The following is a 57,671-nucleotide window of genomic DNA, read 5'->3' as shown; positions in this document are numbered from 1 at the left end:
CGGCCGCGTCGCACTCGCGGGTGCCGTCGTGCGGCAGGCGGTAGGCGGCCATCAGCGCGCGGGCCGGGACCTCCTCCTCGACGACCTCGCGCAGCTGCTCGCCGATGGTCTCCGGCAGCGTGCCGTCGCGCGGCGGCTGCTTGCCGTCGTGGGACGCGATGGAGCCGAAGTACTTCTCGATCCAGGCGAGGGTCTGCTCGGGGTCGATGTCGCCGACGACCGAGAGCACCGCGTTGTTGGGCGCGTAGTACGTACGGAAGAAGTTCCGGGCGTCCTCGAGGGTGGCGGCGTCCAGGTCGGCCATGGAGCCGATCGGGGTGTGGTGGTACGGGTGGCCCTCGGGGTAGGCGAGCGCGGTGAGCTTCTCGAAGGCGGTGCCGTACGGCACGTTGTCGTAACGCTGGCGGCGCTCGTTCTTCACCACGTCGCGCTGGTTCTCCATGGACTCGTCGTCCAGGGCGGCGAGCAGCGAGCCCATGCGGTCCGCCTCCAGCCAGAGCGCCAGCTCCAGCTGATGGGTGGGCATGGTCTCGAAGTAGTTGGTGCGCTCGAAGCTCGTCGTGCCGTTCAGCGAGCCGCCGGCGCCCTGCACCAGCTCGAAGTGCCCGTTGCCCTTGACCTGCTGCGAGCCCTGGAACATCAGGTGCTCGAAGAGGTGCGCGAGGCCGGTGCGGCCCGGGACCTCGTGGCGCGAGCCGACGTCGTACCAGAGGCAGACCGCGGCGACCGGGGTCAGGTGGTCCTCGGAGAGCACCACGCGCAGGCCGTTGGCCAGCCGGTGCTCGGTCGCTGTCAGGCCGCCGGAGCCGGCCTGGGCTGTGGCCGTGTGACCCATGGGCATGTACGTCCCTTCGATCGCGAGGTGGAGATGTGGAAGAGTCCTGCCACTGTATGCAAGCGCACCGACACCTCGCGAAGTTCCCGCCGCATCGAACTGTCCCTCTTCCGGGTCGCGGTCGGCGTTGTCGGTGCGACGGTCCACAATGGTCCGCGTCAGATCAACCTTGTTGGTGAAGGAGCCGCAGCCGCGATGGCCCGCCGCAGCACGAAGACACCGCCGCCGGACGACGCGTTCGAGGAGAGGATCCTCGACATCGACGTCGTCGACGAGATGCAGGGCTCCTTCCTCGAGTACGCGTACTCGGTGATCTACTCGCGCGCTCTGCCCGACGCCCGCGACGGCATGAAGCCGGTCCAGCGACGCATCGTCTACCAGATGTCCGAGATGGGCCTGCGGCCCGACCGCGGCTATGTGAAGTGCGCCCGTGTCGTCGGCGAGGTCATGGGCAAGCTGCACCCGCACGGCGACGCGTCGATCTACGACGCGCTGGTGCGCATGGCGCAGCCCTTCTCCATGCGCGTCCCGCTGGTCGACGGCCACGGCAACTTCGGCTCGCTCGGCAACGACGACCCGCCGGCCGCGATGCGGTACACCGAGTCGAAGATGGCGGCCGCGGCGCTGCTGATGACGGACTCGATCGACGAGGACACGGTCGACTTCACCCCCAACTACGACGGCCAGGAGCAGGAGCCGGTCGCGCTGCCCGCCGCCTACCCGAACCTGCTGGTCAACGGCGCGTCCGGGATCGCGGTCGGCATGGCGACGAACATGCCGCCGCACAACCTGGGCGAGGTGATCGCGGCCGCCCGGCACCTGATCCGGTACCCGCACGCGGACCTCGAGGCGCTGATGCGCTTCGTGCCCGGCCCCGACCTGCCGACCGGCGGCCGGATCGTCGGTCTGAACGGCATCAAGGACGCGTACGAGTCGGGCCGCGGCACCTTCAAGATCCGCGCGACGACCTCGATCGAGAACGTGACGGCGCGCCGCAAGGGCATCGTGGTCACGGAGCTGCCGTTCACGGTCGGCCCCGAGAAGGTCATCTCCAAGATCAAGGACCTGGTCGGCTCGAAGAAGCTCCAGGGCATCGCCGACGTCAAGGACCTCACCGACCGGGCTCACGGCCTGCGGCTGGTCATCGAGGTCAAGAACGGCTTCGTGCCGGAGGCGGTCCTGGAGCAGCTGTACAAGCTGACGCCGATGGAGGAGTCCTTCGGCATCAACAACGTGGCGCTGGTCGACGGCCAGCCGCTGACGCTGGGCCTGAAGGAGCTGCTGGAGGTCTATCTGGACCACCGCTTCGACGTGGTCCGGCGGCGCTCGGAGTTCCGCCGCGGCAAGAAGCGGGACCGGCTGCACCTGGTCGAGGGTCTGCTGGTGGCCCTGCTCGACATCGACGAGGTCATCCGGCTGATCCGCGAGAGCGAGAACTCGGCGCAGGCGAAGGAGCGCCTGATGGAGCGCTTCTCGCTGAGCGAGATCCAGACGCAGTACATCCTGGACACCCCGCTGCGCCGGCTCACCAAGTTCGACCGCCTGGAACTGGAGTCCGAGCGGGACCGGCTCACCGAGGAGATCGACGAGCTGACGAAGATCCTCGACTCGGACGCGGAGCTGCGCAAGCTGGTCTCGGCGGAACTGGCCGCGGTGGCGAAGAAGTTCGGCACGGAGCGGCGCACGGTCCTGCTGGAGTCGGCGGGCGCGCCGACCGCGGCGGTGTCGCTGCAGGTCGCGGACGACCCGTGCCGGGTCCTGCTGTCGTCCACGGGTCTGCTGGCCCGTACGGCGACGGCGGAGCTGCCGGCCGTGGAGGACGGCAAGCGGGCCAAGCACGACGTGATCGTCTCGGCCGTGGCGGCGACGCAGCGCGGCGACGTGGGCGCGGTGACCTCGGACGGGCGGCTGCTGCGGCTGTCGGTGATCGACCTGCCGCAGCTGCCGGACACGGCGAGCGCGCCGAACCTGGCGGGCGGTGCGCCGATCTCCGAGTTCCTGTCCCTGGAGCCGGACGAGACGGTGGTCTGTCTGACGACGCTGGACGAGTCGTCGCCGGGTCTGGCGCTCGGCACGCTGCAGGGCGTGGTCAAGCGTGTGGTGCCGGACTATCCGGCGAACAAGGACGAGCTGGAGGTCATCACCCTCAAGGACGGTGACCGGATCGTCGGCGCGACCGAACTGCGCACCGGCGAGGAGGACCTGGTCTTCATCACCTCCGACGCACAGCTGCTGCGCTTCCAGGCCGCGCAGGTGCGGCCGCAGGGCCGCCCGGCGGGCGGCATGGCGGGCATCAAGCTGAGCGCGGGCGCGGAGGTCCTGTCGTTCACCGCGGTGGACCCGGCGGTGGACGCGGTGGTCTTCACGGTCGCCGGTGCCACGGGCAGCCTGGACGCCACGGCCGGCACGTCGGCCAAGCTGACCCCCTTCGACCAGTACCCGCGCAAGGGCCGCGCGACGGGCGGCGTCCGCTGCCAGCGCTTCCTGAAGGGCGAGGACGTCCTGATCCTGGCCTGGGCGGGCGCGACCCCGGCCCTGGCGGCCCAGCAGAACGGCACGCCCGCCGAGCTGCCGGACGTCGACCCCCGTCGCGACGGCTCGGGCACGCCGCTGGCCAAGCCGGTGTCGGTCCTGGCGGGCCCGGCGAGCTAGCCGGCCGGCTCGGAGGGTTCTGAGGGCTCGGAGGGTTCGCCCTCCGAGTTCTGGACGTAGCGCAGGACGCCCCACATGGACTGTTCGTCCGGGGTGTCCTGCGGGCCGTCCTGCTCGCAGGCGGCCAGGTTCTTGCGCAGTGCGGGGACGTCGACGGCCGCGCCGATGAGGACGAGCTGCGTGAGACGCTCCTCGCCGGCCGGCCAGGGCTCCGGGTAGAAACGGAGGAAGCGGCCGACGGCGTGGACCGCGTAGCGGTTGGCCGGGTCGGCGGCGCCGAAGTCGACGAAGCCCTTGATGCGGTAGAGACCCTCGGGGCGGGAGTCCAGGAAGGCCATCAGCCTGCGCGGGTGCAGCGGGACGGCGGAGGCGTGGGAGATCGTCTCGTAGACGGCGTGCGGGTGCGCATGGAGGTCCTCGTCGCCGTACAGGATGTCCTCGATGGACATCTGCCCCTCGATCTCGCCGTCGGGGACGACACGGTCGAAGAGCAGCTCCGGGTCGACGCGTCCGTGGGCGGCGGTGACGACGGCCGCCCGCTCGGCGAGCCGCGCGACGGTGTCCCGGACGGCGACGAGGTCCTGCCCGGCCACGCGGTCGGCCTTGTTGACGACGACGAGGTCGGCGAGGGCGAGATGCCGGTCGGTCTCCGGGTGCCGCTCGCGGGTGGCGTGGAACTCGGCCGCGTCCACGACCTGCACGAGTCCGCCGTAGACGATCCGCTGGTTCTCGCTGGCCAACACCATCCGCACCAGCTCCTGCGGCTCGGCGAGCCCGCTGGCCTCGATCACGATCACGTCGAGCCCGAGCTCGGGCCGGGTCAGCACCTCCAGGTACTCGTCCAGCTCGCTCGCGTCGACGGCGCAGCAGAGACACCCGTTGCCGAGCGAGACGGTCGACCCGACCTGACCGGCCACGGTCATCGCGTCGATCCCGATGTCGCCGAAGTCGTTGACCATGACCCCGATCCGCGTTCCGCGGGCGCTGCGCAGCAGATGGTTGAGCAGGGTGGTCTTGCCGGAGCCGAGGAATCCCGCGAGTACGACGACGGGAATCTGCTGCGTGCCCAAGAGCGATGCCTTTCGCTGTCCACTGCTGTCCACGCCACCGGGACCTGCCCCCGAGGACGGCCCACCAGGATAGTTCGCGACGGGCGAGGAGGCGGGAAGGCGTCGCAGACGCGGGGAGGTGACGCGGTCGGGACGGGGCCGTGTGCCCGCCCGCGCGGAAGGCACGGCGCCCGTCGCCGCGGGACGAGCGTCGCGGCAGGCAGCCCCTCCCCGCCGAGCGCGCGGCCCGCCCCCGTCGGCAGAGATTTCCGGTCCCCGTCCCCGGGCCCTTACCGTTCCCCTCATGACCTCGTCCTCCGCCGCCTCCCCGCCGCGCCCCGTCCGGCGCCGGCGTCTCGGCTGGCCGCGGCGGATGTTTTCGCAGGTCCTGCTGATGCAACTGGCCGTTGCCGGCGGTGTGACCGTGCTGGCCACCGGACTGTTCCTGGCGCCGCTCTCCGCGCAGCTCGACGACCAGGCCATGCGCCGGGCGCTGGCCATCGCCGAGACGACCGGCACCCCGCGCCTCGCCGCCGACCTCGTCCGTACGCCGCCCCGCGCGGACGGGCCCGTGCAGACCGAGGCCGAGCGGATCCGGCGGGCCACCGGGGCCGAGTACGTCGTCGTGATGGACACCCGCGGCATCCGCTGGTCGCACACCGACCCCGCGCAGATCGGCCGGCGCGTGTCCACCGACCCCAGCGCCGCCCTCGCGGGCAGCGAGGTCATGGAGATCGACAGCGGCACCCTGGGCCGCTCCGCCCGCGGCAAGGCTCCGCTGCACGACGCCGGCGGCCGCATCGTCGGCGCGGTCTCCGTCGGCATCGAGTACGACAGCGTGCGCGACCGGCTGCTCGCCGCGATCCCCGGCCTGCTCGCCTACGCCGGCGGCGCGCTGGCCGCCGGCGCGCTCGCCGCGTACCTGATCTCCCGCCGTCTCCAGCGGCAGACCCGTGACCTGGCGTTCTCCGACATCGCCGCGCTGCTCACCGAGCGCGAGGCGATGCTGCACGGCATCCGCGAGGGCGTCGTCGCGCTGGACAAGAGCGGCCGCGTCCGGCTGATCAACGACGAGGCGCAACGGCTCCTCGGCGTCGGCCCCGAGGCGGCCGGGCGGCCGTTGGAGGACGTGCTCGGCGAGGGCCGGACCACGGACGTGCTGGCCGGCCGGGTCAGCGGCGAGGACCTGGTGACGGTACGCGGGCACCGCGTGCTCGTCGCCAACCGGATGCCGACCGACGACGGCGGCGCCGTCGCCACCCTGCGCGACCGCACCGAACTGGAACAGCTCGGCCGCGAGCTGGACTCGACCCGCGGCCTGATCGACGCCCTGCGCGCCCAGGACCACGAGCACGCCAACCGGATGCACACGCTCCTCGGGCTGCTGGAGCTGGAGATGCACGACGAGGCGGTCGAGTTCGTGACCGAGGTCGTCGGCGTGCACCGGGCCACCGCCGAGCAGGTCACCGAGAAGGTCCACGACCCGCTGGTCGCCGCACTGCTCGTCGGAAAGGCGACGGTGGCCGCCGAGCGGGGCGTCTCGCTGCGGATGGCCCCGGACAGCCTGCTGCCGGACCGTGTCGTCGACCCGCGCGAGCTGGTCACCGTGGTCGGCAATCTCGTCGACAACGCCCTGGACGCGGCCGCCGGCACCCCGGACGCGTGGATCGAGGTGGCCCTGCACGCCGAGGGGCGTACGGCGGTGCTGGTCGTGACCGACAGCGGTCCCGGCGTCCCGGGCGAGCGCCGGGAGCTGATCTTCACGGAGGGCTGGACGACGAAGGAGCTGCCGTCGCACGGCAAGCGCGGCCTGGGGCTGCCGCTGGTGCGCCGGCTCGCCGAGCGGCAGGGCGGCGGCGCACGGGTCGGCGCGGCGGCGGACGGCGGCGCCGAGTTCACCGTCGTCCTGCCGGAGGCCCTGACCGACGCGCCCGCGGACGCCCCGGTACCGGTCCCCCGCGCCACCGAGGAGTCGCGGTGATCGAGGTCCTGGTCGTGGACGACGATGTGCGCGTCGCGCAGATCAACGCGGCGTATGTCGGCAAGGTTCCCGGCTTCCATGTCGCCGGCACCGCCCACTCGGCCGCCGAGGCCCTGGCCCGCCTCGACGACACCCACGTCGACCTGGTCCTGCTCGACCACTACCTTCCGGACGGAAACGGTCTCGCCGTGGTCCGCGAACTGCGGCGGCACGGCCGGCAGACCGACGTGATCATGGTGACGGCCGCCCGTGACGTCGCCACCGTCCAGGCGGCGATGCGCCACGGCGCGCTGCAGTACCTGGTGAAGCCGTTCGCCTTCGCCGGGCTCCGGGCCAAGCTGGAGGCGTACGCGGGCCTGCGCCGCACGCTGGACGGCGGCGGCGAGGCGGAGCAGGCCGAGGTCGACCGGATCTTCGGGGCGCTGTCGGCCGGTTCGACCGCCCCCGAGCTGCCCAAGGGCCACTCCCCCACCACCGCCGAACTGGTCCGGCAGGTGCTGCTGTCCGCCGACGGGCCGCTGTCCACGCAGGACATCGCCGACCGGGCGGGGGTGAGCCGGCAGACCGCCCAGCGCTACCTCAAGCTCCTGGAGCGCTCCGGCCGGGTGCGACTGTCCCTCAAGTACGGGGAGACGGGCCGGCCGGAACACCGGTACGTCTGGGCCTCCTCGCGCTGAACGGCGGACGCCCGCGCTCCGTCACACCGCGCCCGCCCCGGTGAGCGCCCTGACCTCCGTCTCCGCGTGCTTGGCCGGGTCCGGTGCCTCGGGCGAGGTGACGGTGCCGATCCAGCCGGCCAGGAAGCCCAGCGGGATGGAGACGAGGCCGGGGTTCTGCAGCGGGAACACGTGGAAGTCGACGCCGGGGAACAGGGCGTCGGGACTGCCGGAGACGACCGGCGAGAGCAGCACCAGCAGGACCGCCGGGACGAGTCCGCCGTAGACCGACCAGACCGCGCCGCGCGTGGTGAAGTTCCGCCAGAACAGCGAGTACAGCAGCACCGGCAGGTTTGCCGAGGCGGCCACCGCAAAGGCGACGCCGACCAGGAACGCCACGTTCAGGTCGCGGGCGAGCAGCCCGAGCCCGATCGCCGCCACGCCGATCCCGACCGCGGCGGCCCGGGCGACGGCAACCTCGCTGTACGGCTTCGCCCCCGCGCGGCGGCTGCGCAGCGAGGCGTACAGGTCGTGGGCGACGGACGCGGACGAGGCGAGGGTGATGCCGGCGACGACCGCGAGGATCGTGGCGAAGGCAATGGCGGCGACGACCGCGAACAGCACCGTCCCGCCCGTGGAGCCCGCACCGCCGCCCAGGTCGAGGGCGAGTAGCGGCACGGCGGTGTTGCCGGCGGCGTTGGAGGCGCGGACGGCCTGCGGACCGATGATCGCGGCGGCGCCGAACCCGAGGACGATCGTCATCAGGTAGAAGCCGCCGATGAGACCGATCGACCAGACGACCGAGCGGCGGGCGGCCGCCGCGGTGGGCACGGTGTAGAAACGGGACAGGATGTGCGGCAGTCCGGCGGTGCCGAGCACGAGGGCCAGGCCGAGGCTGATGAAGTCCAGCCGCGCGGTCCAGTTCCCGCCGTAGCGCAGTCCGGGGGCGAGGAAGTCCGCGCCGTGACCGCTGCGTTCGGCGGCGGTGGTGAGCATCAGGCCGAAGTCGCCGTGGAAGCGGACCAGGACGAGCACGGTCAGCGTCACCGAACCGGCCATGAGCAGCACGGCCTTGACGATCTGGATCCAGGTCGTGGCGCGCATCCCGCCGAGCGACACGTAGATGACCATCAGCGCGCCGACGCCGATCACGGCCCAGGAGCGGGCGGCGGCGCCCGTCCCGCCGAGCAGCAGCGCGACGAGGCTGCCCGCGCCGACCATCTGCGCCACCAGGTAGAGCACGGAGACGGTGACGGACGAGGTGCCGGCGGCGATGCGCACGGGCCGTTCGGCCATGCGGGCGGCGACGACGTCGGCGAGGGTGAACCGGCCGCAGTTGCGGACGAGTTCGGCGACGAGGAGCAGCACCACGAGCCAGGCGACGAGGAAGCCGACCGAGTAGAGCATGCCGTCGTAGCCGAAGAGGGCGATCAGCCCGGAGATGCCGAGGAAGGACGCGGCGGACATGTAGTCCCCGGCGATGGCGAATCCGTTCTCCATCGGCGAGAACAGCCGGCCACCGGCGTAGAACTCCTCGGCCGAGCCGCGCCGGTTGCGGCTCACCCAGGTGGTGATCGCGAGGGTGACGGCGACGAAGGCGCTGAACAGGATGAGCGCGAGGGTCTGGTGTTCGCCGCTCAACGGGCCGCCCCTCGGGTCATCTCCTGTGTGTCCCAGCGCAGTTCGAGGGCGGCCGGGTCCCTTCGCAGCCGGGCGTGCCGGGCGTACGCCCAGGTCAGCAGGAAGGTGCTGAGGAACTGGGCGAGCCCGGCGAGCATCGCCACGTTGACCGCTCCGGCGACCGGCCGGCCCATGAACTCCGGTGCGACGGTGGCCACGACGACGTACGCGAGGTACCAGACCAGGAACGCCCCGGTCGCCGGGAAGACGAACCTCCGGTAGCGGGCGCGGACCTCCCGGAAGGCGGGGCTGCGCTGCACCTCCAGGTAGACGTCGGCGGCGGTGAGGACCTTCGGCTGCCGCGGGACCTGCCCGGGCTGCCCGGCGGTCGCGCCGGCGGCCGTGACGGCCGGGTCCTGGGCAGCCGAGGCGCCCGGCTCGCCCCAGCCGGACGCGAGTGCGTCGTACCAGGGGTCGTCGATGCGCCCCTCCGGGCTGCTCGGCCCTTCCTGCTTCTCCACCGGCGAACCCCCTTGTCAGCGAACCGTTTCGGCCGCGTGCCCAAGGATGGACAGAGCAGGAAGATCCCGGACTCTTCTCCCCCTTCGCTTCACCCCATCAGGTGACGGAATCACCGGGTGGCCTGACAAGTCCGTACTGATACACGTATCGGACGGCTTGGGCCCGGTCGCGCTCCCGTCCATGTCCGGCCCCCTCCGGCGCTGCGACTACGGCGGAAGGGGCTCGCGCGATCGGCCCGTGGACGGAGGCGGAGACTCCACCCACGGGTGGACGCGCGGGGCGGACGGGCTGTGGAGAACCTGCTCAGGCGTCGATGCGCGAGCGGTCCAGCGTGGCCGCGGAGCTGGTGATGAACTCCTTGCGGGGCGCCACGTCGTTGCCCATGAGCAGGTCGAAGACCTGCTCGGCTGCCTCCAGGTCGCCGATGTTGATCCGGCGCAGGGTGCGGTGGCGCGGGTCCATCGTGGTCTCCGCCAGCTGGTCCGCGTCCATCTCGCCGAGACCCTTGTAGCGCTGGATGGCGTCCTTGTACCGGACGCCCTTGCGCTGGAACTCCAGCAGCGTCTGCCGCAGCTCGCTGTCCGAGTACGTGTACACGTACTTGTCCTGGCCCTTCTTGGGCTGGATCAGCTCGATGCGGTGCAGCGGCGGGACGGCGGCGAAGACCCTGCCGGCCTCGACCATGGGCCGCATGTAACGCTGGAACAGGGTCAGCAGCAGCGTGCGGATGTGGGAGCCGTCGACGTCGGCGTCGGTCATCATGATGACCTTGCCGTAGCGGGCGGCGTCGATGTCGAAGGTACGGCCCGAGCCCGCCCCTATGACCTGGATGATCGCGCCGCACTCGGCGTTCTTCAGCATGTCGGAGACGGACGACTTCTGGACGTTGAGGATCTTGCCGCGGATCGGCAGCAGCGCCTGGAACTCGCTGTTCCGGGCGAGCTTGGCGGTGCCGAGCGCGGAGTCTCCCTCGACGATGAAGAGCTCGCTGCGCTCCACGTCGTCGCTGCGGCAGTCGGCCAGCTTGGCGGGCAGCGAGGAGGACTCGAGGGCGGTCTTCCGGCGCTGCGCCTCCTTGTGCTGGCGGGCGGCGATCCGGGTCCGGGCGGCCGCGACGGTCTTCTCCAGGACAGCCCGGGCCTGCGCCTTCGCGTCGCGCTTGGTCGAGGTCAGGAAGGCCTTGAGCTCCTTGGCGACCACGTTGGCGACGATGCGCCGCGCCGCGGAGGTGCCGAGCACCTCCTTGGTCTGGCCCTCGAACTGCGGCTCGGCGAGGCGCACGGTCACGACGGCCGTGAGGCCCTCCAGGGCGTCGTCCTTGACGATGTCGTCCTCGGCGACGCGCAGCAGCTTCGCGGAGCGCAGCACCTCGTTGACCGTCCGGGTGACGGCCTGCTCGAAGCCGGAGACGTGGGTGCCGCCCTTGGGCGTGGCGATGATGTTCACGAAGGAGCGGACGGTGCTGTCGTACCCGGTGCCCCAGCGCAGCGCGACGTCGACGCCGAGCTCGCGGGTGACCTCGGTGGGCGTCATGTGCCCGCGGTCGTCGAGGACCGGCACGGTCTCCTTGAAGGTGCCCTGACCGGTGAGCCGGAGCACGTCGCAGACGGCCTTGTCCTGGGCGAGGTACTCGCAGAACTCGCTGATGCCGCCGTCGAAGCGGAACGTCTCCTCGCTCTTTCCGATCCCGTCCAGGTCGCGCTCGTCGCGGACCACGATGGTGAGACCGGGGACGAGGAAGGCGGTCTGGCGGGCGCGCTGGTGCAGCGTCTCCAGGTTGAGCTTGGCGTCCTTGAGGAAGATCTGGCGGTCCGCCCAGTAGCGGACCCGCGTGCCGGTGCGGGTCTTGGGGACGCGCTTGCCCTTGAGCAGCCCGTTGGCCGGGTCGAAGGGGCTCTCCGGGCCCTGCTCGGTGAAGATGCCGGGGACGCCGCGGCGGAAACTGATCGCGTGGGTCGCGCCGTTCCGGTCGACCTCGACGTCGAGGCGGGCGGAGAGCGCGTTCACCACGGAGGCGCCCACGCCGTGCAGACCGCCGGAGGCGGCGTACGAGCCGCCGCCGAACTTGCCGCCGGCGTGCAGCTTGGTCATGACGACCTCGACACCGGAGAGTCCGGTCTTCGGCTCGACGTCGACCGGGATGCCTCGGCCGTTGTCCCGCACCTCGACGGAGCCGTCGTCGTGCAGCACCACGTCGATGTGGTCGCAGTAGCCGCCCAGGGCCTCGTCGACGGAGTTGTCGATGATCTCCCAGAGGCAGTGCATCAGGCCACGGCTGTCGGTGGACCCGATGTACATTCCGGGCCGCTTTCGAACCGCTTCGAGCCCTTCCAATACGAGCAGGTGCCGCGCGGTGTAGTTGGAACCGTCACGGTCTGCGGTCAGCAGCGCACTGGACGGCACGGACGTTTCGGCGGTCACGCGGTTCGCTCCTCGCTGAATTTGAATCTGGCCCTCGGGGGTAAAGGCCCGGCGTCGGTCGCCGGTCAGAGGGTACCGAGGCCTGGTAGAGCCGTTGTCACGCCACCCTCGTGATTTCCCATGCTAGTCCAGAGTCGCATGGATGTTCGATCACCCGGACGAGTGACGTGGACATCACGTTCCCTTCCAGGCATGAACCATTTAGGCTCCGGGCACGTCCTCATGAACAACCGGCAACCCAGCCGGGGAGGACCGACCGACACACAAGCAATGCGAAACCCGTAGAGCGCAGCAATACGGCCCATTCGCCGCCAACCGGCAGCAGACAGCCACCTCGGACATGAATTTTCGAGGAAAAGCCACGAGCGGGAACGTTTTCGGCCTGGTTGGATGTTGACCCTGGTACGACAGCTCGTCGAGCTAGAGAAGAGGCGACGTGACTACTGTTCTGACCCCCGCGAGCCCCCTGACGGCCGCTGACCGTTGCGACCGTTGCGGCGCCCAGGCATACCTGCGCGTCGTCCTGACCAGCGGCGGTGACTTGCTCTTCTGCGCCCACCACGGGCGCAAGTTCGAGCCGGAACTCAAGAAGATCGCCGCAGAGATACAGGATGAGACGGACCGGCTCACCGACGTGCCGGCCGCCGCGGTCGACGAGGACCGCTGACACCTCGCATCCACGACTGGCAACCACGACGAGCCAGGGCCGGTCCCGTACCGGACGACGGGCGGCGCCCCCGCATTCTCAGGGGGGCGGCCGCCCGTCCTCGTACCCTCGAGTGCCACCGGACCGTCCTCAGCTCCGTGACGCCGACACCGGCAGCGGATCCGGCAGTACCGCCGAGACCCGGGTGTAGACCCCCGGGTTCGCCGCCTCGCCGCAGCCGCTCCCCCAGGACACCAGGCCGATCAGCCGGCCCATCGCCACCAGCGGACCTCCGCTGTCGCCCTGGCAGGCGTCCCGGCCGCCCTGCGGATCTCCCGCGCAGAGCATCGTCGCGGCCTGGTAGTCGCCCTTCGCGTTCCCCGGATACGCCCGCTCACAGGCGGCGTCCTCCAGCACCTGCACCCGCGCCGCACGCAGCGAGGTCGCGTACGTGCCGTTCCCGGTCGTGTCGCCCCAGCCGTACACCGAGGCCGTCGTGCCCGGCGTGTACGCGGTGTCCCCCGGACCGGCCGTGGCGAGCACGTACGAGCTCGGCAGCGCGCTCTTCAGCGTCAGCACGGCCAGGTCCCCGGCGTTCGTGGCCGGCTCGTACGCCGGATTGATCCACGTCCCGGCGACCCCGACCTCCTGCCCGCCCTGGCCCGTGAGCGCGGTACGGCCCGCGATGACCGCGAGGTCGGTCACGTCCTCGGGCGCGCCCCCGAGCACGTCGGAACTCAGGCAGTGCGCCGCCGTGAGCACCTTCGTGGGGGCCACGACGACCCCGCCGCAGAACTGCCCGGCCCGCATACCTCCGAACCGGTCACGGCTGGAGAGCGCCACGACCCAGGGTGTGTCGGCGACCTCGACGGGCTCACCTCCGACGATCACGCGGTCCGCGGTCGCGGTCGCGGGTGCGACCAGTGCTGCGGCCGCCGCAGACACCAGGCCCAGGGCGCCGGTCACTGCTCGGGCGATGGGACGACGCATTGACTCTCCTGACTCTCCGGTGTGCTCGTTTCACCCAGAGTCGTGCAGCTACCCCGTGAGCGCACCCGCGCACAGCCGAAGGGCCCGGTTCCCCCTTTCCGGGGAACCGGGCCCTGAAGACGGCGCGCCGCGGCGCGTCGTGCTTCTAGTCGAGGTAGTCCCGCAGGACCTGCGAGCGGGACGGGTGACGCAGCTTCGACATCGTCTTCGACTCGATCTGGCGGATCCGCTCACGCGTGACGCCGTAGACCTTGCCGATCTCGTCCAGCGTCTTCGGCTGGCCGTCGGTGAGACCGAAGCGCATGGAGACCACGCCGGCCTCGCGCTCGGAGAGGGTGTCGAGCACCGAGTGCAGCTGCTCCTGGAGGAGGGTGAAGCTCACCGCGTCGGCCGGGACGACCGCCTCGGAGTCCTCGATCAGGTCGCCGAACTCGCTGTCGCCGTCCTCGCCCAGCGGGGTGTGCAGCGAGATGGGCTCACGGCCGTACTTCTGGACCTCGATGACCTTCTCGGGGGTCATGTCGAGTTCCTTGGCCAGCTCCTCCGGGGTGGGCTCGCGGCCCAGGTCCTGGAGCATCTGGCGCTGGACGCGCGCGAGCTTGTTGATGACCTCGACCATGTGCACCGGGATACGGATGGTGCGGGCCTGGTCGGCCATGGCGCGGGTGATCGCCTGACGGATCCACCAGGTGGCGTACGTGGAGAACTTGTAGCCCTTGGTGTAGTCGAACTTCTCGACCGCGCGGATCAGACCGAGGTTGCCCTCCTGGATCAGGTCCAGGAAGAGCATGCCGCGGCCGGTGTAGCGCTTGGCCAGGGAGACCACCAGACGGAGGTTGGCCTCCAGGAGGTGGTTCTTGGCGCGGCGGCCGTCCTCGGCGATGATCTCCAGCTCGCGCTTGAGCTTCGGAGCGAGCTTGTCGGAGTTCGCCAGCTTGTCCTCGGCGAACAGACCGGCCTCGATGCGCTTGGCGAGCTCGACCTCCTGCTCGGCGTTGAGCAGCGGGACCTTGCCGATCTGCTTGAGGTAGTCCTTGACGGGGTCGGCTGTGGCACCGGCGACGGCGACCTGCTGGGCAGGCGCGTCGTCCTCGTCCTCGTCGGACAGGACGAAGCCCTTGGCCTCGCCCTCGGTGTCCTCCTCGTCACCCTTGCCGGGCGCCGCGTCCTCGATCAGCTCCTCGCCCTCGAGAACCTCGTCCTCGTCCTTCTTGGCGGTGGTCTTCTTCGCCGCGGTCTTCTTGGCGACGGTCTTCTTCGCCGCCGTCTTCTTGGCCGCGGTCTTCTTCGCGGCCGCCTTCTTGGCCGGGGCTGCGGCCTCCTCGGCGGGATCCGCGCTCTCGGCCGCCGGAGCCGCCGGGGCGGCCGCGACGGTCCTGGTCACGGTCGTCTTGGCGGTGACGGTCTTGGTGGCGGTGCGCTTGGCCGGGCTCTTCGCTGCGACGCTCTTGCGGGCGCGCTTCGGCGACTCCGCTGCACTGACCATCAGCGTCACACCCTCTTCCTCGAGGATCTGATTGAGGCTGCGCAGAACATTCTTCCACTGGGTTGGCGGAATCTGGTCAGCCTCGAAGGCCCGACGCACGTCATCGCCGGCGATCTGCCCATCAGCCTTTCCCCGCTCGATGAGCGCCATCACAGACTCGGACTCGGCGATCTCCGGCGGGAGCGTACGGGATGTGCTGGCCGACACGAACAACCTCTCGGAACGATGGAAAACGGCTTCCGGCCCCGCCCATGATCGGGCCGGAGCCGACGACCGACGGCTGGGGATGTGCCGACGGCGCGGGCTGGACCGGGGAACTGGACAGCGCCTCACGGGGCTGCTGTATTCCTTCCTCGGCTGTTACCTCTTAAGTCATCGCACTGCCTCGAAGAGCGTTACGCCCAATCCGCGTGGCCCGAGTCACACCCCAAATGCGACGAACCGGCCAGAACGGCAACTTCGCCCCATGATCGCACCGCGATCGCGCCGCTTGAGACCGCGAACCGCGCGTTCAGTGCTCGCGCGGGGCGGGCACGACGCCTCCCCCTTCGGGGTGGACCATGATCAACTGCCGCATGGCCGTCTCGGCCCCCTGGGCGTCGCCGGAGGCGAGGCAGTCGACGATCCGGGCGTGGTGCGCGAGGCAGGACTCGCCGGGGCGCTCACAGCCGGTGACGGGGGCGCCGGAGACCTGGAGGGCGGCCGCGACGATCCCGGAGAGGTGCTCGAGCATGCGGTTGCCCGCGAGCTGGATGAGGAGGGAGTGGAACTCGGCGTCGGCGCGGGCGAAGGTCAGACCGTCTCCCTGGGCGAACGCGTGCCCCATGATCTCGACCATGTCGGCGAGGCGCTGCTGGACGTCCTCGCGGCCGTGGCCTGCGGCGAGCCGGGCGGCCAGGGGCTCGATGGTCCAGCGCAGCTCGTTGAGCTCGCGGCGCTGGTCGTCGCGCTGCGGGCCGAAGGCGCGCCACTCGATGATGTCCGGGTCCAGCAGGTTCCAGTCGCTGACCGGACGGACCCGGGTGCCGACGTTGGGGCGGGCACTGACCAGGCCCTTGGCCTCCAGCACCCGCAGCGACTCGCGGACCACGGTGCGCGACACCTCGAAGCGCTGGCCGATCTCCTCGGGGACGAGCGGCCGGTCGGCGCCGAGGTCGCCGGAGACGATCATCTGACCGAGCTGCTGGACGAGTTGACCGTGCAGTCCGCGGCCGCGGCTGCCGGCGGACCGCCTGCCGACCCGGCCGAGGTCGGTGTCCCCGCCCTCCCAGGAGGGCGGGCCGACGCGGTCGGTGCCGGGTGCCTCCCCGTAGGGGTAGCGGTCGAGATCGCCCGTGGCGGCCAGGCCGGAGTCGGCGGGGCGGGCGGCGGTCATCATGGTGTGCGCAAGGGTACTCACGCATCCTTTGTCGGCGCGGTCTCCGCGCCCCTTGAGGTCTTTGGTGAAAAGCACACGAAAGGGTGATCGGCACCCCTTGAACAATTGACGCTTAATCGGTGCGAAGCGGGCATTTTCAAGGGAGTTACGTCAGAAGATCGCCAGAAGCGGAGGTGATCATTCCATAGATGATCACCAACGGGCCCTGCGGCGAAGGCCGGTGAGCAGATACGCGCCGAGGAGCGTCGCCAACGACAGCACCAGCGCCATCCCGACAGGCTGCCCCACCACCCGCAGCACCCCGTCCAGCCACCGGTCGCCGGCGGACGGCCACTGCGTCGGCAGCAGTTCGCGCAGCCGTGCCGGGAGCCCGGCGACGGGCCGGGTGGGTACGCGGGTGAGCACGGCGCGCAGCGCGGGGACGACGGCCACCGGGACCGCGAGCACCGCGGCCACACCGGCGGCGGTCGCCCGGAACACCCCGGCCCCCAGCACTCCCGCCCAGGCGCAGCCGACCGCGAGCCCCAGCCAACTCGCTGACAGCGAGGGCCAGTTCTTCGGTACGGGGATCAAGTCGCCGCCGTAGACGAGGCGAAGGACCTCGATGTCGACGACGACGGTGAGCACCCCGAGCAACAGCGCGACCGTGCCGCTGACGGCGAGCTTGGCGACCAGGAGGCCGAGGCGGCGCGGGACGACGCCACGGCCCGAGGTGAGCGCGGGATGGCGGTACTCGTCGCCGAAGGCGAGCGCGCCGAGGAGGCCGGCGCCGAGCGCGGCGGGCGGCAGCGGGGAGAGCTCGGGCCAGCCGGCCACGGCGACCGGGACCGGGGTGCCGCCGCCGCGGGCGAGCAGCACGGCGAGCACGACGGAGACGACGAGCGTGGCCGCGGCCGCCAGCCAGGTGGAGGGCAGACCGAGCAGCCGCCGGACCTCGTACCGGACGGGGTGGCGGGGGGCGCGGGCGGGACGGCGCTCGCGGCGTGGGGCCTGCCGGGGGACGGCGGAGGCGGGGTCGGACGGTGCGGGGCCGGACGGTGCGGGGTCGGTCCCCGCCGGAACCGGTGCGGGGGTCGAGGGGTCGTCGGCAGGCGGCGCACCGGTGTCGCCGGACTCGTCGGTGAGGCGGTGAACAAGAACGCCGTGCCGGAAGGCCGTGTCGCCGACGGCGGCACAGTCGGTGCCGTAGACCGACAACCGGCTGCCGCCCTCGGGGACGACCTCGACGGAGCGGCGGGCGGCCCGGGCCTCCTGGTTGAGGACGGCGGCGAGCCGGGCCGCGTGAGGGGTGCGGACGACGACGCGGGGGCGGAGGCGGGTGCGGGCGAACTCGGCGGCGTCCTGGTCGGCGGCGAGCCGGCCGGTGTCGAGGGTGAGGACGCGGTCGGCGTTGCGGGCGGCCTCCTTGGGGTCGGCCGTGGTGAAGAGAACCGTTCCGCCGCTGTGTGCGTGGGCGTGCAGGAGTTCGTAGAGCCAGAGGTTCTCCCGGGCGGCGAGCCCGGCCCCCGGCTCGTCGAGGAGCAGGGTGTGCGGGTCACCCAGCAGGGCGCAGGCCAGACCGAGTCGGCGGTCCATGCCGAGGGGCAGGCCGCCGAGGCGGAGGTCGTGGACGCCGGTGAGGCCGACCGCTTCGATCATCTCGTCCGCGCGTGACACGGGGACGCCGACGGCGGCGCAGAGCATCCGCAGCTGGCCGCGGACGGTGCGCGAGGGGTGCCCGGGGACGTCACCGAGGAGCACACCGACCTCGTGGCCCGGGTGGGCGACCTGGTGCAGCAGCCGTCCGCGGTAGTAGGTGAGTCCACGGCCGGGCTCGAGCTCGAGCATCAGCCGCAGCGCGGTGGTCTTCCCCGATCCGGCGGCCCCGAGCAGCGCGGTGACCCGGCCGGGCAGGGCCTCGAGGCTGAGGTCGCGCACGGCGGGAGGGCCGTTGCGGCGGGGGGTGCTGGTGAGTCCGATGGCCTGGAGCATCGCTTCTCTCGCGGTAGGGGAGACCGCTGCGCGGCAGGACGGCTACCGCAGCAAGATAACGCGACATTTCAGACTTTTCGTGCAGGGCTGGAGCCTGCGGGGCGGGGGTGTCCGGCTGGGACGTCCGGCCGGGGCGGGCCCGGCGCTCAGACCTCGGGACGCAGCATCGGCGGGTTGAGCAGCGTCGCTCCCCCGGGCCTGAACAGCTGTGCGGGACGGCCGCCCTGCCGGGTGGTGGTCCCGCCGGCCGGGACCAGGAAGCCGGGCGTGCCGGTCACCTTCCGGTGGAAGTTCCTCGGGTCGAGCGCCACGCCCCACACCGCCTCGTAGACCCGGCGCAGCTCGCCCACGGTGAACTCCGGCGGGCAGAAGGCGGTGGCCAGCGAGGAGTACTCGATCTTGGACCGGGCCCGCTCGACGCCGTCGGACAGGATCCGGGCGTGGTCGAAGGCCAGCAGCGCGGCCTGCTCGCCGTCCCGGTCCCCCTCTCCCTCCTGCAGCAGCTCGTCGACGGGCGCCCAGCGTGCGCTGTTCGCGTCGCCGCCGGCGCGCGGCGCGGGCAGGTCCGGGGCGAGCGCGAGGTGCGCGACGCTGACGACCCTCATCCGCGGGTCGCGCTGCGGGTCGCCGTAGGTGGCGAGCTGCTCCAGGTGCGCACCCTTGACGGGGTCGGACGTCCGGGCATCGGGGTCGTCCACGCACAGCCCGGTCTCCTCGACGAGCTCGCGGGCGGCCGCGGTGGTGAGATCCTCGTCCTCCCGGACGAAACCGCCGGGCAGCGCCCAGCGCCCCTGGAACGGCTGCTCGCCCCGCCGCACCACCAGCGCGCACAGCGCGTGGCGGCGCACGGTGAGCACGACCAGGTCGACGGTGACAGCGAAAGGCGGAAAGGCCGACGGGTCGTAGGGAGACATGCCGCGATCATAGTCGTCTTCCTGACGATAAACACGCCCCTCTCCTGCAACAGCACTGACTTCCCACACGTGCGCCCCTGCGGACCCGTGCACCGCTCAGACCCCCAATTGGAGGCCGTCGGCGGCCTCCTCGACGATCGCCGTGCCGAGCCGGCCGATCCGTACCGAGAAGGGCTCCCCCGCGACCCGCAGCCCCGCGAGGAGAACCGCTCCCAGCGGCGCCGAGCGCACCGGGTGCAGCGCCACCGTCCGCCCCGGCGCGTCCGGCCGGATCCCGGCGAGCGCCGCCAGCGCGTGGATCCCGGCAGCCGCGGCGACCGCCGCGGGCCGGCAGGCCGCCGGATGCGGCACCGGGGCCGCACCGGCGGTGCGCTGCTCCCCCGCGTACATCTCGGGGAGCCGGAACCCGAACGACTCGGCCGCGTCGAGCAGCCCCTTCAGCAGCGCCGCGGCCTCCCGCTCGTGCCCGGCCTCTGCGAGACCCGCGACGGCGACGGCCGTCTCGTGCACCCGCACCGCCCCGGACCGGTGCCCGAAGGGGTTGTGCCCCGGCTCCTTCGCCCCGAGCCCGCGCAGCCCCCAGCCGGTGTCGAGCGCCGGACCGCCGAGCAGCCGTGCCAGCTGGTCGGTCTGCTGCTTGTCCAGCAGCCCGGGCGCCCAGCGGCCGCCTTCGGCGAGCCCGGTGTCCAGGAGGTGCGCCGCCCAGGAGCCCAGCAACGGCAGCGCGGTGCCGTCCGCGAGCCGCGCCGCGAGCGGCCGGCCGCCACCGAGGTCCTCCCGCCAGAAGTCCCGCCGGAACCGGTACCGCAGCGCCGCCGCACGGTCCCGCCACTCCGCCGCGCCCGGCCGGCCGCAGAGCTCCAGGAGGTCGGCCCCCAGCACCGCCGCCCGGTGGGCGTGCGCCTGCGTCTCGGCGCGCCGCGGACCGGCGGGCCCCGGGTCGGGCACGAACCCGTCCTCGTCGGCGGCGGCCCGCAGCCAGTCGAGACAGCGCTCCGCCGCGGGCAGCAGCTCGGCGAGCTCCTGCTCGGGCAGTCCCCAGCGCGCGGCCTCGGCCAGGACGGCGGGGAAGGCGAGGGTCGCCTCGATCCCGGTGCACCGGGGCGGCAGCCCGGGGCCGGCGTCCCGCAGCGGACCGGGGATCCGCCCGCGGTCCGGCCCGTCGCCGTCCCGCTGGGTACGGGCCAGGGCGCGCAGGGTGCCGGCGGCGAGCCTGGCGCCGAGCGGGAGCGCCATCCGGGCCGCCCACAGGGACTCGGCGGTGGCCGGTCCGCAGCGCCACGGCACCCCCGCCGCCGCGTGGACCTCGGCAGGCCGGGCACGGTCCCGGAGCAGCAGGGCCCGCAGATCGTCGACGGAGGTCCGCAGGAGCGCGGCGATCCGGGGGTCGTCGCCCTCCGCGCGGGCCTCGGCCAGGAGCTGCCCGCCGGGCCCCGCCGCACTGCCCGCCCCGGACTCGGAGCGGCGGTCGGCGGAGCGGTCTCCCCTGATGCGGAGTTCGATGGTGCGGGCGGCGCCGGGGGCGAGTTCGAGGTCCCAGCGGAGCAGGCCCGCCACGGCCAGGGCGTCCGTGGGCGGCGGGTCGGCGGTGACGGTCGCGTACCGGCCGTCGGTCCCCGACCAGCGCAGTCCGGCGGCGTGGACTGCCGCGGGGAGCTCGGGCGCGGGCCGCCCGGCCGCCACCGCGCCCAGATCCGTGAGATCCGTGCCCAGAGCGAGCTCCACGGGGAGCCGGAGCGGGCGGGCGGCCGAGCTGCGCAGGGTGATCCGCTCGGTGCCGTCGGCGCGGCGGACGCGCTCGACCGTGAGCCCGGGATCGGGGCCGGAGTCCCCCGGGGTGCGCAGCACACCGACGAACCGGGCCTGGTCGGCGGCGGACAGCCGGCCCTGGACCGCGACCGGTTCGCGTCCGTAGATCCGCAGGACGCAGCGCGAGAGCAGTCGCCGGCCGGCGTGGTAGATCCCGTCGAGTCCGTCGCCGGTGAGCTGGCCGTGCTCGGCGGAGAGCACGAGCCACGGCAGGGCGACGCCGACGAGCATGCCGTGCAGGGCGGGCGGTTCACCCGGCCGTGCGCCGGGCTGCGGGGCGGGTCCGGCGGATCCGGCAGAGGTGCGGGTGGCGGCCGGTCGTCCGGCGGCCGGGACGGTGGCCGGGGCGGGGACGCGGAGGTCCATGAGTGGTGTGCTGCGCCTTCCGTGCGGTCCGGGCTGACCGCACGCCCCGTGCCGACGGCTCGGCGGTGGAGGTCGTACGGCTTCGACACCGTGGTGAACGGCGCTGCGGCAAAGCGGGTCACGGCCGTCACCCCCTCCCCGATCCACGCCGGTCCCGCCGGGGCTGCGTTCCGACCGTGCGGACCGGCCTGGTGCCGCCCCGGCGCGCCCGCCCCGACCGCGTCGTCCGCCCGGCCACCGGCGGACGTACGGCTCCAGGTCGGGCCCGCCTCACCCGCCTGCGGGCCCGGGCTGGGTCCTTCGGCAGGGTGGGCCCCGCGGACGGCTCGGCGGCCGGCGTGTCCCCCGCGGCACCGGGCTCGACCGCGTCGCCCTGCGCCGGCAGGAGGTTCCTGGCAGACCGCTCGCCACGCAGGCACGCCCGCAAGGACTCCGGGTCGAGCCCCTCGTTGCAGGCCTGATGGAGCAGCTGTGCGAACCGGTAGTCGGGGTCCGCGTCCAGCGCGAGTCCGAGGGCGACGCGGGCGGCGGGTTCGTCCCCCGTCGACCAGGCGGTCCAGCCGGCGAGGGTCAGCGGTGCGGCCGCGTGCTCGGTGTACGGGTGAATGCAGCGCCTGGCGAGTACTCGCCAGAGCCGCAGCGCGATCGCGCCCTCGGCGCCCTCCATCCACTCCGCCGCACGGTCCCGGGTGTCCCGGTCCTGCAGGCCCATGATCACGTCGGCCGCCTCCCGGTCCGTGACCAGCGCGTCGTCCGCGGCGTCCCCGCCCCGGGCGTCGGCCCGTTCGATCCGTCCCATGAGCTCGCGGGCCAGCCGCAGCGTCTCCTCGCGCATGCGCGCGAGTGCCCCGGCGTCGATGATGCACGGGAGCAGCACGGCGGAGGCCTCGTCGAGCGCCTGGCGCAGGGCTGTTTCGTCGGCGCGGGCCGGCGGCTTGAGGCCGGCCTCCATGTCGCGCAGCGTGCCGCGCACCCGGATTCCCGCGTAGGCGGCGGCCGCGGCCATCACCGACGTGCCGGGCAGGGCGAGCGGGGTCCCGTCGGGCGGACAGCAGCGGGTGTCCGGGCAGCAGTAGGAGAAGTGACGGCCGTCGGAGATGCAGAGCGCCTCGTACACGGGCACGTCGAGCGCGCCGCACGCGATGCGGAGCCGTTGGGCGAAGGGGCGCAGGCGTTCCATCACCCGCTGTCCGTTCTCGCCGGGCCGGGGGTCCTGGCAGAGGAAGACGAGGATGCCGTCGGGGCGTTCGCCGCGCCGCTCGCAGCCTTCGACGAGGCATTCCGCGAGATGGTCGGCGGTGGCGGTCCACTCCCCCGGCGAGCTCGGGATGCCGAGCCTGAGCCGGCCGCCGAAGCGTCCGCGCTCGCCGTGCAGGGCGACGAGGACGACGGAGTCCGTGGGATGGAAGCCGAGGACGAAGGGCAGGGCGTCGGCGAGTTCGGCGGGTCCGCGCAGGGTGATCTGCTGCTGGTCGGACGATCCGGTGGTTGCGTGGTGCTGATTCATGCCGACGACGTTCCCGCGACCGTGCCGATCGCGCGACCCCTGTGGATAACTCCCGGGACCGGCCCGGTCGAGTTGTCCACAGATTGCGGTCGCGTTCGCGCGTTGTCGGTGCCATCCGGTTGCATGGACGCATGACCCACGCAGCTCGCCCCGAAGACCGCGCGTCGCTCCGCGCCGCCGCCGACTCCGTCCTCGCCCGCCTCGTCGGTGACGCCACCGGCACGGCGCGGCTGCGCGAGGACCAGTGGCGGGCGATCGAGGCGCTGGTCGCCGACAGACGCCGGGCGCTCGTCGTGCAGCGGACGGGCTGGGGCAAGTCGGCGGTGTACTTCGTGGCGACGTCGCTGCTGCGCGAGCGGGGCAGCGGCCCGACCGTGATCGTCTCCCCGCTGCTCGCGCTGATGCGCAACCAGGTCGATGCCGCCGCGCGCGCCGGGATCCACGCGCGCACGATCAACTCCTCGAACACCGAGGAGTGGGAGACGATCCAGGCGGAGGTGGCGGCCGGCTCGGTGGACGTGCTCCTCGTCAGCCCCGAGCGGCTCAACAACCCCGATTTCCGCGACCAGGTGCTGCCCGCGCTGGCGGCCGCCACCGGCATGCTGGTGGTCGACGAGGCGCACTGCATCTCGGACTGGGGACACGACTTCCGGCCCGACTACCGACGGCTGCGCACCATGCTGGCCGACCTGCCCGTGGGCGTCCCGGTGCTCGCCACCACGGCGACCGCCAACGCCCGCGTGACGGCGGACGTCGCCGAGCAGCTCGGCACCGGCGCGGGCACGGACGCCCTGGTGCTGCGCGGACCGCTGGACCGGGAGAGCCTCAGCCTCGGGGTGCTGCGCCTGCCGGACGCGGCGCACCGGCTGGCCTGGCTCGCGGACCATCTGAACGAACTCCCGGGCTCCGGGATCATCTACACGCTCACGGTCGCCGCGGCGGAGGAGGTCACCGCATACCTGCGCCAGTGCGGTCACACCGTGTCCTCGTACACGGGCCGCACGGAGAACGCCGACCGCCAGCAGGCCGAGGAGGACCTGCTGGCCAACCGGGTCAAGGCCCTGGTCGCCACCTCGGCGCTGGGCATGGGCTTCGACAAGCCCGACCTCGGGTTCGTCGTGCACCTCGGTTCGCCTTCCTCGCCGATCGCCTACTACCAGCAGGTGGGCCGGGCCGGCCGCGGTGTGGAGCACGCGGAGGTGCTGCTGCTGCCCGGACCGGAGGACGAGGCGATCTGGAAGTACTTCGCCTCGGTGGCGTTCCCGCCGGAGGAACAGGTCCGCCGCACCCTCGACGTCCTGGCCGCTGCCGACCGTCCGCTGTCGCTGCCCGCGCTCGAGCCGCTGGTCGAGCTGCGCCGGACACGCCTCGAGACGATGCTCAAGGTGCTGGACGTGGACGGCGCGGTGCACCGGGTGAAGGGCGGCTGGACGAGCACCGGCCGGCCGTGGGTGTACGACCGCGAGCGGTACGCGTGGGTGGCTCGGCAGCGGGAGGCCGAGCAGGAGGCGATGCGGGCGTACGCGGCCACCTCGACGTGCCGGATGGAGTTCCTGCGGCGGCAGTTGGACGACGAGGAGGCCGCGCCGTGCGGCCGCTGCGACAACTGCGCGGGGGCGCGCTTCGAGGCGAAGGTGTCGGAGGCGGCGCTCGACGCGGCGAAGGGCGAGCTCGGCCGTCCCGGTGTCGAGGTGGAGCCGCGGCGGATGTGGCCGACCGGACTCCCCGCCGTGGGCGTCGATCTGAAGGGGCGTATTCCGGCCGATGAGCTGGCGTTCGCCGGGCGGGCCCTCGGCCGCCTCTCGGACATCGGCTGGGGGAACCGGCTGCGGCCGATGCTCGCGGAGCGGGCGCCGGACGGGCCGGTGCCGGACGACGTGGTGCAGGCGGTGGTGCGGGTGCTGGCCGACTGGGCGAAGGGGCCCGGTGGTTGGGCCTCCGGGGCGGCGGACGCTCCGGCGCGGCCGGTCGGGGTGGTGACGGTCGCCTCGCGCAGCCGTCCGCAGCTGGTGGACTCGCTGGGCCGACGGATCTCCGAGATCGGACGGATGCCCCTGCTGGGACAGGTCGCGTACGCCCCCGAGGCGGAGGACGTGCGGCTGTCCCGTACCAACAGCGCCCAGCGGCTGGTCGGTCTCCACCGGGCGCTGACGGTCCCTCCGGCGCTCGCGGAACAACTGAAGGCGGCCGGCGGGCCGGTGCTTCTGGTGGACGACCTTTCGGACAGCGGCTGGACGCTCGCGGTCGCCGCGCGGCTGCTGCGCCGCTCCGGAGCGGAGGGGGTGTTTCCGCTCGTACTGGCCGTCCAGGGCTGAGCCGCGGTGAACGAGGGATGAATCCTGGGGTAACTGGGCAGGGATATCCACACCATTCCGGCCCATACCAGTCAGCCGACTCAATTGCTCGTTGCCCGCTCCGGCGCGTGGCGGCAAGAATTGGAATCCGCCCCCCGCACGGCCCGTTCGGGGTTCGGAAGGGCCGTGCCGTGCATGCCCTCACTCGACTCTGCCCGCGTCCGGGCCGTATCCGAAGGGAGGATCGTGACCTTCGGATTCCACTCGCCCGCAGCCGGCTCGATCAGTGCATCGGCCGGGGCCGCGAGCCGGTTGAGGATGCTGGAGCCCGCCGAGTGGTCGGCGGCAGGGATACCCCTGCTGCGCAACCCCCGTGAGGTGGTCAGCGGACTGCACTCGCGCCACCGGCCGACGGCCTCGACCGCGGTGGTGGCGGTGCTCGATCACGAGGAACGGCTCGCCGCCAGTGCCTCGTTCACGCGCCGCTCCGCGCCGGCGGACGGCTGGGATTTCCGCAACGCGCTCCTCGCGCACCTGCGCCGGGTGATCCCGCACGACCTGCGGCGCCGTGCCCCGGCCCGTACGGCGGTGCTGCTCTACTGCCGTGAGGGCGACGAGCGCTGGACGGAGGAGGACGGCGCCTGGATGTGGGGGCTGCGGGACGCCTGCACGCTGCACGGGCTGCGCTGCGGCGCGTACATCACGCTGACGCGGGGCGGCTGGCAGGTGTTCGGCGAGGGCCGTGGCGGCAGGCATCCGGGCCTCGGTTCGCGTCCGGCGGCGCTGGGGGACGCGTCGACGGAGTTCGGCGCGCTCTCCCCGCGTACGGCGGGCGGAGCGGCGGAACCACTGCGCCGCACGGCGGCACGCTGAGCCGGCGCGGGGCACGCCGCCAGGCCGTCCGACACACCGCGTCCCGAGTCCTGTACGGCGCACCACAAGCCCGACACGATCCGTCCGGGCATGCCGCGGCCCGGCCGCCCGCGAGGGGCAGCCGGGTCAGGACCACTCGGGCCTGCCCGCCCGCGTACGACGCCGGGGCGTCGACGCGAACGGGTCAGACGCCCGCGCCGAGCACCGCGTTGATCCGCTGCGGGTCGCCGCAGACGATCAGCAGCGCGGTCGCCCGCTGGAGGGCCAACGGCAGGGTGCGCGCGGCCACGTCGTCCGCGCCGCCGTTGACCGCCACGACCACGACCGGCCGGGTCGCGGCGCGCTCGACGGCCGAGGCGTCGGCGAAGAACACGTCGTCGCCGGACGCCTGCTGGGCCCAGTAGGCGGCCTCCCCGAAGGACAGCTCGTGAGCCGCCCAAGGGTGCTGCTCACCGGTGGTGAGGACGAGGACGTCGCCCGGGGCGCGGCCGGAGTCGAGCAGCAGGTCCACGGCCTCCTCGGCGGCGTCGAGCGCGCCGTCCGCGGGGGCGGGGATCAGCTGGATCTGCGGGCCGGTCTGCTGTCCGGAACGATTCTCCGGACCGGACGACGAGGGCTGCCCGGCACCGGGGTGCGGGCGCTGCGCCGGCGGCGCGGGCCGGGCCGGGCCGGGGCCGGGACGCCCCGGACGCGGCGTGGCCGCGGAACGCGGACCGGGTACGGGACGAGGGGTCGGCGAGGGCCGGCCGGCCGAAACGGCGCGGGGACCCTGAGCACTCTCGTGAATCTGAGGCTCCTCGGGGGTGAGAGGCATGGGTTGATGTCTATCAAATGCCCCGTGGCGGGGCATAGGCGGGTGGGCACATACGTGCGGCCCGGCCGGTGGACCGGGCAGGTGCGCCGACCGCTTCGGCGGTCGGTGCGGGGCCGTCAGAAGTCGAAGCCGAGTTGGCCCCCGCTCTCCAGTGCGGCCGCCTCGGCGGAGAGGCGCACCTTCTTGAGGTGCCGCCACCGGGGCAGAGCATCAAGGTACGCCCAGGAGAGCCGGTGGTACGGAGTGGGTCCCCGCTCCTCCAGCGCCGCCTTGTGCACCGGCGAGGGGTAGCCCGCGTTCGCACCGAAGCCGTAGTCGGCGTAGTCCTCACCGGCGCCCGTCCCGAGTTCGGCCATCATCGCGTCGCGCCGCACCTTGGCGATCACCGAGGCGGCGGCCACCGCGACGCAGCTCTGGTCGCCCTTGATGACCGTACGAACCGTCCACGGGCTGCCCAGGTAGTCGTGCTTGCCGTCCAGGATCACCGCGTCGGGGCGGACGGGCAGGCCGTCCAGGGCGCGGACCGCGGCCAGCCGGAGTGCCGCGGTCATCCCGAGCTCGTCGATCTCCTCCGGGGAGGCGTCGCCGAGCGCGTACGCGGTCACCCACTCCTCGAGCACCAGGGCGAGTTCGTCGCGGCGCTTGGGGGTGAGCAGTTTGGAGTCGGTGAGCCCCTCGGGCGGGCGGCGGAGTCCGGTGACGGCGGCGCACACCGTGACGGGACCGGCCCACGCTCCCCGTCCGACCTCGTCGACCCCGGCGACGATCTTGGCGCCGGTGGTGGCTCGGAGCGAACGCTCGACACGGTGGGTGGGCGGTTCATAGGGCATGGCGCTCACAGATTACGCCGATGCCCGGCGCACACGGAACCCGGTTTCCGGGACCCCGCCGCGCAGCGCGTCAGGGACGGCTCGCCGGCGCCTTGCGGCAGGCCGTCACGATGCCCAGGACGGGGGTTCCCACCAGCCACGGGACGACGGTCACGACGAGGAGGGGCCACCCCACCGCCGCCGTGACGAGCACGCCGAGCGCGGCCGTCGTGGCCGCCGCAAAGGCCAGCTGGACCCCCACGCGGAGGAGCCGGGACGGCGTGCGACGCCTGAAGGCGGCGTCGACGGCCATGGCGGCACGAGCACCGGCCATGCCCGAGGCCACGAACAGCACGGGGCCGAGCACTCCGGAGATGTTCACCCCGGCCCTCCTCCCGGCTCCGGTTCCGGCTGCTGTGCGGCAGCGCACAGGCCGCCGCATGCTAACCGGACGACCGGAGTCCGGTGAAGCCGGGCGTCAGGGCGCTCCGTACGGGTCGGTCGTGGCGTAGGGGTCGGTCGTGCCGTACGGGTCCCCTTCGCTGTCCGGGTCGTAGTCGTCGTCGATGACGTCCCGGTCCTTCGTCCCGCAGGCGCCGGGCGTCCAATGGACCTTCCGGTCCGCGAGGATGTCCTTGGCCCGTTCGCGGCTCCAACTGGTGCCGTACCAGGACTCGTCGGCGATCAGCCGGTTGCCGATGTCCACGAGGGCGCAGGAGCGCTGCGGCTCGGGCAGCCGGTCCAGGGCGGGCACGGCGTCGGCGGACAGGCCGTCCAGGTAGTCGAGGTCGATCTTCTTGGTGCGCTCGTAGCGGTCGACGTTGCTCTCGGCGATGATCGCGTCCGGCGAGATCAGGCCGAAGCCGAGCACGGCGGCCGCGGCGCTCACGGCGACGGCGCGGGGCAGCAGCCGGGCGCCGAACACCCCGGCTGCCATGATGAGAAGGATGACGACGCCGAGCCAGATCTCCATCGCCGTGACGGAGATCCGCAGCCGGGTCAGCCCGTACGCGTCGACGTAGAGGTCCATCCTGCGCAGCGCCGAGGCCACCACGACGAGGGTCATCACACACAGCGCGCCGAGCACGGAACGGACCAGGGTCCGGTCGCGGGCGTCGGAACGCGGGGCCCAGCGCAGGGCCAGGCCGATGACCACGAGCGTCAGTAGGGTGGCGATCAGCAGCTGCCAGAAGCCCTGGCGGGCGTAGGCGCTGTAGGTGAGCCCGGTGACCTTGAGGACCTTGTCGTAGCCGCCGAACAGCACGGTCAGCTGCACGGCGTTGAAGGCCGCGAAGAGGAGATTGAGGACGACGAGCGGAAGCGCCCACTCCAGCCGGGCGCGGGCGCGGCCCGGCGAGAACGCCATGCGGTCCCAGCGCAGCGGGGCCGCGCCGGCGCGGGCGACGGCGATCGCGCCGAACAGGCCGAGCAGGAAGAGCGCGAACCGCCACGGGGCCTGCACCAGCGAGATGTCCGGCATGAGCGAGCCGAGCAGATCCGCGAAGGCGGCGTCGGCGCCGGCGAACAGCGCGCCGAAGACGACCAGGAGGACGACGGCGACGAGCAGGGGACGCAGTACCGGTCCCACACGACCGCGTGAACCCTCGGCTCGGGCGCGCACGCTCTGCCAGGTCCAGACGGTGCCGGTGCCGAGGGAGTGCACCAAGCCGAAGGGGCTGAACAGGACGCTCGGCCAGCCGCGGCCGCCGTGCAGGGCGAACGCGGTGAGGGCCAGGGCGGAGACGATCGCGAGGAAGGTCGGCCAGCCGGCGTCGACCAGTGCGGGCACGGCGAGCAGCGCGAGTCCGCCGAGCGCCCAGACCAGCGTCCACGGACGCAGGCGGCGGCCGGCGGCGCGGGCGGCGAAGCCGGCGGCGAGAATCGCCGGCACCGCGATGATCAGCAGGTTCACGCCCAGGCCGCCGTCCAGGAGGAGGGCGGTGAGCAGGCCGGTCGCGACGATCGCCCACAGGGTCGGCGAGGTCGCCCGGGCGGGGGCCGGCGGCCGCAGCTTGTCGAGCGGGTTGTGCACCGGGCCCTGACCCGGCGGCACCCAGGGCTGATACGCGGGATGGGCGTACGGCGCCTGCCGCTGCGGGTGCGGCGGCTGCGGCCCGGCGTGCTGCTGCGCCGCCGGTCGCGGTCCGGCCGGCTGCGGCACGGACGCCTGCTGCTCCGCCGCGTTCGGCTCCGCCGGCTTCGGCACGGCCGGAGTCGTGGCGGCAGACGTCGTGGCTGCGGGCGTCGCGCCTCCGGACGTCGTGGCCGCGGGCGTCGCGCCTCCGGATGTCGTGCCTGCGGGCGTCGCGTCTTCCGGACTCGGCTGTGCCGCTCCCGGTTCCTCGGGCGACGGCGGTATGGACTCGGTGTCGGACACGGGACCCCTCCCCTCCCCGGCACGACCGGCCGAGGTGGAGGCGTCGCGGCGGCGGTCCGGGGTCTCTTCGGCGCACGCGTTTCATGATCAGCGGCGCGCGGTGCCCGACAGGCTAGCGCCGGGGCCCGGTTCTGGCCCCGGGCCGGGCATGCCGGGGCGCCCTCTGTGGCAGGACCGTGACAGAGCCGGGCCCCGGGCGGCGGCCGTGTACACCGCCGCTCCGGGCTCCCGTTCAGGCGCGGACGCCGTCCGGCATCCAGTCGGGCAGGGACTCGGTCTGCTCCAGCCAGGCGGCCGGGGGCAGCCCGAGGGCGCCGGAGGCGACGACGCCGCCGGCGATGGCGCAGGTGGTGTCGACGTCCCCGCCGACCTGGGCCGTGGTCCAGAAGACCTGCTCGTAGTCGCCGAGCGCCCGGGCCGCGGACCACAGCGCGAACGGCACGGTGTCGTGCGCGCTGGTGCGCCGGCCGCTGCCGAGGACCGCGGCGACGGTGGCCGCGTCGGCGTAGTCGAGCATGTCGCGGGCGCGGCGCAGCCCCGCCCCGACCGCGCTGCGCGGGACGAGGGCGACGACGCCGTCGAGCAGCGCCTCGGGCGTGGGCGGGCCGGCGGGGTCGGCGGCCAGCGCGGCCGCGGCCGCCACCGCCATGGCCCCGACCACGGCCTCGCGGTGCTGGTGGGTGGTGTAGGCGGAGATCTCGGCCTGGTGCGTGGCCTGCTCGGGGTCGTCGGCGTACCAGGCGCCGAGCGGGGCGACCCGCATGGCGGCGCCGTTGCCCCAGGATCCCTGGCCGTTGAACAGGGCGGCGGCGAGTTCGCGCCAGTCGCCGCCCTCGCGGATCAGGCGCAGCATCCGGTTGACGGCGGGTCCGTAGCCGCGGTCGAAGTCGTGGTGGTGGGCGAAGGAGTGGGCGAGGGCGTCCTGGTCGATCCGCTCGTGGGCGGCGAGGACGGCGACGACGGAACAGGCCATCTCGGTGTCGTCGGTCCACTGCCAGGGGCCGGCGGGCACCTCGCGCCGCTTCAGCAGGGGGTAGTTCACGGGGACGAAGTACTGGGAGCCCAGGGCGTCCCCCACGGCCAGGCCGCGCAGGCTGGCGAGGGCGCGTGCGAAGCGCCGTTCGGGAGAGGAGTCAGCGGTCATCTCCCCCTCACTCTATCCGGTGCCGCCGTACGGTTCCGGTGTCCGCCAGCGCTCGAACGGCCGGTCCAGGGTGTACCGCCCGTCCTCCCCGAGCAGCAGCGCCCGGGTCTCCCCGTTGCCCGGGTTGGACAGCGATTCGAACTCGGCGACCGTCCAGTGGAACCAGCGCATGCAGAACAGCCGCATGGTGAGCCCGTGCGTGACCAGGAGGACGTTCGGCGGATGGTCCGGCGCCTCGAAGCTGCGGTGGAGGCTCTCCAGGAACGCCCCGACCCGGTCGTACACATCGGCCCCCGACTCCCCCTGGGCGAACCGGTAGAAGAAGTGCCCGTACGCGTCGCGGTACGCCTTCTGCAGCCGCACGTCCTCCCGCTCCTGCCAGTTGCCCCAGTCCTGCTCGCGCAGTCGCGGCTCCTCCCGCACCCGTATGCGCTCGGGGTCGAGCCGGAACGCCCGGAGGGTGTCGTGGGTGCGGCGGTACGGCGAGACGTAGACGCTGACCCGTTCCTCGCCGAAGAGCGCCCGCAGCCGCTCACCGGTCCGCTCCGCCTGGCGCAGCCCGGTCCCGGTGAGGGCGAGCGCATGGTCGGGCTCGCGTTCGTACACCGTGTCGTCGACGTTCCCCACGGACTCTCCGTGCCGTACGAGGACGATGCGCCGCGGTCGTGACATGCCCCGACCCTAGTTGGACCGCAAGGGCCGGGCTCATTCGGCCAGGCGGCCGGAGTCCATCCGGCGTATGCGGCCGCCGAACCGCTCGCGCAGCCGGCGGTCGTGCGAGACGACGACCAGGGCGCCGGTCCAGTGCTCCAGGGCCTGTTCGAGCTCCTCGACGAGGCCGAGGGCGAGGTGGTTGGCGGGCTCGTCGAGCAGCAGCAGGTCGGCGGGCCTGGCGAGCAGCCGCGCCAAGGCGAGCCGGCGGCGCTGGCCGGCGGAGAGCGAGCCGACGGGGACGTGCAGGTCGGCGGGGCGGAGCAGACCGTACGACAGCAGCAGTTCCTCGCCCTCCTCCTCGGTGAGCGCGAGTCCGCGACGGAAGGCGGCGAGGACCGGCTCCGCCGGGCGGTCGACGGGTATCTCCTGGGCGAGGTGGCCGATCCGGCCGCGTCGCCGGACCTCTCCCTCGTCCGGGGTGCGCAGCCCGGCGAGGACCGAGAGCAGGGTGGACTTCCCCGCCCCGTTGCCGCCGTGGATCAGCAGTTTCTCGCCCGCGCGGATCGTCAGCTCGTCGACCGCGAGCCGCCCGCCGACCCGCACTCCCGCCAGGGACACCAGCTCGCCCTGCGCCGACCCGGCGGTGGGCCGGGCCGCGAAGGTCAGTGGCCGGGGCGGCCGCGGGACGGGCTCCTCCTGGAGCCGGCGCAGCCGTTCCTGCGCGTTGCGGACCCGGCCCGAGACGGATGCCTGGACCCGGCCGGCGGCGCGGTCGTAGGCCATCTTGTTGTTGTCCTTGGGCCCCCGGCCGACGGCCACGCCGTGGGCGGTGGTCGTGGCGTACTCCTCCAAGCGCGCGGTCTCGGCGCACCACTCCGCGTACGCCTGCTCCCATCTGCGGCGCGCCGCCGTCCGCTCGGCGCGATAGCCGGCGTACCCGTCCCCGTACCGGACGACGGTGCGGCGGTCGGCGTCGACCTCGACGATCGCGGTGGCGACCCGCTCCAGGAAGACCCGGTCGTGGGAGACCGCCACGACCGTGCCCCGGTGAGCGCGCAGGGTGCCCTCCAGCCAGTCCAGGCCGCTCTGATCGAGGTGGTTGGTGGGTTCGTCGAGCAGCAGCACCTCGGGGGCGGCGGCGAGGGTGCAGGCGAGGCCGAGCCGGGCCTGTTCGCCGCCCGAGAGGCTGCCGAGTGTCCGGTCCCGGCCGATGCGGGCGAGGCCGAGGCCGTGCAGGGCCTTGTCTACCCTGGCGTCCGCCTCGTACCCGCCGCGCAGTTCGTAGGCGGTGAGCAGGGCGCCGTACTCGTCCAGCGTGCCGTCGTCGTCCGCCGAGCCGAGCCGCGCTTCGAGGTCGCGCATTCTCCTTTCGACGGTGCGCAGTTCGTGCAGGGCCGCGTCGATCGCGTCGGAGACCGTGCGGTCCGCGGGAAGCTGCGGGGTCTGCGCCAGCAGGCCCGAGCCGCCGTCCGTCAGCGTGACCACGTCTCCCTCGTCGGGCGCGTCGAGGCCGGCGAGGATCCGCAGCAGGGTGGACTTGCCCGCGCCGTTCTCCCCCACGATCCCGATCCGGTCACCCGGGCGCACGGTGAGCGAGATCCGGTCGAGCAGGAGGCGGTCCCCGCGGGACACGGTCACGTCGTGGAGCGAGATCTGAGTGGGCAAGGCGCCTCCGAAGTGCAGTCGACAGATTTAATGCAACTATCGTCGCGTTACGAGAAGTGTGGCACACTCGACTCACTAACGCAACGGGAGTAGCAATTGAACGAGCCGAGCGAGCGCCCGACGACCTCTGCGGACCCAGCGACCCACGCGACCCCTGCGCCCCCCGCACCGGGCAGCAGACGCCCAGGCGGCCGCACCGCCCGCACCCGGGCCGCAGTCCGCGACGCGGTCCTCACCGGCCTGGCCGAGCACGGCTATCCGGACCTCACCGTCGAGTACGTGGCGGAGCACTCCGGCGTCCACAAGACGACCCTCTACCGGCGCTGGGGCAGCCTCGAAGGGATGGTCGCCGACGCCCTCGACCTGGCCGGCGAGGACGACTGGACGCCGCCGGACACCGGCGGCCTGGCCGGCGATCTGCGCGCACTCGCGCGCGAAGTGAGCGACGGGTTCGCCGACCCGGCCGCCGCCGCGGCGCCCACCGCGTTCGTCGGTGCCGCGTTCCAGTCACCACGCGCCGCGGAGGCGTTGCACGCCTTCTACGCGGAGCGCTTCCGCCGCTGCGAACCGGTCGTCGAGCGGGCCGTGGAGCGCGGCGAGGCCCCGCCGGGCACCGACGCCGGCGCCGTCGTCCGCGCCGTCTCCGCACCGCTGTTCCTGCGCCTGTTCGTCACCCGCGAGCCGGTCGGCACCGCGCAGGCGGACCAGGCCGCTGCGGCGGCCCTGGCGGCGGTCGAGGCGGGCGCGTTCCTCACGCAGAGAGGTGCGGCCGCCGGCTGATCACACCGTCCAGGCGGACTCGAGCTGCACCACGTCACCCGCCATGGCCGCGACGTCGGCCTCGGTCTGCGCGCGCAGACCGAGCCGTTCGACGCGCTCCGTGCGGTACTTGCCGTGCTCCGCCGCGGAGTGCCACAGCGACAGGACCAGGAACTCGTGCCCGGGCGCCTCACCGAACAGCCCGCGCAGCATCCCCGGCGAGCCGGCCATGGCCGGGTTCCACACCTTCTCCTGCATCAGCGCGAAGTGCTCGACGCGCTCCTCGTGCACCCGGCAGTGCGCCACCCGAGCCACGTCCGCGTCGGCGAAGCGCGGTTCGAACCCCGTCTTCACGTCGAAGCGGTGGTCGAACAGCTTGACCTGGGCGTCCTTGAAACTGCCGGCCTGCGAGGCGGCGAGCCGGTCGTGGGCCCGCGCCATGAAGGAGTCGTAGAACGCCCTGCTCTCCCAGAACGAGAACACATGGGCGACATCGGGCCGTCGTCGGCTCCAGCCTCCGCCCTGCCCCCGGAACCCCGGCTCCCCCAGCAGCCCCGCCCACTTCCGCTGCCCCCGCTCGAACCCCCGACGGTCCACCACGGTGCAGCGAATCCACTTGACCAGCACCGCGCCATGGTACGGCTCAGGACCACGCCCCGTCAGGGGTCTTCGGAGCGATCACCCGTGACCGTCCCGTGCACCCCCGCGGTCTCGCACAATGATCCGTATGACGGCACTGCACACCAATCCCCTGTTCTCCCGCCTCGGTTCGGCCCGTCGCGTCCTGGTCACGGGCGCGGGCGGGGGCTACGACATCTACGCGGGGCTGCCGATCGCCCTGTCCCTGCTCCACCAGGGCAAGGAGGTGCAGCTCGCCAACCTCACCTTCAGCTCGCTCGGGGGGCTGCCGGAGGACGGGTGGCTCGCGCCCGACGTCGCGGTGATCACGCCCGAAACCGCGCCCCACCAGCAGTACTTCCCCGAACGCAGCCTCGCCCAGTGGCTGAAGCTGCACGGCTACCCGAGCACGGTCCACGCCTTCGACCGGGTCGGAGTACAGCCGCTGCGCGCCGCGTACCGGGCGCTGATCGAGCAGTACGAGATCGACGCCGTCGTCCTCGTCGACGGCGGGACGGACATCCTGATGCGCGGGGACGAATCGGGGCTCGGGACGCCGGAGGAGGACCTGACCAGCGTGGCGGCGCTCGCCGGCCTCGACGACGTCCCCGGCGTGACAGAGCGGCTGCTGGTCTCGATCGGCTTCGGTGTGGACGCGTACCACGGCGTCAGCCACGGCCTGGTGCTCGAGAACATCGCGGCCCTGGAGCGCGAAGGGGCGTACCTGGGCGCGTTCTCGGTCCCGCGCGCCACCCGGGAGGGCGCGCTCTACCTGGACGCGGTCGCACACGCCCGGCACAAGGAGCCGGAGTACCCCAGCATCGTGAGCGGCTCGATCGCCGCGGCGGTCGAAGGGTCCTTCGGGAACGTCCAGTTCACCGAGCGCACCCAGGGCAGCGAACTGTTCGTGAACCCCCTGATGTCCCTGTACTTCGCCTTCGAACTGAGCGGGGTCGCGGCGCGCTGCCTGTACCTGGACCGCATCGAGCACACGCATCTGATGCGCCAGGTGGCCAGTGCCATCGCGGAGTTCCGGGACGAGATCGTGCAGCGGCCGCCCGTCCGCTATCCCCATTGATCCGGCATGACACGATGAACAACCTGCCCGCGACTACGGGCAGTTGCTCGCATCGAGAGAGGGGAATGACGGTGGGCGGTCTCAACAAGGGGGTCGGCAAGGTCGAGGTGACGCTCAAGTGGGACCCCAGTCCGATCGGCGCTCCGGAGCACGACCTGGACATCATCGCCGGGGTGTACAAGGCCGAGGACCCGTACGGGGCCCCGGTCTATCTGGTGCACTTCGGCAGCCGGTCCCCCGACGGCACGATCACCCTGAACCGGGACAGCCGTACGGGGCAGGGCTTCGGCTACGACGAGGCGATGACCGTGGAGCTGGAGCGGCTCGCCCCCATGTACGGGCGGGTCGTCGTGGGCGTCGCGATACAGCAGGGCGGTGGCCGGCGGACCTTCGGGGACGTCGCCAACACGGGGGTCCGGGTCCGCGAGGGCCATGTGGAGCTGCTGACGGACGACTTCTCCGCCTTCGCGGACGCGACGGCGGCGACGGTCGTGGAGTTCACCCGGGACGGCGCGGACGGCTGGGAGTACCAGCCCGTCCCCCGTGGCTTCGACGCCGACCCGCAGGAGTTCGCGGCGCGCATGGGCGCGCAGCAGGTTTAGCCCCGCGGCAGCGGCAGAGAGACGCCGCACAGCAACGTGACAGAAGGAGCGGGCCCGGTGCGACACATGCACCGGGCCCGCTCCTTCACTCACTCCTGCACTCGCTCCTTCACGCGCCTGCGAAGGCCCACAGTCCGAGTCCCGGCGCCACGTGGCCGGCGACCCATTCCATCCGCTCGTCACCGGCCGCCAGACCCGCCCGCGCCCGCGCGCCCGAGATGACCCGGGTACGCCAAGGGCGGTGGCGCCGGATACCGGTGCCACCGCCCTTGGCCGGGATTCTCACCCCGGGGCTACGCCCTGGATCAGCTGCAGCCGCTGGTCGAGCCGCAGCCCTCGCAGATGTAGCAGGAGCCGGCGCGCTGCATCTTGGTGCCGCAGGAGAAGCAGAGCGGGGCGTCCGCGCTGATGCCGAGCTGCATCTCGACGAGCTCCGCGGAGGTGTGCGCCTGCTTCGGGGCCGGAGCCTCGACCTTGGCCACCGGGGCGGCGACGGCCTTCAGCTCCTGGGCGCGGGGGGCCGACTGGGCCAGGCCCTCGACGTCGACCTCGTCGTCGGCGGGCTCGTAGGAGCCCGTCTCCAGGTGGCGCTGGCGCTCCTCGGCGGAGTGGATGCCGAGCGCCGAGCGGGTCTCGAAGGGCAGGAAGTCCAGCGCCAGGCGGCGGAAGATGTAGTCGACGATCGACTGCGCCATCCGCACGTCCGGGTCGTCCGTCATACCGGCCGGCTCGAAGCGCATGTTGGTGAACTTCGAGACGTACGTTTCGAGCGGAACGCCGTACTGAAGGCCGACCGAGACGGCGATGGAGAAGGCGTCCATCATGCCCGCGAGGGTGGAGCCCTGCTTCGACATCTTCAGGAAGACCTCGCCGAGACCGTCGTCCGGGTAGGAGTTGGCGGTCATGTAGCCCTCGGCGCCACCGACGGTGAAGGAGGTGGTGATCCCCGGACGGCCCTTCGGCAGGCGCTTGCGGACCGGGCGGTACTCGACGACCTTCTCGACGGCCTCGCGGATCGTCGCCTCGGACTTCGCGGTGACCTCGGCCTTCTCGTCCTCCTTCTTCTTGGCGGAGAGCGGCTGGCCGACCTTGCAGTTGTCGCGGTAGATGGCGAGCGCCTTGACGCCCATCTTCCACGCCTCGAAGTAGACCTCCTCGACGTCCTCGACCGTGGCCGTCTCCGGCAGGTTCACGGTCTTGGACAGGGCGCCGGAGATCCACGGCTGGATCGCGGCCATCATGCGGACGTGGCCCATCGCGGAGATGGAGCGCTCGCCCATGGCGCAGTCGAAGACCTCGTAGTGCTCGGTCTTCAGGCCGGGGGCGTCGATCACGTTGCCGTGCTCGGCGATGTGCGCGACGACCGCCTCGATCTGCTCCTCCTGGTAGCCCAGGCGGCGCAGGGCCTGCGGGACGGTGCCGTTGACGATCTGCATCGAGCCGCCGCCGACCAGCTTCTTGAACTTGACCAGGGCGAGGTCGGGCTCGAGGCCGGTGGTGTCGCAGGACATCGCGAGACCGATGGTGCCGGTCGGGGCGATGACGGACGCCTGGGCGTTGCGGAAGCCGTTCTTGGCGCCGAGGCGGATCACGTCCTGCCAGGCCTCCGTGGCGGCGGCCCAGATCGGGGTGTCCAGGTCGTCCATGCGGACGGCCGTGGTGTTGGCGTCCGCGTGCTGCTTCATGACGCGCTGGTGCGGCTCGGCGTTGCGGGCGTAGCCGTCGTACGCGCCGACGACCGCGGCGAGCTCGGCGGAGCGCTTGTACGAGGTGCCGGTCATCAGCGAGGTGATGGCGCCGGCGAGGGCGCGGCCGCCGTCGGAGTCGTAGGCGTGGCCGGTCGCCATCAGCAGGGCGCCGAGGTTGGCGTAGCCGATGCCGAGCTGGCGGAAGGCGCGGGTGTTCTCGCCGATCTTCTGGGTCGGGAAGTCGGCGAAGCAGATGGAGATGTCCATCGCGGTGATGACGAGCTCGACGACCTTGGCGAAGCGCTCGACGTCGAAGGACTGGTTGCCCTTGCCGTCGTCCTTGAGGAACTTCATGAGGTTCAGCGAGGCGAGGTTGCAGGACGTGTTGTCCAGGTGCATGTACTCGCTGCACGGGTTCGAGCCGTTGATCCGGCCGGACTCGGGGCAGGTGTGCCAGTGGTTGATCGTGTCGTCGTACTGGATGCCCGGGTCGGCGCAGGCCCACGCGGCCTCGGCCATCTTGCGGAAGAGCGACTTGGCGTCGACCTCCTCGATGACCTCGCCGGTCATGCGGGCACGCAGACCGAACTTCCCGCCGGACTCGACGGCCTTCATGAACTCGTCGTTCACGCGGACCGAGTTGTTGGCGTTCTGGTACTGGACGGACGTGATGTCGTCGCCGCCCAGGTCCATGTCGAAGCCCGCGTCACGGAGGGCGCGGATCTTCTCCTCCTCCTTGACCTTGGTCTCGATGAAGTCCTCGATGTCCGGGTGGTCGACGTCGAGGATGACCATCTTGGCCGCGCGGCGGGTGGCGCCGCCCGACTTGATCGTTCCTGCGGAGGCGTCGGCGCCGCGCATGAAGGAGACCGGGCCGGAGGCGTTGCCGCCGGAGGAGAGCAGCTCCTTGGAGGAGCGGATGCGGGAGAGGTTCAGGCCGGCGCCGGAGCCGCCCTTGAAGATCATGCCCTCTTCCTTGTACCAGTCGAGGATCGACTCCATGGAGTCGTCGACGGACAGGATGAAGCAGGCGGAGACCTGCTGGGGCTGCGGCGTGCCGACGTTGAACCACACCGGGGAGTTGAAGCTGAAGATCTGGTGCAGGAGGGCGTAGGCCAGCTCGTGCTCGAAGATCTCGGCGTCGGCGGGCGAGGCGAAGTAACCGTGGTCCTCGCCGGCCTTCGTGTACGTCTTCACGATCCGGTCGATGAGCTGCTTGAGACCGGTCTCGCGCTGCGGGGTGCCGACGGCCCCGCGGAAGTACTTGCTGGTGACGATGTTGACCGCGTTCACCGACCAGAAGTCGGGGAACTCGACGCCACGCTGCTCGAAGTTCACCGAGCCGTCGCGCCAGTTGGTCATGACGACGTCACGACGCTCCCAGACCACCTCGTCGTACGGATGCACGCCGGGGGTGGTGTGGATGCGCTCGATACGCAGGCCCTTGTTCGCCTTGGCCCCCTTGGCTCGGGAACCTCGTGCCGGACCGCTCGCCGTCTCTGTCATGCCGCCTCCCATATACGGGCAAAACACCCTGCGGCGCCCAGATAATCCCAGGGCACCATCTTCTGTACTGCGTTCTGTACTGCTGCCGCGAACCCCGCACGTGCGGGGCCGTGGCTGGTCTGTGTGTCCGGCCGCCGTGCGGCCGGGGTTCGCCGGACTCCCGTGGGTCCGGCGCCGCCGGATCAGTCGGCGGCGACGGCGGGAACGGGGACCTCGGGGGTCGCGCCGGTCCCGCAGTCCTCAGCGGGGGGCCGCTCGCGGAGTTCCGCGATGGCGGCCTCGAAGTCCTCCAGGCTGTCGAAAGCCTTGTACACCGAAGCGAAGCGCAGGTACGCGACGAGGTCGAGTTCCTGCAGGGGGCCGAGAATGGCCAGGCCCACGTCGTGGGTGGTCAGTTCGGCGCTGCCGGTGGCGCGCACCGCCTCCTCGACCCGCTGGCCGAGCTGGGCGAGGGCGTCCTCGGTGACGGGCCGTCCCTGGCACGCCTTGCGCACGCCGGAGATGACCTTGGTACGGCTGAAGGGCTCGGTGACGCCCGCCCGCTTGATCACCATCAGTGACGCGGTCTCCACCGTGGTGAAACGGCGGGAGCAGTCGGGGCACTGACGGCGGCGGCGGATCGACGTCCCGTCGTCGGTGGTGCGACTGTCGACGACTCGGCTGTCGGGGTGCCTGCAGAAGGGGCAATGCATGAGACTTCCGACCCTCCCTCACGGCACGACTGAATAGCCCCGCCAGGCCCGGTCAAGGCCCTTCGAAGCAGCCACCAGCATAGGCGATGCACGCACCCCCGGCGGACCGGGGACCACAACTTCTGGGTGGCCGTCAGCATCCAACCACTAGATCTGGTGTCGGACCCGTTTTTTCGGCGCATGCGCGTGTCGCGCGCCGCCGCGGGCGCCGGGTACACCGGGGATCGCCGAAGAGCGTACGGGACGGGTCCGGCGGACCGGAAAGCGGGCTCCACGGACGGCCCAGCCGCGACGCGACCCCGGAGCCCGGGGTCCGCCGATCCGGGGCCCGCCGGTGCCACACTGGGGAACGACCCCACCCCTGCCGGGCCGGCCGGGGCCGGTACCGTAATGGACCGAAATGCCGCCGGGAACGGGGCTCGTATACACCCAGTCACCCACACACGTAAGGTGATCCGCGTTTTTTCACTCGAACGTGTGTTTGGCGCAACCTTTCGAAAGCCACTACCGTTGTCCAGCTAGGGAGACCATTCGAGAGGGGCCGACGACGTGACCACCACCGCAGACAGTGCCACCATCACTGCCCAGGACCGCTCCCAGAGCCGACTCGAGCCGGTGCATGCCATGAACGACGCAGCCACGAACCCGGAAGGGCTCGAACCCTCGCGCCCCGCACGCTCGCTGCCAGGACGACCTCCCGGCATCCGGGCTGACAGCTCGGGCCTCACGGACCGGCAGCGCAGGGTCATCGAAGTCATCCGGGACTCGGTCCAGCGGCGGGGCTATCCGCCGTCGATGCGCGAGATCGGCCAGGCGGTGGGTCTGTCCAGCACCTCCTCCGTGGCCCACCAGCTGATGGCGCTCGAGCGCAAGGGCTTCCTGCGCCGCGACCCGCACCGGCCGCGCGCCTACGAGGTCCGCGGCTCGGACCAGCCGAGCACCCAGCCGACCGACACCACCGGCAAGCCCGCCGCCTCGTACGTCCCCCTGGTCGGCCGGATCGCGGCCGGCGGCCCCATCCTCGCCGAGGAGTCGGTCGAGGACGTCTTCCCGCTCCCCCGCCAGCTCGTCGGCGACGGCGAGCTGTTCGTGCTGAAGGTCGTCGGCGACTCCATGATCGAGGCCGCCATCTGCGACGGCGACTGGGTCACCGTCCGCCGCCAGCCCGTCGCGGAGAACGGCGACATCGTCGCCGCCATGCTGGACGGCGAGGCCACCGTGAAGCGCTTCAAGCGCGAGGACGGCCATGTCTGGCTGCTCCCGCACAACGCGGCGTACCAGCCGATCCCCGGCGACGAGGCCACCATCCTCGGCAAGGTGGTGGCGGTGCTGCGGCGGGTGTGACCCCACCCCGCCGGCTCTGACCGGACCCCGGGATCCACTGCGCCGGTCCCGGGGTCCTGCCGTGCCGGGAGCCCGTCAGGCTCCCCGGGCACAGCGGGACCTCACGCCTCCGCCGCCTTCGAGGCCGCGTCGATCGCCGCCAGCGACCTGCGGACCTGGTTGCGGTCCGTCGTGTACCAGAAGTCCGGCATCGAGGCCTTCAGATAGCTGCCGTACCGTGCCGTGGCCAGGCGCGGATCCAGGACGGCGACCACACCGCGGTCCCCCGTCGCCCGTACGAGCCGGCCCGCGCCCTGCGCCATCAGCAGGGCCGCATGCGTCGCCGCCACCGCCATGAAGCCGTTGCCGCCGGCCTCCTCCACGGCCTTCTGCCGGGCGCTCATCAGCGGGTCGTCCGGCCGCGGGAACGGGATCTTGTCCATCACGACCAGCTGACAGCTCGGCCCCGGCACGTCCACGCCCTGCCAGAGCGACAGCGTCCCGAACAGACACGTCTGCGGATCCGCCGCGAAGTTCTTGATCAGCTCGCCCAGCGTGTCCTCGCCCTGCAGCAGCACCGGGAACTCCGGGATCCGGGTCCGCAGCTCCTCCGCCGCCAGCTGCGCCGCCCGCATCGACGAGAACAGCCCGAGCGTCCGCCCGCCCGCCGCCTGGATCAGCTCCGTCAGCTCGTCCAGCATGTCCTTGCGGTCGCCGTCCCGGGCCGGCTTGGCCAGGTGCTTGGCGACGTACATGATCCCCTGCTTCGGGTAGTCGAACGGCGAGCCGACGTCGATGCCCTTCCACACCGGCAGCTCGTCGCCCTGCGTCCCCTCCGGCGCCAGCCCCAGCGAGGCCCCCACCCCGTTGAAGTCCCCACCCAGCTTGAGCGTGGCCGAGGTCAGCACCACCGAGCGGTCCGCGAAGAGCTTCTCCCGCAGCAGCCCGGAGACCGAGAGCGGCGCGACCCGCAGCGAAGCCCCGCTGTATCGATAGGCGGCTCCGCCGCGGGGCTCGTGCCGCTCGTACCAGACGACGTCGTACTCCGAGCCCTGCGTGATCCGCTCGGCCACGCCGTGGACGGTCTCCACCGAGGCCAGGGCCTGCTTGCGAACCGCGTCCTCGTCCTGCACGGACTTGTCGCGGGTCGAGCCCAGCGCGCTGATCACGTTGCGGGAGGCATCGCGCAGCGCCATCAGCGCATAGCCCAGGTCCTCCGGGATCTCCTCCAGACGGCCCGGCAGGGCCAGCTCCATCAGCCGCTCGAAGCCCTCCGCGGCGGTCTGCAGCTGGTCCGCGATCTTCTCGTCCACCAGCTTCGCGGCCCGCTTGACCGCCCGGTTCACCTGGCCCGGCGTGAGCTCGCCGGTGGCGACGCCGGTGACCCGGGACACCAGCTCGTGCGCCTCGTCGACGATCAGTACCTCGTGCTGCGGCAGGACCGGGGCGCCCTCGATGGCGTCGATGGCCAGCAGCGCGTGGTTGGTCACCACGACCTCGGCGAGTTTGGCGCGCTCCCGGGCCGCCTCGGCGAAGCACTCCGCCCCGTACGCGCACTTGCTCGCGCCCAGGCACTCACGGGAGGCCACCGACACCTGCGCCCAGGCCCGGTCGGACACGCCCGGCGTCAGGTCGTCCCGGTCGCCGGTCTCCGTCTCGTCCGCCCAGTCCCGAAGCCGCAGCAGGTCCTGACCCAGCTTGCTGGTCGGCGCGGCGGCCTCGAACGGGTCGAAGAGGCCCTCCTCCTCGTCCTGCGGGACGCCCTCGTGGAGGCGGTGCAGGCAGAGATAGTTCGACCGCCCCTTGAGCATCGCGAACTCCGGACGGCGGCGCAGCTGCGGATGCAGCGCGTCGACCGTCCGCGGCAGGTCACGCTCGACCAGCTGGCGCTGGAGCGCCAGCGTCGCCGTGGCGACCACCACCCGCTCCCCCTGCGCGAGCGCGGGCACCAGATAGCCGAGGGACTTTCCGGTGCCGGTGCCGGCCTGGACGAGGAGGTGGGAGTTGTCGTCGATGGCTTCGGCGACCGCTTCGGCCATGGTGACCTGGCCGGGCCGCTCCACGCCGCCGACGGCGGCGACGGCGGCATGGAGGAGATCGGGGAGGGATGGCTTCGTCATAGCCCGTCCAGCCTACGGGGCGGCACCGACAGTCCGATCACACGCGCCGCTCGTGCGAACGGGCGCGCGAACCGTTCAGGCCAGCGGATTGGCGACCGTGCCGTGCACCGCCGCGTGCGGGCGCTCGGGCCGGTCCCGGTAGCCGTCGAGGTGCAGCCGGTTGCGGTTGAGGCAGAGCCGCTCGATCCGCGGGGTCAGCAGGTCGAAGAGCTCGAACCGCTCCTTCAGCTCGGGGAAGCGGGCCTGGTGGCGCAGGATCTCGGTGCGTACCAGCTCCCAGAATTCGCCCTCCGGGACGTCGAGTTGGTCCTCGCAGAGCGGGGCGAGGTAGCGGAAGACGCCGACGAAGAGCCCGGAGTGGATGAACTGGGTGAGGAAGGACGGCTCCTCGGTGAGGAGTACGGCGCGCACGTCGTCCGGCATGGCGTCGTGCTCGGGCAGCGGCCGGGCGCTGACGTTCACGTCGTCCACGAAGTCCTTGATCGCCAGGCGGACGGGGACGTCCCGGTCGTCGTAGACCACGATCGCGTTCTCGCCGTGCGGGGAGAAGACCGTGCCGTACCGGTAGAGGAAGTGCAGCAGCGGCGGGAGCAGCGCGGCGAAGAGGTGCCGGAGCCAGGCCCGGGGGTCGAGCCCGGAGCGGGCGACCAGCTCTGCGACGAAGGCCCGGCCGTCCGGGTCGGTGTGCAGCAGGGCGGCGAGCGTACGGGCCCGCTCGCCCGGCGGCAGCCGCAGCGGCTCGCGCCAGATCGCGCCGAGCAGCTCCTTGTACTGGTACGGGACCTCCGGCAGCCGGTCGTACAACGGGTGCTCGACGGTCACCGAGGCGACCTCGCCGAGCAGGATCACCCCGCATTCGTCGCGCAGGTACGGGTCGGCGTCGCGCAGTGCGTGGACCCAGGCGGTGACGGCGGGGGCGGCGAGCGTGCGCTCAGTCGGCAGTCCGCGCCAGACGAGGGTGTTGAGCACGGAGAGCGGGAGCTTCACGGTGTGACGGTCGGGCCGGCTGGTGTTGAGGAAGGTGCGCACGGACTGCTGCGGGACGCGGAGGTCGTCGTCGGCGGGCAGCGGCACGATCGAGCCGTCCGCGATCGCGGGGGCGAACAGCGGCAGCAGGATCTCGTCCCACTGCCAGGGGTGCACGGGCAGCAGGAGGTACTCCGCCGGGTCGAGGCCGCGCCCGCGCAGGACGGCGTCGAAACGCTCGCGGACGGCCGGGTCCAGCTCCTGCTCGTAGAGCCGGTCGGGCGTGGCCAGGGCTGCGGTGCCGCGGTACTTGGCGAGGGAGCGGGCGACCGCGATCCAGGGCAGCCGGCTCGGCTGCCGGGCCTCGGGGGTCCATCGGGCGGCGTCGGCGCCGGAGAAGCCGATGCGGCCCTTGTTGACGACGATCCACGGGTGGCCGGTCTGGTGGCCCTCGAGCGCGGCGTAGTCGAGGTCGGCGAGCCGGACGGCGTCGAGGGCGGTGTGGTCGAGGCGGGCGTCGGCGGCGAGGGTGGTGGTGAGCTCGCGGATCAGGTGGCCGAGGGTGGCCCCGTCCAGTCCGAGGGCCTGGCGGGCCCGGACGAGGAAGTCGAGCGGGTCGGTCAGCGGCCGTCCGTCGCGGGTCACCGACCCGGGGGCGACGCGCCAGTGGCCGTAGGCGCCGCGGCGGGCGGCGAAGGCGAGTTCGGAGTCGTCGTCGAGGCGGAGGGTGTACGTGCCCGAACCGCGCGGCCGCGGCTCCAGGATCTCCTCGTAGGCGAACTCGCCGATCATCTTGGCCAGGAGCCGGGCGGCGGCCCGCGTCCAGGCCGCCGGGTTCAGCTCGGTGGGCATGAGCAGCGGCGCGGACAGGGGCGCGGGTGCGGGCAGTGGTGCGGAGTCGTGGGTGGCAGGGGACGTCGGCACGGGGACTCCTCAAGGTATGAACCGCTGTGGTCAGGGCGGTGTAAGCACGTCGGAGAGTTGTTCACAGCACGTGTCGCGGGGTGCGGTCGCGGACCAGGAGCGCGGCGCGCTTGTCGGGGAGCTCCAGTTCCCCGGCGAGGCGGAAGCCGGCGCTCAGGAAGGCGGAGACGGAGGGCTTGTTACGGATGTCGGGTTCGGCCACGACCCGGCCGCAGCGCGGCCGGTGGTCGAGGACGAGGTCGGCGACGGCGCGCAGCAGGACGGTGCCGAGGCCGCGCCCCCGGTCCGTCGCACCTCCGATGAGGAGGTGGACGCCGGTGTCGTGCGGCCGGGCCGGGTAGTGGCGGGCCAGCGGGTCGAGGTCCGCGCGATAGATCTCGAAGTAGCTCATGGGCCTGCCGTCGAGGACTCCGAGGCAGGGCACGCTGCGGCCGTCGCCGTCCAGTTGGGCCCGCAGGTGGTCGGCGGTGACGGACTCGGGTCCTGCAAGCGCCCAGAAGGCGTCGACGGCCGGGTCGTTCATCCAGCCGGCGACGGTCCTCAGGTCGCGGTCGAGCCGTACCGGCACGAGCCGGAAGGAGCCCGCGGGGGTCTGCGCCGGGCCCCAGGCGGCGACCGAGTCGAGCAGGTCGTCGGCGTCGGGCGGGCCGTGCTCGATCTCGGGCGGGCCGTGCTCGGTGTGGGTCTCGGGCGGGCCGTGCTCCGCGTCGGTTTCCGGCGGGCTGTGCTCGGCGTCGGCCTCGGGCAGGCCGTGCCCGGCGTCGGCGAGCAGCGCGAGGAAGTCCGCGGGGAGCCGGAGCTCCAGGGTGGTGTCGTCCTCGCCCGCGTGGGACGGCGGGGAGGGCGGAGCTCCGGTGTCGGTGGGAGGCATGGGCGCTCTCCTCTAGGCGGTGGGACAGAAGGCGGGGATCAGGAACGGAGCGGGTTGGCGACGGTGACGTAGACGGACTGGGTGTCGACGGGGCCGACGAGCTCGTCGAGGCCGTGCAGCCGGGTGAGCAGGTTGGCCTTGCAGCGCAGGGTGGCGGCCTCCAGGAGGCGGTGCGGCAGCGGCGAGCCGAGGCCGGTGACGGAGCCGAGGAACTGGCGGAAGGCGGCGAGCAGGACGCGCTCGTCGGCGAGCCGCTGGGCACCGAACGCGCCGATCAGGCCGAGGACGTTGTTGATGCCGAGGTAGTACGCGAAGCGTTCGTCGGTGACCTGGTCGGAGACGAAGGTGTCGCTGACGGTGCCGATGCCGGGCAGCCGCTTCTCCAGCTCGTCGCGGTGCGACTCGCGGAAGTAGTAGCCCTGGTTGTCGCGGTAGCGGCCGCCGGTGGGCCAGCCCTCGGGGCTGAGGATCACGAGGGTGTTCTGCTGATGCGCCTCCAGGGCCACGCCGGCGGTGCCGTCGAGCCAGAGCACGGGGCGGACGACGTGGTCGAGGTAGCGCAGGAACCACTCGGCGGCAACGGCTCCGGTGGGGCGGCCGGTGCGCGCGGCGAGGCGGATGATCAGGTCGGCGAGGCGGGAGCGCATACGGGTGCTGCCGGGCCAGGGGCGCGGGGCAGTGAGAGCGGCGATGCAGACGGCGTCGTCGCCGGGGCCGAAGGGGTTGTGGCGGATCATCACGTCGAACCCGGGGATCGGTTCGCCGTCGGTGCCGTCGACGGCGAGCCAGGCGGGGTCGCGGACGATGTCGAAGCCGGGGTTGGCGTTCTGCCACTGCTCGGCGAGTCCGGTGCGGAGCAGCCGGTGGACCTCGACGCCGCGGTGGAGTTCCTTGCGGAGGTTCTCCCGGCGGGAGTTGGTGATCCGTACGCCGAGCGACAGCTTGAGCATGGCGCGGGCGTCGGGGCGGTGGACGGTGCGCACGGAGGAGGTGGGGTGCCAGGGCCGGCCGTGCGGGCCGAGGTCGTGGAGCAGTCCGGCGTCGAGGAGTTCGGCGACGGCGGGGCGGTGCCGCAGCTCGCGGGCCTGCCACGGGTGCAGCGGCAGTGGGACGGTGCCCGGGGGAACGTCCAGGCCCTCGGCGAAGTCGGTGGCGAGCCGGGCGGCGGAGACCGGGCGGCCCTGCTCGGTCCAGGCGGAGTCGGTGGCGAGGACGGTGTGGTCGACGGCCATCCAGTGCAGCGGGAACGCGCCGTGGAGTTCGGGCGAGTACAGGCGGGCCTCGGCGTCGGAGAGTCCTTCGCGGCTCTTCGGGGTGGGGTGCAGGGGGTGGCCGAGGAGCAGGGACTGCTCGGCTGCGAGGAAGTGGTCCGCGGCCGGGGACGGTGCGGGGTCGCGCCGCCGCTCGGTGATGAAGTCGGCGGTGCGGCGTACGGAGTCGGCGACGCGGCCGACGAGTTCGGTGCCCTCGGGGCGGCCGCTCTCCCGGCCGATGAGCGCGGCGACGGTGACGGCGTCGACGGGCGGGGCGCTGCGCGGGGCGCCGTCGAGGGCGGGCGGGCCGAAGCGGTGCCAGCCGGTGGGCGACCAGTAGCGGACGGGGACCAGAAGGGCGGAGCCGCTGGCGTCGAGCGGGATGCGCAGGGTGTCGCCGTCCGGGGCGGACAGGTCCTTCTCGCGGACCCAGCAGCGGAGCAGGTTCTCGACGGCGGCGGCGTCCGCGGCCCGCTCGGGGTCGGGATGGTCGAGCAGGTCGTCGCCGAGCACGGCGGAGGGCTGCGCAGAGGGCTCGACCACGGTGGAGACCGCGGTCGCGGGCTGGGGATCGGACGGGCCGGACTGCTGGCGCGGGAAGGTGACCAGGTCGACGGCGAGCGGGCCGCGGGCGGCCGTGGGGGGACGGGCGTCGGACGCTTCGGGAGCGGGACTGGCGTTCACGGGGCTGCTTCCTTGGGCTGGGGCCGAGGTGGGCGAGGGGTTCCGGCTCGGGCCGGTGTGGGTTCCGGGTCGTTACGGGAGCCGAAGGGGGTTACGGATCGGGCCGGGTCCGGTGGGAGCTGCGGGTCGGGCCGGGTCCGGTGGGGTTCCGGGGCGGGACGGGGCCGGCGGGAGCGTGGGATCGGTCCGGGTCCGACGGGAGGTGGGATCGGTCCGGGTCCGACGGGACCGTCGGATCGGTCCAGGTCCCACGGGAGTTCCGCATCGAACCGGGTCCGCGCGGAACTCCGGATCGATCCGGACCCGGCGAGAACTCCGGCCCCGCCAACCGTTCCAGCGGGAACCGGCCGCACGTCCCCTCCAGGCACGGAGTCGCCCGCGGGTCGGGCCCGTCCGGCACCGGGCCCGACCGGGGCCCGGATCCGCGTAGCCCGGGGCCGTGCCGTTCAGGGGGTTGGTCCTGGCTCACGTCGGTGCCCGAGGCTGCGTTCGGCGGCGGTCAGGGCGTCGGCGAAGCGGTCGAGGACGGCTCCGGCCTGTTCGTCGGTGAGGGTGAGCGGGGGGAGCAGCCGGACGACGGCGCTGTGCCGGCCGCCGAGTTCGACGATCAGCCCGCGGTCGAGGCAGGCCCGTTGGACGGCGACGGCCAGCGCGGGCGCGGGCGGCGGGACGGCCGCACCCGCCGCGTCGGTGATCTCCGCGTCCGGGTCGACGAGTTCGACGCCGATCATCAGCCCCCGGCCGCGGACGTCGCCGATGCACGGGTGCGTGGCGGCGAGGCCCTGGAGGCAGGCGAGCATCCGCGCGCCGAGGGTGGCCGCCCGCTCGGCGAGACGGTTCTCCCGGACGTACGCGAGGGTGGCCGCCCCGGCCGCCATGGCGAGCTGGTTGCCCCGGAAGGTGCCGGCGTGGGCGCCGGGCTCCCAGGCGTCGAGCGCCGACCTGTAGACCACGACGGCGAGCGGGAGGGAGCCGCCGATGGCCTTGGACAGGACCATGACGTCGGGGACGACGCCGCTGTGCTCGACGGCCCAGAAGGAGCCGGTCCGGCCGACGCCGGTCTGCACCTCGTCGGCGATGAGCGGGATGCCGCGCTCCTCGGTGATCTGCCGCATCCGGCGCATCCAGGCGTCGGGCGCGGGGATCACGCCGCCCTCGCCCTGGACGGGTTCGAGGATCATCGCGGCCGGTGTGCGCGCCCCGCTCTTGGGGTCGTCGAGGAGGTTCTCGGTCCAGCGCGCCCCGAGTTCGGCCCCGCGCTCCCCGCCGACGCCGAACGGGCAGCGGAAGTCCTGCGGGTACGGCAGCCGGGTGACGCGTACGTCGGGGGCGCCGCCGGAGGCGTCGAGGGCGCCGGCCGTCATGCCGTGGTACGCGCCGGTGAAGGCGAGCACGCCGCTGCGGCCGGTGGCGGTACGGACCAGTTTGAGGGCGGCCTCGACGGCGTCGGTGCCGGCCGGTCCGCAGAACTGGATGCGGGCGTCGTCGGCGAGCCGGCCGGGCAGGGTGGCGAACAGCTCCGTGGTGAAGGCGTCCTTGACGGGGGTGGCGAGGTCGAGGACGTGGAGCGGGGCCCCGGAGTCGATGACCTTCTTGATGGCCTCCAGGACCACGGGGTGGTTGTGCCCGAGGGCGAGCGTGCCCGCGCCGGACAGGCAGTCGAGGTACCGCCGCCCGTCGGCGCCCTCGATGGTGAGGCCCCGGGCGCGGACCGGGACGATGGGCAGGGAGCGCGCGTAGGTACGGGCGGCGGACTCCCGCAGCGACTGGCGCCGCAGGATCCCCTCGTACCCCTCGCGCGTCTCCCCCCGCGCCGTCTCGATCCCCCCACGTGGGTGTGGACGTACCGCCGGAGCTGGTTCGGTCACGGCCAAGGTGTCGTGTCCTCCGCTGTCACAGTTGTGTGCACATCGCTGGGTCCCCCGTACGTACCAACGACGCCGGAGGCAATCGGCCACGGGTGTGACGCAACTTCCTCGGACCGACCGCAACTTCCGGGTACCTGCCGGAACCGCACACCTGGCCGGAGCCGTCCCCACCGGCGCGGGCATAGTGAGGACCTGCACTTGTCGACGTAGTCCCAGGGGGATCACTTCATGCGACCGATTCGTCCGCTGCTGGCCGCGGCGTCCACCGTCGCGGCGCTGGCTCTGACGGCCACGGCCTGCGGCCCGACCGAGGAGAACGCGCAGAACAAGCCCAGCGCGTCGGCGTCCGCGCCCGGCTCCGACAAGATCCAGATCCCGCAGGACCTGAAGGACCGGCTCAAGGAGCACGGGATCGACCTGGACCAGTGGCGCGGCGGCGAGTGGAAGAACTGGGACCGCGAGAAGTGGCTCCGTGAGGCCAAGGACTACGTCAACCCGATCATCGAGGACCTCTGGGACCCGGACCGGATGCGGGACGCCGAGCGGCCCGACAAGCCGGTCGAGGAGGAGGACATCTCCGGGGACGAGGGCGTCACGGATCCGACGCCGCTGCCGGTGCGGGCGCGGAACGTGCAGACGCCGTACCACGACAACGTGCCGGAGGCCGGGAAGGTCTTCTTCGACGGCCCCGAGGGCTCGATGGTCTGCTCGGCCACGGTGGTCCAGGACCCGGAGCACCCGGGCAAGTCCAACATGGTCTGGACGGCCGGGCACTGCGTCCACGCGGGCAAGAAGGGCGGCTGGTACCGCAACATCGTCTTCGTGCCCTCGTACAACGACGCGGGCCTGCCGACCTCCGCGCTGAAGAAGGCCACGCGTGAGCAGGTCGCTCCGTACGGCGTGTGGTGGGGCGACTGGGTGAAGACCTCCGAGCAGTGGATCGCGCAGGGCGCGGCGACCGGCGGGCAGGGCGCGCCGTACGACTTCGCCGTCATCCACGTGACGCCGGAGAAGGGCAGCGGCGGCAAGTCGCTGGAGGAGACGGTCGGTTCGGCGCTTCCGGTGCAGTTCAACGCGCCCGCGGTGCCGAAGATCGACTCGATGACGGCGACCGGCTACCCGGCGGCTCCGCCGTACGACGGCCAGAAGCTGCTGCAGTGCAAGGACAAGCCGGGCCGGCTCACGCTCAAGGCCGACCAGCCGACGATGTACCGCATCGGCTGCACGATGACCGGCGGCGCGTCGGGCGGCGGCTGGGTGGCCACCGGCAAGGACGGGAAGCCCGCGCTGGTGTCCAACACCTCGATCGGCCCGGTGACGGCGGGCTGGCTGGCCGGTCCGCGGCTGGGCAAGGAGGCGCAGGCGGTCTACGAGTCCGTCAGCGCCAAGTACGCGCGGAAGTAAGCACGCCGCATACGCGTCGGCAGTCGACGCGCATGCGGTGAAAGATCGGTGAAAGAGGCGGCCCCCGGCCCGGCCCGACGGCTCGGGGCCCGCCTCCGCCCGGCATACTGGGCGCCAATCATGACGCGTCCATGGCATATCGGACGCTGTACGTCTCTCTGGGGGAATTCAGCTCATGCGTTCCGCACGATCACTGCCGGCGATACTCGTCGGCGGCATGGCCCTGACGCTGGCGTTCACCGCCACCGCCTGCGGCCCGACCGAGCCGCCGGCCGACAAGCCCGCCGCCGGCGCGTCCAGCCCGGCCGCCGGCGGCGAGGGCGACGGCGCCTCGCTTCCGAAGGACCTGGCCGACAAGCTCAAGAAGCACGGAGTCGACCCGGACCAGTGGAAGAACGGCGCCTGGAAGAACTGGGACAAGGAGACCTGGCTGCGTGAGGCCCAGGACTTCGTCAACCCCGTGATCGAGGGGCTCTGGGACACCGAGCGCATGAAGTCGGCGAAGAGCCCCGACCCGACGTTCACGGCCAAGTCCGGGACCACGGCCGGTGGTGTCACCGACCCGACCCCGCGCGCGGTCACCGCGAAGCGCGAGAAGACGCCGTACCACAAGAACGCGGCGCCGGTCGGCAAGATCTTCTTCGACACTCCGCAGGGCAGCGCCGTCTGCTCCGGCACGATCGTGAAGGACCCGCGCCGGCCCGGCAAGTCCAACCTGGTCTGGACGGCGGGCCACTGCGTGCACGCCGGCCAGAAGGGCGGCTGGTACCGCAACATCACCTTCGTCCCCGCCTTCAACGACCTGGGCAAGTCGGCCGCGGCGCTCAACAACGCCAAGCCGCACGAGGTCGCGCCGTACGGCCAGTACTGGGCCGACTGGGCCGTGACCTCGGACGCGTGGATCCGGCAGGGCGGCACCAACGCCGCCTGGCCGTACGACTACTCCGTGTTGCACGTGAAGCCGGAGCGCGGCGGCAAGTCCCTGGAGGAGACCGTCGGCGCCGCACTGCCGATCGACTTCTCCGCGCCGACGACCACCCAGGCGGGCTACATGGGCGCCTGGGGCTACCCGGCGGCCCCGCCGTACAACGGCCTGATCATGCACAAGTGCATCGACCGGCCGACCCGGCTGAGCACCGCCCCGGCCACGCCGACGATGTACCGCATCGGCTGCACCATGACCGGTGGTTCCTCCGGCGGCGGCTGGATCCGGACCATGCCGAACGGCAAGCCGGCGCTGGTGTCGAACACCTCGATCGGCCCGGCCGGCTCCAACGGCTGGCTCGCCGGTCCGCAGCTCGGCAGCGGCGCCAAGGGCGCGCACGAGATGATCAGCAAGAAGTTCGCCCGCTGACGCGGAGCGACCACACGGCACAGCGAAGGCCCCGCTCCCTCCTCGTGAGGAGGGAGCGGGGCCTTCCGCCGTATACCGGTCGGCGCCGTGCGTCAGTGCGCGGCCGGGACGAACGGCGCGAGCAGCGCCGCCAGTTCCTCGTGCACCCGCGCCTTGAGCAGCGTGCCCTCGGGCGTGTGCTCCTCGGAGAGCACCTCGCCCTCGGCGTGCGCACGGGAGACGAGACCGCCGTGCGTGTACGGCACGAGCGCCTCGATCTCGACCTGCGGCCGCGGCAGTTCGGCGTCGATCAGCGCGAGCAGCCGGTCCATGCCCTCACCCGTGCGGGCGGAGACCGCGATGGCATGCTTCTCCATGCGCAGCAGGCGCTGCAGCACCAGCGGATCGGCCGCGTCCGCCTTGTTGACGACCACGATCTCGGGCACGTTCACCGCGCCGACGTCGCGGAACACCTCGCGCACGGCGGCCAGCTGCTCCTCCGGGGCCGGGTGCGAGCCGTCGACCACGTGGAGGATCAGGTCGGAGTCGCCGACCTCCTCCATGGTGGAGCGGAACGCCTCGACCAGGTGGTGCGGCAGGTGCCGGACGAAGCCGACGGTGTCGGCCAGGGTGTAGACCCGGCCACCGGGCGTCTCGGCCCGGCGGACGGTCGGGTCGAGGGTGGCGAACAGGGCGTTCTCCACCAGCACGCCCGCGCCGGTCAGCCGGTTGAGCAGAGACGACTTGCCGGCGTTGGTGTAACCGGCGATCGCCACCGACGGGATCTTGTTCCGCCGGCGCTCCTGGCGCTTGATGTCGCGGCCGGTCTTCATCTCCGCGATCTCCCGGCGCATCTTCGCCATCTTCTCGCGGATCCGACGCCGGTCGGTCTCGATCTTGGTCTCACCGGGACCACGGGTGGCCATGCCGCCACCGCCGCCGCCACCCATCTGCCGGGAGAGCGACTGACCCCAGCCGCGCAGTCGCGGCAGCATGTACTGCATCTGCGCGAGAGCGACCTGCGCCTTGCCCTCTCGGGACTTGGCGTGCTGGGCGAAGATGTCGAGGATCAGCGCGGTCCGGTCGACCACCTTGACCTTGACGACGTCTTCGAGGGCGATCAGCTGGCCGGGGCTGAGCTCACCGTCACAGACCACCGTGTCCGCACCGGTCTCCAGCACGATGTCGCGCAGTTCGCGCGCCTTGCCGGAGCCGATGAAGGTGGCCGGGTCGGGCTTGTCGCGGCGCTGGATCACGCCGTCGAGCACGAGGGCGCCCGCCGTCTCGGCGAGGGCCGCGAGCTCCGCCAGGGAGTTCTCCGCGTCCTGCACCGTCCCGGAGGTCCACACGCCGACCAGCACCACGCGCTCCAGGCGCAGCTGCCGGTACTCGACCTCGGTGACGTCCTCGAGCTCGGTGGAGAGGCCCGCCACGCGGCGCAGCGCGGCCCGCTCGGAGCGGTCGAACTGGTCGCCGTCCCGCTCTCCGTCGATCTCGTGGCTCCAGGCGACGTCCTCTTCCATCAGGGCATCGGCCCGAAGGCTCTCGGTGCGGTTCGTCTCCGCGAAGCTCTGCTCGTCCTGGGAAGGGGATGAAGAGGAGGTCATTGGATCCTTACGTCGATCGGAAAGGGGTTACGTCGATCACAACGGGTGACGGGCGGGAAAGATTCCCCGGCCGTCCGGCCGCGTCGCCGACCCGAAGATGGTGACACGGCCGGACAGGACGCGTCATCCCGGTTTCGCGGCGGTGACGGGCGCACTGCGCCAGTCCGGGTGCCCGGGCATGGCGGGGGTCTTCTTGCCGTACAGCCAGGCCCGGAAGAAGGCGGTGAGGTCGCGCCCGGCGATCTCGCCGGCGAGCCGGACGAAGTCGTCCGTACCGGCCGTGGCGTCCTTGTGGTCGACGACCCAGCGCCGCTCCAGCTCCTCGAAGGCGTCCTTGCCGATCTCCTGGCGCAGGGCGTAAAGGACCAATGCGCTGCCGTCGTACACCACCGGCCGGAAGAGGCTGATCTTCTCGCCGGGCGACGGCGGCTCGGGCGCGGCCGGCGGGCCTCCGGCGGAGCGCCAGCGGTCGGAGGCGGCGTACGCGGCCTTCATGCGCCGCTCCAGCGACTGTCCGGCCTTCTCGTCGGCGTACAGGGCCTCGTACCAGCTGGCGTGTCCCTCGTTGAGCCACAGGTCGGACCAGCGGCGCGGGGTGACGCTGTCGCCGAACCACTGGTGGGCCAGCTCGTGGACCATGATCGCCTCGACCAGCCAGGCGGGGAAGCGCGCGTCGGTGAAGAGCCGCCGCTCGAAGAGCGAGAGGGTCTGGGTCTCCAGCTCGAAGCCGGTCTCGGCGTCGGCGACGAGCACCCCGTAGTTCTCGAAGGGATACCGGCCGACCTTGGCCTCCATCCAGGCCATCTGCTCCGGGGTCTTGCGCAGCCAGGGCTCGAGGAGCTTCTCGTCGTCGGCGGGCACCACGTCCCGGACCGGCAGGTCGTGCGGTCCGGTGCGGTGCACCACCTTGGAGCGGCCGATGGACACCTGGGCGAGCTCGGTGGCCATGGGGTGGGCGGTGCGGTACGTCCAGGTGGTGGTGCCGCCCTGCTCGGTGCGGTCGACGGGCTGGCCGTTGGCCACGGCGGTGAGGTCGCTGGGGGCCGTGACGCGGAAGGTGAAGTACGCCTTGTCGGCGGGGTGGTCGTTGGACGGGAAGACCCGGTGGGCGGCGTCGGCCTGGTTGGCCATGGCCAGGCCGTCCGAGGTGCGCACCCAGCCGCCGGCCTCGGCGGGGCCCGACGGGTCGCTGGTGTGGGTGACCGTGATCCGCAGCCTGTCCCCGGCGTCGATCCGGTCCTCCGGCGTGATCACCAGGTCCTCGCCGGAGGTCGTGTACGCGGCGGGCTCGCCGTTGACCCGGACCGCGCCGACCGTGCCGTGGGTGAAGTCGAGGTTGAGGTGGCCGAGGTCCTCGGTGGCGACGGCCTCGATTCCGGTGACCGCCTTCAGGGGTTCGGTGTTCCGGCCCGGGTAGGTGAGGTCGAGGTCGTAGGCGAGGACGTCGTAGCCGGGGTTGCCGAGGTGCGGGAAGAGCGGGTCGCCGATGCCGAGCGCGCCGGGCGCGGGCAGCGCGGCGGCGACCAGGCCGGCGGAGGCGGCGGCGAGGACGGCGGCCCGCAGCAGCCGGCGGCGGCGCACGGAGGGTCGGGGGGTGAGCAGCATGGGCTACCGCTACCAGGGCGCCGGCCGCCGCCGGGGGCGGCGCGCGCACCCGCCACCCGAAGGAGGTCAGCGCACGGTGGAGCAGGCCGGGTGGCGCACGCGGCTGACGTCGTAGACGCCGGCGACGTCGCGCATGGCGCGCATCAGGGCGGGCAGCCCGGCGGCGTCGGGCAGCTGGAGGGTGTACGTGTGGCGGACCCGCTGCTCGGTGGGCGGCTCGACGGTGGCGGAGACGACGGCCGCGCCGGCGGTGGCGATGGCCTCGGTGAGGTCGGCGAGCAGCCGGGGCCGGCCGAAGGACTCGGCGACGAGGGTGACCCGGCAGGCGGCGGTGTCGCCCCAGCTGACCGGGATCGGGGTGCGGCCGAGGGTCTTCATACGGTCGGCGCCGGGGCATTCGTCACGGTGGACGGTGACGGCGCCGCCGCGGACCCGGAAGCCGGTGATCGCGTCGGGCGGTACGGGGGTGCAGCAGCCGGCCAGCCGGACCTGTGCGCCCGGCAGGTCGACGACGGCGCCGACGGCCCTGGCACGGTCGGCGGTGACGGCGGAGGGCGGCCGGGGAGTGACGGCGGGGGCCTTGGCGGGCTCCGGGTGGGCCTGGAGCCAGGCGGTGATCGCGAGCCGGGCGGCGGGGGTGCGGGCGTGTTCCAGCCAGTCCGGGGATGGGCCCGAGGCGGAGTCCTGGGCGAGCAGCAGCTGGACGGTGTCCCCGTCGCCGAGGACGGTGCTCAGGGTGGCCAGCCGGCCGTTGACGCGGGCGCCGATGCAGGTGTGGGCGGCCTCGCCGTGCTGGGCGTAGGCGGCGTCGACGCAGGTGGCGCCGGCGGGCAGGCCGAGGGTGCCGCCGTCGGGCCGGAACACGGTGATCTCGCGGTCCTCGGCCAGGTGGTCGCGGAGCGAGGTCCAGAAGGTGTCGGGGTCGGGCGTGGAGCGCTGCCAGTCGAGGAGCCGGGCGAGCCAGCCGGGGCGGGTGGGGTCGGCGCGCTCGCCGTCCTCGGCGGGTTCGGCGTCCGCGGTCGTCGTGGCGTCGGCGGTCGCGTAGGGGCTGCCGAGGGCGACGACACCGGCCTCGGCGACCTTGTGCATCCGGTGGGTGCGGATGAGGACTTCGGCGACGGCGCCGTCGGGTCCGGCGACGGCGGTGTGCAGCGACTGGTACAGGTTGAACTTGGGGGCCGCGATGAAGTCCTTGAACTCGGAGATCAACGGCGTGAAGCAGGTGTGGAGTTCGCCGAGCACGGCGTAGCAGTCGGCGTCCTCGCCGACCAGGACGAGCAGCCGGCCGAAGTCGGTGCCGCGCAGTTCGCCGCGCTTGAGGCGGACCCGATGGACGG

The 57,671-nt window shown here is 72.7% G+C and carries 42 protein-coding genes (2 of these 42 only partly in view); 12 read left to right on the top strand and 30 right to left on the bottom strand.

Going from position 1 to position 57,671, the window contains the following annotated elements; all coding sequences use genetic code 11:
• Positions 1-841, bottom strand: partial view of a M16 family metallopeptidase gene (locus ABZO31_RS25255; RefSeq protein ID WP_406863559.1) — the 5' portion only. The gene continues 524 nt to the left of window position 1, outside the view; 841 of the gene's 1,365 nt are visible here — the first part of the coding sequence; it begins with the start codon at positions 839-841; its stop codon lies off the left edge, out of view.
• 189 nt (positions 842-1,030) lie between these two features.
• On the opposite strand from ABZO31_RS25255, the gene ABZO31_RS25250 reads away from it, so the two are divergent.
• Positions 1,031-3,487, top strand: a complete 2,457-nt coding sequence (locus ABZO31_RS25250) for a DNA gyrase/topoisomerase IV subunit A (protein WP_406863558.1) — start codon at positions 1,031-1,033, stop codon at positions 3,485-3,487.
• On the opposite strand, the gene ABZO31_RS25245 is transcribed toward ABZO31_RS25250, so the two are convergent.
• On the bottom strand, positions 3,484-4,557 hold the full coding sequence (locus ABZO31_RS25245) for a CobW family GTP-binding protein (protein WP_406863557.1): 1,074 nt from the start codon (positions 4,555-4,557) through the stop codon (positions 3,484-3,486). The genes ABZO31_RS25250 and ABZO31_RS25245 overlap by 4 nt on opposite strands.
• A 283-nt stretch (positions 4,558-4,840) precedes the next feature.
• On the opposite strand from ABZO31_RS25245, the gene ABZO31_RS25240 reads away from it, so the two are divergent.
• Positions 4,841-6,517, top strand: coding sequence for an ATP-binding protein (locus ABZO31_RS25240; protein WP_406863556.1), 1,677 nt, complete (start codon positions 4,841-4,843; stop codon positions 6,515-6,517).
• A complete protein-coding gene (locus tag ABZO31_RS25235; protein ID WP_406863555.1) occupies positions 6,514-7,194 on the top strand; it encodes a DUF7342 family protein in 681 nt (226 codons plus the stop codon). The genes ABZO31_RS25240 and ABZO31_RS25235 overlap by 4 nt, the downstream gene beginning before the upstream one ends.
• Before the next feature lie 21 nt (positions 7,195-7,215).
• Here the strand turns inward: ABZO31_RS25235 and ABZO31_RS25230 are convergent, their stop codons facing one another.
• The 3 genes from ABZO31_RS25230 to ABZO31_RS25220 form a co-directional block, all read right to left on the bottom strand.
• A complete protein-coding gene (locus ABZO31_RS25230; RefSeq protein WP_406863554.1) occupies positions 7,216-8,814 on the bottom strand; it encodes a cation acetate symporter in 1,599 nt (532 codons plus the stop codon).
• A complete protein-coding gene (locus ABZO31_RS25225) occupies positions 8,811-9,314 on the bottom strand; it encodes a DUF485 domain-containing protein (protein ID WP_406863553.1) in 504 nt (167 codons plus the stop codon). Before ABZO31_RS25225 ends, ABZO31_RS25230 begins: the two co-directional genes overlap by 4 nt.
• A 304-nt stretch (positions 9,315-9,618) precedes the next feature.
• Entirely contained in the window at positions 9,619-11,736 is a 2,118-nt protein-coding gene (locus ABZO31_RS25220; RefSeq protein ID WP_406863552.1) for a DNA gyrase/topoisomerase IV subunit B, read from the bottom strand.
• Positions 11,737-12,172: 436 nt separating this feature from the next.
• On the opposite strand from ABZO31_RS25220, the gene ABZO31_RS25215 reads away from it, so the two are divergent.
• Positions 12,173-12,403 carry a DUF7455 domain-containing protein gene (locus ABZO31_RS25215; RefSeq protein ID WP_393649250.1) on the top strand — a complete coding sequence of 77 codons (231 nt, stop codon included), beginning with the start codon at positions 12,173-12,175 and terminating at the stop codon, positions 12,401-12,403.
• Positions 12,404-12,532: 129 nt separating this feature from the next.
• Here ABZO31_RS25215 and ABZO31_RS25210 read toward each other — a convergent pair whose 3' ends face one another.
• From ABZO31_RS25210 to ABZO31_RS25180, 7 genes are all read right to left on the bottom strand, one after another.
• The gene (locus ABZO31_RS25210) at positions 12,533-13,372 is read right to left on the bottom strand and encodes a serine protease (protein WP_406863551.1); all 840 of its coding nucleotides are present in this window, start codon (positions 13,370-13,372) and stop codon (positions 12,533-12,535) included.
• 145 nt (positions 13,373-13,517) lie between these two features.
• A complete protein-coding gene (locus ABZO31_RS25205; protein WP_406863550.1) occupies positions 13,518-15,065 on the bottom strand; it encodes an RNA polymerase sigma factor in 1,548 nt (515 codons plus the stop codon).
• A 304-nt stretch (positions 15,066-15,369) separates the two neighbouring features.
• Entirely contained in the window at positions 15,370-16,311 is a 942-nt protein-coding gene (locus tag ABZO31_RS25200; RefSeq protein WP_406863549.1) for a FadR/GntR family transcriptional regulator, read from the bottom strand.
• Positions 16,312-16,428: 117 nt separating this feature from the next.
• Complete coding sequence (locus ABZO31_RS25195) at positions 16,429-18,207, bottom strand: ATP-binding cassette domain-containing protein (RefSeq protein ID WP_406863548.1); 1,779 nt, start codon at positions 18,205-18,207, stop codon at positions 16,429-16,431.
• Between the two features lie 146 nt (positions 18,208-18,353).
• Positions 18,354-19,121 (bottom strand): NUDIX hydrolase, encoded by a 768-nt coding sequence (locus ABZO31_RS25190; protein WP_406863547.1) that lies wholly within the window; start codon positions 19,119-19,121, stop codon positions 18,354-18,356.
• 96 nt (positions 19,122-19,217) lie between these two features.
• Positions 19,218-21,296 carry a glycogen debranching N-terminal domain-containing protein gene (locus tag ABZO31_RS25185; RefSeq protein WP_406863546.1) on the bottom strand — a complete coding sequence of 693 codons (2,079 nt, stop codon included), beginning with the start codon at positions 21,294-21,296 and terminating at the stop codon, positions 19,218-19,220.
• Positions 21,297-21,423: 127 nt separating this feature from the next.
• A complete protein-coding gene (locus tag ABZO31_RS25180; RefSeq protein WP_406863545.1) occupies positions 21,424-22,803 on the bottom strand; it encodes a DUF4192 domain-containing protein in 1,380 nt (459 codons plus the stop codon).
• A 131-nt stretch (positions 22,804-22,934) separates the two neighbouring features.
• On the opposite strand from ABZO31_RS25180, the gene ABZO31_RS25175 reads away from it, so the two are divergent.
• Both ABZO31_RS25175 and ABZO31_RS25170 read left to right on the top strand, forming a co-directional pair.
• Positions 22,935-25,118 carry a RecQ family ATP-dependent DNA helicase gene (locus ABZO31_RS25175; RefSeq protein WP_406863544.1) on the top strand — a complete coding sequence of 728 codons (2,184 nt, stop codon included), beginning with the start codon at positions 22,935-22,937 and terminating at the stop codon, positions 25,116-25,118.
• Positions 25,119-25,343: 225 nt separating this feature from the next.
• On the top strand, positions 25,344-25,970 hold the full coding sequence (locus ABZO31_RS25170) for a hypothetical protein (protein ID WP_406863543.1): 627 nt from the start codon (positions 25,344-25,346) through the stop codon (positions 25,968-25,970).
• A gap of 184 nt (positions 25,971-26,154) precedes the next feature.
• On the opposite strand, the gene ABZO31_RS25165 is transcribed toward ABZO31_RS25170, so the two are convergent.
• The 7 genes from ABZO31_RS25165 to abc-f all read right to left on the bottom strand — a co-directional run bounded on the left by ABZO31_RS25165 (position 26,155) and on the right by abc-f (position 33,433).
• Positions 26,155-26,784 (bottom strand): hypothetical protein, encoded by a 630-nt coding sequence (locus ABZO31_RS25165; RefSeq protein WP_406863542.1) that lies wholly within the window; start codon positions 26,782-26,784, stop codon positions 26,155-26,157.
• Between the two features lie 116 nt (positions 26,785-26,900).
• On the bottom strand, positions 26,901-27,614 hold the full coding sequence (locus ABZO31_RS25160) for a ribonuclease HII (RefSeq protein ID WP_406863541.1): 714 nt from the start codon (positions 27,612-27,614) through the stop codon (positions 26,901-26,903).
• Positions 27,615-27,684: 70 nt separating this feature from the next.
• Positions 27,685-27,975, bottom strand: coding sequence for a hypothetical protein (locus tag ABZO31_RS25155; protein ID WP_406863540.1), 291 nt, complete (start codon positions 27,973-27,975; stop codon positions 27,685-27,687).
• 96 nt (positions 27,976-28,071) lie between these two features.
• Positions 28,072-29,970: a DUF4173 domain-containing protein gene (locus ABZO31_RS25150; RefSeq protein ID WP_406863539.1), complete on the bottom strand. Its 1,899-nt coding sequence runs from the start codon at positions 29,968-29,970 to the stop codon at positions 28,072-28,074.
• A 232-nt stretch (positions 29,971-30,202) separates the two neighbouring features.
• Entirely contained in the window at positions 30,203-31,114 is a 912-nt protein-coding gene (locus ABZO31_RS25145) for an ADP-ribosylglycohydrolase family protein (RefSeq protein WP_406863538.1), read from the bottom strand.
• 12 nt (positions 31,115-31,126) lie between these two features.
• Positions 31,127-31,786 carry a histidine phosphatase family protein gene (locus ABZO31_RS25140; RefSeq protein WP_406863537.1) on the bottom strand — a complete coding sequence of 220 codons (660 nt, stop codon included), beginning with the start codon at positions 31,784-31,786 and terminating at the stop codon, positions 31,127-31,129.
• A 33-nt stretch (positions 31,787-31,819) separates the two neighbouring features.
• Positions 31,820-33,433, bottom strand: coding sequence for a ribosomal protection-like ABC-F family protein (gene abc-f, locus ABZO31_RS25135; RefSeq protein WP_406863536.1), 1,614 nt, complete (start codon positions 33,431-33,433; stop codon positions 31,820-31,822).
• A gap of 96 nt (positions 33,434-33,529) precedes the next feature.
• Here abc-f and ABZO31_RS25130 point away from each other — a divergent pair, with 96 nt between their 5' ends.
• Positions 33,530-34,213 (top strand): TetR/AcrR family transcriptional regulator, encoded by a 684-nt coding sequence (locus tag ABZO31_RS25130; protein WP_406863535.1) that lies wholly within the window; start codon positions 33,530-33,532, stop codon positions 34,211-34,213.
• Here ABZO31_RS25130 and ABZO31_RS25125 read toward each other — a convergent pair whose 3' ends face one another.
• The gene (locus ABZO31_RS25125; protein WP_406863534.1) at positions 34,214-34,819 is read right to left on the bottom strand and encodes a YdbC family protein; all 606 of its coding nucleotides are present in this window, start codon (positions 34,817-34,819) and stop codon (positions 34,214-34,216) included.
• Positions 34,820-34,919: 100 nt separating this feature from the next.
• Between ABZO31_RS25125 and ABZO31_RS25120 the strand changes: the two genes are divergently transcribed.
• Positions 34,920-35,888, top strand: coding sequence for a DUF1152 domain-containing protein (locus tag ABZO31_RS25120; RefSeq protein ID WP_406863533.1), 969 nt, complete (start codon positions 34,920-34,922; stop codon positions 35,886-35,888).
• Positions 35,889-35,959: 71 nt separating this feature from the next.
• Entirely contained in the window at positions 35,960-36,490 is a 531-nt protein-coding gene (locus tag ABZO31_RS25115; protein ID WP_406863532.1) for a TerD family protein, read from the top strand.
• A 305-nt stretch (positions 36,491-36,795) separates the two neighbouring features.
• On the opposite strand, the gene ABZO31_RS25110 is transcribed toward ABZO31_RS25115, so the two are convergent.
• On the bottom strand, positions 36,796-39,684 hold the full coding sequence (locus ABZO31_RS25110; protein ID WP_406863531.1) for a vitamin B12-dependent ribonucleotide reductase: 2,889 nt from the start codon (positions 39,682-39,684) through the stop codon (positions 36,796-36,798).
• 182 nt (positions 39,685-39,866) lie between these two features.
• Positions 39,867-40,376, bottom strand: a complete 510-nt coding sequence (nrdR, locus tag ABZO31_RS25105; protein WP_406863530.1) for a transcriptional regulator NrdR — start codon at positions 40,374-40,376, stop codon at positions 39,867-39,869.
• Positions 40,377-40,925: 549 nt separating this feature from the next.
• Between nrdR and lexA the strand changes: the two genes are divergently transcribed.
• Positions 40,926-41,720: a transcriptional repressor LexA gene (lexA, locus tag ABZO31_RS25100; RefSeq protein ID WP_406863529.1), complete on the top strand. Its 795-nt coding sequence runs from the start codon at positions 40,926-40,928 to the stop codon at positions 41,718-41,720.
• Between the two features lie 101 nt (positions 41,721-41,821).
• Here the strand turns inward: lexA and ABZO31_RS25095 are convergent, their stop codons facing one another.
• The 5 genes from ABZO31_RS25095 to ABZO31_RS25075 all read right to left on the bottom strand — a co-directional run bounded on the left by ABZO31_RS25095 (position 41,822) and on the right by ABZO31_RS25075 (position 50,391).
• The gene (locus ABZO31_RS25095) at positions 41,822-43,819 is read right to left on the bottom strand and encodes an ATP-dependent DNA helicase (protein ID WP_406863528.1); all 1,998 of its coding nucleotides are present in this window, start codon (positions 43,817-43,819) and stop codon (positions 41,822-41,824) included.
• A 75-nt stretch (positions 43,820-43,894) separates the two neighbouring features.
• Positions 43,895-45,709: an IucA/IucC family protein gene (locus ABZO31_RS25090; protein WP_406863527.1), complete on the bottom strand. Its 1,815-nt coding sequence runs from the start codon at positions 45,707-45,709 to the stop codon at positions 43,895-43,897.
• Positions 45,710-45,770: 61 nt separating this feature from the next.
• Entirely contained in the window at positions 45,771-46,580 is an 810-nt protein-coding gene (locus ABZO31_RS25085; RefSeq protein WP_406863526.1) for a GNAT family N-acetyltransferase, read from the bottom strand.
• 38 nt (positions 46,581-46,618) lie between these two features.
• Positions 46,619-48,517 carry an IucA/IucC family protein gene (locus tag ABZO31_RS25080; protein WP_406863525.1) on the bottom strand — a complete coding sequence of 633 codons (1,899 nt, stop codon included), beginning with the start codon at positions 48,515-48,517 and terminating at the stop codon, positions 46,619-46,621.
• 446 nt (positions 48,518-48,963) lie between these two features.
• Positions 48,964-50,391 carry a diaminobutyrate--2-oxoglutarate transaminase family protein gene (locus ABZO31_RS25075; protein ID WP_406863524.1) on the bottom strand — a complete coding sequence of 476 codons (1,428 nt, stop codon included), beginning with the start codon at positions 50,389-50,391 and terminating at the stop codon, positions 48,964-48,966.
• 222 nt (positions 50,392-50,613) lie between these two features.
• On the opposite strand from ABZO31_RS25075, the gene ABZO31_RS25070 reads away from it, so the two are divergent.
• On the top strand, positions 50,614-51,789 hold the full coding sequence (locus ABZO31_RS25070; RefSeq protein WP_406863523.1) for a trypsin-like serine peptidase: 1,176 nt from the start codon (positions 50,614-50,616) through the stop codon (positions 51,787-51,789).
• A 175-nt stretch (positions 51,790-51,964) separates the two neighbouring features.
• Positions 51,965-53,143 (top strand): trypsin-like serine peptidase, encoded by a 1,179-nt coding sequence (locus ABZO31_RS25065; protein ID WP_406863522.1) that lies wholly within the window; start codon positions 51,965-51,967, stop codon positions 53,141-53,143.
• A gap of 92 nt (positions 53,144-53,235) precedes the next feature.
• Here the strand turns inward: ABZO31_RS25065 and hflX are convergent, their stop codons facing one another.
• The 3 genes from hflX to ABZO31_RS25050 all read right to left on the bottom strand — a co-directional run.
• Positions 53,236-54,729: a GTPase HflX gene (gene hflX, locus ABZO31_RS25060; RefSeq protein WP_406863521.1), complete on the bottom strand. Its 1,494-nt coding sequence runs from the start codon at positions 54,727-54,729 to the stop codon at positions 53,236-53,238.
• Positions 54,730-54,852: 123 nt separating this feature from the next.
• On the bottom strand, positions 54,853-56,334 hold the full coding sequence (locus ABZO31_RS25055) for a M1 family metallopeptidase (protein ID WP_406863520.1): 1,482 nt from the start codon (positions 56,332-56,334) through the stop codon (positions 54,853-54,855).
• A 66-nt stretch (positions 56,335-56,400) separates the two neighbouring features.
• A protein-coding gene (locus ABZO31_RS25050; protein ID WP_406863519.1) for a RelA/SpoT family protein crosses the window boundary here: on the bottom strand, positions 56,401-57,671 show its 3' portion. It continues 832 nt past the right edge of the window; the window shows 1,271 of its 2,103 coding nt (coding positions 833-2,103); its start codon lies beyond the right edge, outside the window — the gene reads right to left on this strand; its stop codon occupies positions 56,401-56,403.

This window comes from Streptomyces solicamelliae (genome assembly GCF_045348655.1).
GTDB lineage: Bacteria > Actinomycetota > Actinomycetes > Streptomycetales > Streptomycetaceae > Streptomyces > Streptomyces solicamelliae.
Note: the sequence above shows the minus strand (reverse complement) of the source record. Positions and strands in the feature narration are given on the sequence as shown.

Coding starts and splice junctions, on each gene's coding strand:
- ABZO31_RS25250 (WP_406863558.1), top strand. CDS start 1,031: ATGGCCCGCCGCAGCACGAAGACACCGCCGCCGGACGACGCGTTCGAG.
- ABZO31_RS25240 (WP_406863556.1), top strand. CDS start 4,841: ATGACCTCGTCCTCCGCCGCCTCCCCGCCGCGCCCCGTCCGGCGCCGG.
- ABZO31_RS25210 (WP_406863551.1), bottom strand. CDS start 13,372: ATGCGTCGTCCCATCGCCCGAGCAGTGACCGGCGCCCTGGGCCTGGTG.
- ABZO31_RS25195 (WP_406863548.1), bottom strand. CDS start 18,207: ATGCTCCAGGCCATCGGACTCACCAGCACCCCCCGCCGCAACGGCCCT.
- ABZO31_RS25190 (WP_406863547.1), bottom strand. CDS start 19,121: ATGTCTCCCTACGACCCGTCGGCCTTTCCGCCTTTCGCTGTCACCGTC.
- ABZO31_RS25185 (WP_406863546.1), bottom strand. CDS start 21,296: ATGGACCTCCGCGTCCCCGCCCCGGCCACCGTCCCGGCCGCCGGACGA.
- ABZO31_RS25180 (WP_406863545.1), bottom strand. CDS start 22,803: ATGAATCAGCACCACGCAACCACCGGATCGTCCGACCAGCAGCAGATC.
- ABZO31_RS25175 (WP_406863544.1), top strand. CDS start 22,935: ATGACCCACGCAGCTCGCCCCGAAGACCGCGCGTCGCTCCGCGCCGCC.
- ABZO31_RS25165 (WP_406863542.1), bottom strand. CDS start 26,784: ATGCCTCTCACCCCCGAGGAGCCTCAGATTCACGAGAGTGCTCAGGGT.
- ABZO31_RS25160 (WP_406863541.1), bottom strand. CDS start 27,614: ATGCCCTATGAACCGCCCACCCACCGTGTCGAGCGTTCGCTCCGAGCC.
- ABZO31_RS25145 (WP_406863538.1), bottom strand. CDS start 31,114: ATGACCGCTGACTCCTCTCCCGAACGGCGCTTCGCACGCGCCCTCGCC.
- ABZO31_RS25140 (WP_406863537.1), bottom strand. CDS start 31,786: ATGTCACGACCGCGGCGCATCGTCCTCGTACGGCACGGAGAGTCCGTG.
- ABZO31_RS25120 (WP_406863533.1), top strand. CDS start 34,920: ATGACGGCACTGCACACCAATCCCCTGTTCTCCCGCCTCGGTTCGGCC.
- ABZO31_RS25110 (WP_406863531.1), bottom strand. CDS start 39,684: ATGACAGAGACGGCGAGCGGTCCGGCACGAGGTTCCCGAGCCAAGGGG.
- nrdR (WP_406863530.1), bottom strand. CDS start 40,376: ATGCATTGCCCCTTCTGCAGGCACCCCGACAGCCGAGTCGTCGACAGT.
- ABZO31_RS25095 (WP_406863528.1), bottom strand. CDS start 43,819: ATGACGAAGCCATCCCTCCCCGATCTCCTCCATGCCGCCGTCGCCGCC.
- ABZO31_RS25085 (WP_406863526.1), bottom strand. CDS start 46,580: ATGCCTCCCACCGACACCGGAGCTCCGCCCTCCCCGCCGTCCCACGCG.
- ABZO31_RS25070 (WP_406863523.1), top strand. CDS start 50,614: ATGCGACCGATTCGTCCGCTGCTGGCCGCGGCGTCCACCGTCGCGGCG.
- ABZO31_RS25065 (WP_406863522.1), top strand. CDS start 51,965: ATGCGTTCCGCACGATCACTGCCGGCGATACTCGTCGGCGGCATGGCC.
- hflX (WP_406863521.1), bottom strand. CDS start 54,729: ATGACCTCCTCTTCATCCCCTTCCCAGGACGAGCAGAGCTTCGCGGAG.
- ABZO31_RS25055 (WP_406863520.1), bottom strand. CDS start 56,334: ATGCTGCTCACCCCCCGACCCTCCGTGCGCCGCCGCCGGCTGCTGCGG.